Origin of the sequence: Aurantibrevibacter litoralis (assembly GCF_034651555.1) — a bacterium.
GTDB classification, from domain to species: domain Bacteria; phylum Bacteroidota; class Bacteroidia; order Flavobacteriales; family Flavobacteriaceae; genus Aurantibrevibacter; species Aurantibrevibacter litoralis.
In genome coordinates, this window is the sequence record NZ_JAYEEQ010000019.1 from 1 (window position 1) to 57671 (window position 57671).

The window sequence follows — 57671 nt, forward strand, 5'->3', positions numbered from 1 at the left end:
GACAACCTAATGCAGAGGATGGTGCAGGCACAACCTTGTTATATCAAAAATATTAGTAATTAAATGCCTAAGTCAATCTTATTATTTAATATTCGGTTATAGAGCTACAATTTTCGCCTGTTTTTATTCGGTAAAGTTATATTTATGAGATTCCGAATTCTTTCGCAATCATCTTCAGTCGTGTTCTTGAATTTAGGTCGTTCACCATTTATTTTATTAGTTTTACTTTGGTTACGGTAAGTTTAGAAGATGTTCTCTTACGGGGTTTATTTTACATTGTGCATTGTTGAATTGATGTTTTTTCCGTGCTCTTAAAGTTGCCTGTTTTATCTAAATTCAATTGGATGAATAAATTTAATCGTTTTGCTCTTTTTTTTTATTTCTTAATGTTTTTGATCGTCCTTGCCCAGTTCTTTTGTAGGATCCCAAAAATGCCCATCAAAATCAACGATCTGATTGTTCACCACCGCCACACCCTCATTTTCTAACAATTGCTGCATTAAACTAGAACCGCCAAAATGGTGTTTCCCCGTTAAAAGTCCTTTTCTGTTAACGACCCTATGTGCAGGAATATCTTCCATAGCATGCGAATTATTTAAAGCCCAACCCACCATTCGCGCGCTTCTTGCCGTGCCAAGGTATCGGGCAATTGCACCATAAGAGGTTACTTTGCCAAAGGGAATTTGCTTAGCCACCTCATATACTTTTTCAAAAAAGTTGGTATTTTCCATGGAGGTCATTGGTAGAAAATGCGGATGATGGTAATCGCCAATAGCACCACCATAAGGACACTTATAATATAGTTAGCATTTTTAGAAAAAGCATGCGATTTAGCTTCCAGTTTGTAAAAATAAACGGTGTAAAGGTACAAAACGGAAAAAGTACCGAGCCCGGCAGCCAGCATAAAGGTAAGAATGTCTGCAGCTTGAAACTTAATCCAGCCTGAGGCGTTCCACATGGCATTTAAACCACTGTAATATGGGATGGTCAGTAAATTAAGTGCCGCTAAAAGCATTCCTTTAAAGAAACTATTTTTTTTGCTAAGGTTAAGCACCTTTACTTCATTTTTGGCGTTATCTTTTGCTTTAATAAAAAAGTAAATGGCAAAAAAAGTAAATACAACTAGGGCAATTTTTAGCAAAAGATGGATTACCTCGGGATTATTAAAAAGAAATTTTGAAATAAGCACGGCGATATACGCCTGTATAAGAATCATGGTAGCGACGCCAAGACTAAATATAATTCCGTTTAGTTTGCCTTTCTCCACACTTGTTTTAGCCGCATTCATATTTAAAAGTCCGGGAGGGACGGTGGCCATGAAAGCTGCCGAATAGGTTACAAAAAAAAGGATTAATAAATGTTGCATGCCTACGATATCCGGAACTGTATATAGGTAATTGGTTTGCCTTGAACAAGATACTGCTTTTCGTAGAAAGTTTGTATTTCTAAAACTTCTTTTGGGCTTCCTTCGTTTTTATATACATCGTGGTTGGCATAGCGCACTTCTAACCCCAAGCCATGTAGCAGTCCCAAGGTGTAGCCATGCATAAACTCACTATCGGTCTTTAAATGCAACCAAGCCCCCGGTTTAAGAATGGTTCTATACTTTTCCAGAAACTTTTGATTGGTTAGCCGGTGTTTCGTTCGTTTGTATTTTATTTGTGGATCGGGAAACGTAATCCAAATTTCGGCCACCTCCTGCGGCGCAAAAAGCAGGTCTATAAGTTCTATTTCTGCTCTTAGAAAAGCCACGTTGTTTAAATTCTTCTCTAAGGCCAATTTGGCTCCTTGCCAAAAGCGTGCACCTTTAATATCGATGCCAATATAATTTTTTTGGGGATCTCGTTGCGCCAGTGCTACCGTATATTCTCCTTTACCGCAACCCAATTCCAGTACAATGGGATTGTCGTTCTTAAAAAAAGTGTGCCATTTGCCTCGAAAAGAAAAAAGCGATCGCAGCACTTCATCACGAGTGGGCTGCACTACATTAGAAAAACGCTCATTATCCTTAAACCTTTTGAGCTTATTTTTGCTCCCCATAGTCTTACGCATTAGCTGTGGGGGCAAAGCTACGGAATAAAAATAATCTGAATACAGGCTGATATCTCGGAATACTCTAGTAGGTCTCCGCCGAACGTGGTAACCCTTGAAAAGAAGCGTCATATTAGCGTTTTGATTATCGCCTAATTTTGAGCTCGATGCCAGATAAAAAGGGCAAAAACACGAATATAGCTACCTCTTCATAGGTCGTGTGTTTTAGTTAGTCCATTTAATCTCTAAATGCTTCCTCTGTATTTCCAAATGCATATTCATGCAATTGACAGTCATCATTAGAATTATACCATAATTGTTGGTCTGCACTTTCAAAGCATATTACAGGTCTGTATTCTTCTCTATCAATTCTGATTTCACCTTGATCCTGAATCATTGCCAAATCAAAAGAAAAATCTCCACATATCTCTTTTGCTTTCTGTGACTCAATGTTATGATTTTTTAGCGTTTTCCTAAGTAAACATATCATCTGAAACTGCCATTCAATAGCCAGTTCTTCGTACTTATCATTATTTACAATTTCCATTTCTCAGTAACTTTCAGGAAGTTAATTTAGCTTTTACTTTTAAAAAGGCAGCTATTTCTTAAGTCCCTATAGTTTCGCTCTCTGAACTTTTTTCATGCCACGACATAATTTACGCTTTACTTTAAAACCACTTTTAAACTTGTTGTGCCTTTTCTAGGGTAAAAGAAAATTCGGATCCTACCTCAACAGCACTTTCTACGTAAATTTTTTCCTTGTGTGCCTCAATGATGTGCTTTACGATGGCCAGCCCTAAACCGGAGCCTCCCTCGGTTCTACTGCCGCTTTTATCCACCCTATAAAAGCGTTCAAAAAGACGGGGAATGTGTTGCTTTTCTATTCCTTCGCCATTATCTGTAACCCGCACAATAACTTTATTTTTAATAAGGTTTTCTACACTCACTTCGGTAGTGCCATTGTCATTTCCGTATTTTATAGAATTTACTAAAAGATTGGTAAGCACCTGTTGTATCTTTTCTTTATCGGCATTCACAAAGATGGGTTCTTTGTAATGCATATCAAAAGTTAGCGAAATATTCCGCTTGGCGGCGCGCATTTCTAAAAGATCGAATACATTTTGTATCAGTTCAATGATATTAAAACGAGTCAATTCTAAGTGTAGATCTCCTACTTCCAGTTTGGTGATGAGGTCCAGATCTTTCACAATATAAATGAGCCGTTCTACACCTTTATAGGCGCGTTGTAGGTATTTCTTTCGAACGACCTTATCCTCTATAGCGCCATCTAACAAGGTTAAAATGTAGCCTTGTACCGTAAATAATGGTGTTTTTAGTTCATGTGAGACATTCCCTAAAAAATCGCGTCGGTATTCCTCCCTAATCTTAAGCGTATCGATCTCTATCTTTTTATCCTTGGCAAACTTTTCTATTTCCTGTGTTAAGGTATGCATATCTGTGGTGATGGTGCGCGAAGCCAGCGTGGAAGATTCTAAAAGAGACACATCATCGTAAATGCGTTTTATCCGTTTGTAAATAAAGGTTTCTACCCGAAATTGAATAATTAAAAACGCAACGACAAACGCCAGTATACCAAAAATAAAAAGTGTAAAGAGCTGAAAGATTTGTTGATACTGGAGAATAATTCCCAACAGTATGGTTAAGGCCAAAGAAATGATGAGCGAGGATCTAAACGCAAACTTATAAGACTTTTTTAGTCGAATCGCCATTATAAAACAAACTTATACCCTACGCCTTTTACCGTTTTAAAATTGTCTTCTCCAATTTTTTCGCGCAATTTTCTTATGTGCACATCGATGGTTCTACCTCCCACAACCACTTCGTTGCCCCATACTTTGTCTAGAATAACTTCTCTTTTAAAGACTTTATTTGGTTTTGAAGTTAGTAAGGCCAGTAATTCAAATTCCTTTCGAGGCAAGATAATTTCATCGCCGTTATTGATAATCTTGTATTCTTCTCGGTTGATGGTGATATGGCCTACTTGAATAATATCGTCTGCCTCCTTTACTTCCCCTTCTTTGAATCTTCGCAGTAACGCCTTAACCTTACTAACCAAAACTTTTGGCTTTATAGGTTTGGTAATATAATCATCTGCTCCGGCATCAAAACCTGCCATCTGCGAATAATCCTCTCCGCGTGCCGTGAGAAACGCAATAACCGTGTCTTCTAATCCTGCCGTATTTCTTATGGTTTCGCAGGCTTCTATGCCATCCATTTCGGGCATCATTACATCCATAATAATGAGATGGGGTTTCTTTTTTTTGGCCTTAGCCACTCCTTCTACCCCGTTTTTAGCAGTATATACGTCATACCCCTCGGCCGACAAATTGTAGCCCACAATTTCCAAAATATCCGGTTCATCATCTACTAAAAGTATTCTTATGTCCTTTTTTTTCATGGGTTTTATGTAATGGTCATTTCGGCAAAAGTAAAGATAATACTATTAGTCCTAACCTGCTTAACATTCATTTAATATGGTAACATTAAGATAACATTTATAACATAAAGGTTTAACCTGTAGGTAACTTCACTTTTACAACGGTGTGGTTTCTTTGCCCTGTTCTTAAATGACAGAAACTAACGAACAGAATTATGAAATTTAAAAAAACAGAAATGAAAAAAATTGTATTTGCTTTAATGACGTTTGGCTCCTTAGCGATTGTATCGTGTAGCGATGATGACAGCGCTCCTATCATTGAGCCGCCTGTGGCCACTTGCAACGATGGAATTTTAAATAATGGTGAAACTGAAATTGATTGTGGCGGTCCAAACTGTGCGGCTTGCGTAGAAGAACCCCCTGTGGTTGCTACCTGTAATGATGGTATTTTGAATGGTGATGAAACCGAAATAGATTTTGGCGGCTCTTGTGCCGGTGAGATAACCGTAACAGGTTTGATTGCTGAAGATACTACTTGGACTAGAAATAACATTTATCTTTTAGGCGGTAAAGTAGTAGTTGGTGTTGGCGTTACCTTAACCATAGAGCCCGGTACCATTATTAAAGGATTACCCGGAACAGGTTCCTTAGCTTCAGCGCTTATTGTACAACGGGATTCTAAAATTAATGCCGTAGGAACACCAGAGCGACCTATTATCTTTACCAGTTCGCAAGATAACATTAAAGTAGGCGAAACTGCCGGTACCAATTTAGACCAAACCGATAATGGTCTTTGGGGTGGTGTATTGGTTTTGGGTAATGCGCCTGCTTCCTTATCGGGTGACGCTGCACAAACTCAAATTGAGGGAATTCCTGCAAGCGATGCTTTTGGTTTATACGGTGGAAATGATCCGGCAGACGATTCCGGTGATTTGGCGTATATCTCTATACGACATGGGGGTGCCATTATTGGAGAGGCCAACGAAATAAATGGACTTACTTTAGGTGGTGTAGGTACCGGCACTTCAATAGACAATATTGAAATTGTAGGTAATGAAGATGACGGTTTAGAGATTTTTGGAGGAAGCGTAAACGTAACCAACGTATTTGTTTGGGCTGTTGCCGATGATGCTTTGGATTTTGATCAGGCTTGGACAGGAACTATAGATAACGCGGTTGTAGTACAAGGCGTTCGATCTGATAGTGCTTTAGAATTAGATGGCCCAGAAGGTTCTGCTACCGGGTCTTACACGCTAAATAACATCACCATTTTTGGTAATACAGAAACCGGAGAAGGATTAGGAAACAGAAGAATAGCTGACTTTAGAGATGGACTTTTAGCCTCTATAAACAACGTATATGTTACCGGTTTTTTACCCACTACGTCTATAAGGTTAAACGGAGATAAATCTGCAACTACTTATAACGACGGTCTCCTAACGCTCAGCAACTGGCAAATTGTACTGCCAGAAGGTGTCGCAGCGGTAAACGAACTCTTTACCACCAGTAATGTAACCCTCCCAACGACCTACGTGGCCGATGGCAGTACTATCGCTACAGCGGTAACAGCGGGATCACAAACCGTGGGTGCTGATACTGCGGCTTTTAGTTGGACCTATAGCAATACTAAAGCTAGTTTAGGCTTTTAATTGTCTTTGCGCAATAGCAATCATAACACTACAGTTGCTCGTTCCTTTTTTAGGAATGAGCAACTTGTTTGTTACAACCTTATCAGTCTAAAAATACGAGTGCGACATCTCCTAAACCCAAATAACCTAACCAAAGTACCCTTAAAAAATCACATTTCAAGGCATAAACACAATTCTAATTTTGCACAATGAAACTCAAAAATCTTTTATTCTTACTTTTTATAGTACTTCTACAACAGGCTTTTTCTCAGAAGGGAATTGTTACAGGAACCATTAATGACGGTGAGTTCAATGATGTTTTGCCGTTTGCGAATGTAATTATTAAAGGCACCACAGTAGGCACCACATCAGATTTCGATGGAAAATATCAGTTGGAAGCGGAGCCCGGCATCTATACCCTTGTATTTTCCTATCTGGGATATCAAACCAAAGAAATCGCAGAAGTCGCCATTAGCGCAACCAAGGATCTTATTGTTGACGTTACTCTTGAACCCGCTTCTAATGCATTAGACGAAGTGGTTGTAACCACCACGGTTTCTAAAAACACTGAAGCATCGGTGCTGCAACTCCAAAAAGCATCTGTAAAACTTATGGATGGCCTCTCGCTACAAAGTATAAAAAGATCGGGAGCGGCAGATATTGCATCCGCAGTAAAATCGGTGCCCGGAGTATCGGTGCAAGGCGGAAAATACGTGTACGTAAGAGGTTTGGGCGATCGGTATACCAAGACCACACTCAATGGCATGGACGTACCCGGCCTGGATCCGGATAGAAACACCTTACAATTGGATCTTTTCCCGACGTCTATTTTAGATAACATCCAAGTGGTGAAATCCTTCACGGCGGAATCTTCTGCGGATTTTACAGGTGGTTTTGTAGATATTGTAACCAAAGATATTCCGACACGTGCGCAATTTGAAATCACGGTAGGTTTAGGGTACAACTCCTCCATGCACTTTAACAATGATTATTTAACTTCCCAAACCAGCGGTACCGATTTTCTCGGTTTCGACGATGGTAAAAGAGACTTGCCCATAAACCGTCTCCAAAATATTCCGCCTCCTTCTGCCAATAGTCCAGTACTTACGCTACTGACCCAAACCTTAGATCCACAAATGGCTGTGGAAAAGGAAAAAAGTTTTATGGATTTTAATATTGGTTTCACCGCAGGCAACCAATACGATTTAGGAGGCTCCAAAAAATTGGGGGTTCAGGCGGCAGTGAGTTATCGGAACACAACAGATTTTTTCGAAAATGCCCAAAACAATTTCTGGTTTAAAAATAGGGCAGACAGTGGTATTTTTGAATTAGAACCGGATCGCCTTCAAAGTGGCAATATTGGCATTAACAATGTACTTATCAGTGCCTTGGGCGGTTTGGCGCTTAAAACGGAAAGATCAAAATATCGCCTTAATGTGCTGCACATACAAAATGGCGAATCTAAAAATGCTTTTTTTGACGTGGCTTCCGTTCTTTTTGATGAAGTGCGCGGTGTTCGCGATAATATTGAATATACAGAACGATCTATTTCCAATGCATTGCTCACCGGGTTGCATACCAGCAAGGACAACCGATGGTCCTTAGAATGGAAATTGTCGCCAACGCTATCCATTATCAACGATAAAGATGTACGGTTTACTTCTTTTGAAATTAGCGATACCGGCGATTTCTTAATAAGACCCAGCAGTTTTGGCCCACCAACCCGTATTTGGCGCGATTTAGAGGAAATAAACCTCTCCGGAAAAGTTGATTTTACCAACAAACATAGTTTATTCGGAAAAGACGCAAAAGTGCTTTTTGGCGGTGGCTATACCTACAAAGACAGAGAATTTGGCATTGATCAATTTTTCTTAACTTTAAGGGGACAAGCAACCACGCCCATTGGAGGCAATGCAGACAATCTGTTGCTGCCCGAAAATATTTGGACGCCGCAAACAGATAGAGGTACTTTTGTTACCGGTAATTTTGAACCTACGAATTCCTTTGATTCTAACTCTACCTTAACGGCCGCCTATGTTTCCGAGGAGTTTCAAATAAGTAATCGTTTAAAAAGTATTCTTGGGGTACGCTTCGAAAAATTTGACCTTACCTATACCGGTCAAAACAATTTGGGGGACGTCGTTTTTGATGACGAAAAGATCATTGATGTTACCGATTTGTTTCCTTCGGCCAACCTTATTTACGATTTTAACGAAGCCGGCAACACCAAAATAAGAGGCTCTTATTCCCGAACCACAGCCAGACCTTCCTTTAAAGAAGCTTCCATAGCCGAAATTTTTGATCCTTTAACCGGACGCATTTTTATAGGAAATGTAGAATTAGATCCTACATACATCAATAACTTTGACCTTAGATTTGAAAAATACGGTACTGAAGGTTCGTTTTTTGCCGTAAGTGCCTTTTACAAAGATTTTAGCGATCCTATAGAGCTTGTGGCTTTTGAACAAGCGCCAAATAATTTTCAACCCCGAAACGTGTCATCTGCTTCTGTCATTGGCGCCGAAATAGAAATACGGCAAAACCTGGGAATTCTCGCTCCGGGACTTAAAAACTTTGATATAAATGCCAACTACTCTATCATAGATTCTTCGGTTGACATGAGCGATACGGAATTTAACTCCAGACAATTAGCGGTACGCGATGGTGAAACTATTAAAGACACCAGAGTGCTGCAGGGCCAATCGCCCTACTTGATTAATGTAGGGATAAATTACAAGGGAGACGCCAATGGATGGCAAGGCTCATTGAGCTATAACGTGCAGGGCGAAACTTTAGAAATTGTAGGAATACGTGGGGTTCCGGATGTATTTACACAGCCCTTTCACAACCTAAACCTAAATTTTGCCAAAGAATTTGGTAAAGACCGAAATTCAAAAGTATCACTTCGATTTTCCAATTTACTAAATGATAAAATTGAAAGTGTATACCAATCTTTTAGAGCCACAGACCAGATCTATTCCTTAAGAGATCCCGGGCAAGCTATATCATTAGGCTACAGTTATCAATTTTAACATCACCCCTATAATTTGTAAAATTAAAACCCCACTCTGGTGGGGTTTTTTGTGCATTTCATCGAAAACTTCCTACAATTCTAAAACGCCCCTTTTAACAGTCCCAAAAATGATTACTTTTGCAGTATATAAGGCTACATGAAAAAACTTTACTTCGTATTCTTATTTTTTACTTCTGCTCTGGTTTTTGCACAACAGCAACATACCGGCGATATTGATGGGCTCAAAATTTATCCCAATCCTGTTACCAATGGTAAGGTATTTATAAGTACTCCTTTAAATGCTCCCAAGAAAATCCTCATTTTAGATGTACTCGGCACCCAAGTTTTAGAAACTACACTATTAGGTACCGAATTAAATCTATACACATTAGAACCCGGAATTTATGTGATTAGGGTATTTGAAAAAGATAAAATGGCGACCCGAAAATTGATCGTAAAATAGATTCTATCTGCTGCTCCGAACATTTTTTTCTAAAATAACATCGACGAAATACACCCCACTTTAGATTCACCTACAAAAAAAGTTGTTTCACAACATTTACTTTCTACACCTGGTTTAAGTTCTTAGTTTTACGGTGTTGATCCCAAATCGATACCCAATGAAATTAATCTACTTTGCCTTGTTGCTCATCGGTACTTATGCTGCTTCGGCACAAGAAATTGCCGATGCCGGTACTACAACATCTACAACCAACTTTAGTTTTAAACTATACCCCAATCCGGTGTACGACCCCGTAGTCTACATTACTACCCCTAAAAATGACCCAAAGGACATTATTGTGTATGATGTTTTTGGCGAAATTGTGCTTACGGATAGAATCTTTACCAACGCCCTTAACATTTCCAAACTGGTTCCCGGAGTTTATGTGATTCAGGTGACCGAAAACAGTACATCCACGACCCGAAAGTTAGTGGTTAAATAAGCCAACAGCTCTTCTACTTCCAAACATTAAAAACCTCTGGAAAATTTAATTTTGGTTACTTTTGTTCGTCATGGATACGGACCTACTATTTCAAATCTCCACTACCGAGAAATTTACCGAAAAGGCATTGAAAACTTTCCGTTTTCAGTTTGAAAATAACCCTATTTATAATACTTTTTGTAATCATTTAGATCGAAATCCGCGCAACGTACATTCCCTTCAGCAAATACCCTATCTCCCTGTTGAATTTTTTAAATCGCACAAGGTTGTATGCGGGGATTTTGTTCCTGAAATTATATTTACCAGCAGTGGTACTACAGGAGCACAGACCAGTAAACATGAGGTTCATCGTCTGGCACTTTACAAAAAGAGTTTTGAATTGGGTTTTCACCATTTTTACGGCCCAACTTCGGACTATTGTATTTTGGCTCTTTTACCTTCGTATTTGGAACGTGAGGGCTCTAGCCTTATTTATATGGTATCGCAGCTTATCACATCCTCTAAACACCCCAAAAGCGGATTTTATTTGAACGATTTGAATGCCCTAAAAGACACTTTACTTCAGTTGGAAGCAACCCAAACCAAAACGCTACTCATCGGGGTGTCTTTTGCCTTGTTGGATTTGGCCGAACAATATCCCGTCGCACTTAAAAATACCATCGTTATGGAAACCGGTGGCATGAAAGGTCGCCGCAAGGAACTCATTAGGGAAGCATTGCATCACCCTCTTAAAAAAGCATTTGGGGTTCCCCGGATTCATTCCGAGTATGGCATGACCGAGCTTTTATCGCAAGCCTATTCCAAAGGAAATGGTATTTTTTATACCCCTCCGTGGATGAACGTTTTTATTAGAGACACAGAAGATCCGCTTTCTTTTATTGCGGAAGGCAAAACAGGCGGCCTAAACATCATCGATCTGGCCAACTACTACTCCTGCTCCTTTATCGCTACCCAAGATTTAGGAAAACTGCACCCCGATGGTTCCTTTGAAGTGCTGGGCCGTTTTGATCATTCGGATATTCGCGGTTGCAATTTGATGGTTCTTTAAGGATACTTTAAGGTTTCCTTTCGTCAGGTTTACCGGCATTCTCGACTATCAAAAAAAACATTTATGAAGACCGTATCCGTAATTGCCTGCTTCTTAATTTTTTCCCTGTCGTACGCACAAAAAACCGATATCTATGTAAAAGGCGGGTATGCCGTAAGTGGGTATGATGTGGTAGCTTACTTTAGCCATGAGGTAAGAAAAGGCGACAAAAATTTTAATGTACCTTATGACGGTGCGGTGTTTTTATTTGCTACCGAGGCCAATGCCGCGCTTTTTAAAGCAAATCCGAAAAAATATGCCCCGCAATATGGAGGTCATTGTTCGTATGCCATGGCTATTAAGGGCGAAAAAGTGAGTAGCAACCCCGAAGTTTATGAAATACGAGACGGGAAACTACATTTATTTCACCGAGCCGAAGGGTTAACCAATTGGAAAAAAGAAGGCCCCGAAAAACTTAGACCCAAAGCGGATGCAAATTGGGCAAAACTCGTAAAAACTCCTTAAAAATCTCGATTTTCTTTTTCATACTGCTCCCTACGTTACGATAATGACGAAATAGTTTTTTTTGCCTCGTTGTACCAGTACAAACTTATCATTAATGAGATCCGCCGGCGTAATAACATAGTCTTCGCCTACTTTTTCTTTATTCACGGCAATGGAATTTTGTTTCAGTTCGCGTCGGGCTTCACCGTTAGAGGACAAAAATCCTGTTTTTGCTGCCAATGCACCGATCATATCTAATCCGTTTTCAATATCTGCTCTAGCAATTTCGGCTTGCGGCACCCCTTCAAAAACATCTAAAAAGGTTTTCTCATTTAATTTTTTTACATCGGCAGCCGTAGATTTTCCAAAGAGAATTTCACTGGCGCGCATGGCATTTTCTAACTCTTCCTGCGAGTGCACCATAACCGTAATTTCCTCGGCCAAGCACTTTTGCAAAATTCGCAAATGCGGTGCTTCTTCGTGTGCTTTCGCTAAATCAGCAATCGCTTCCCGGGAAAGAAAGGTAAATATTTTAAGATACTTTTCGGCATCGGCGTCGGAGGTATTCAACCAATATTGGTAGAATTTGTAGGGCGAAGTACGTTGGGCATCTAACCATATATTGCCTCCTTCGGTCTTCCCAAATTTGGTGCCATCTGCTTTGGTAATTAACGGACAGGTCAGGGCATACCCCTTACCATTGCCTATTCTGCGTATTAATTCGGTGCCTGTGGTAATATTACCCCATTGATCGCTGCCGCCCATTTGCAAGGTGCAGTTATGATTTTGAAAGAGATAGAGAAAATCGTACCCTTGTACCAGCTGATACGTAAATTCGGTAAACGACATTCCTTCTTTGGCTTCGGCAGAAAGACGCTTTTTTACAGATTCCTTTGCCATCATATAATTTACAGTAATATGTTTGCCCACATCACGTATAAAATCGAGAAAGGAGAAATTTTTCATCCAGTCATAATTGTTTACCAATACGGCGGCATTGGCAGCTGTACTGTTAAAATCTAAAAAACGAGATAATTGATCCTTAATAGCCTCCTGGTTATGCCTCAGGGCAGCTTCATCCAACAAATTGCGCTCGGCCGATTTTCCCGACGGGTCGCCTATCATTCCTGTAGCACCACCTACTAAGGCAAATGGCTTATGACCCGCCAATTGAAAATGGCGCAACATCATTACACTTACCAAATGACCTATATGAAGGGAGTCTGCTGTGGGGTCTATACCTACATAGGCGCATTGCATGCCACTTAGCAAGTGTTCTTCTGTTCCGGGCATCGCATCGTGCAACATCCCTCGCCATTTTAATTCTGCAACAAAGTTAGAAGCCATTTGTATCTATAAATTTTTATACTGGCTGCAAATATAAAGGATTTTAAAGGCTTTGTGCTTTTACAAAAACGAATAAATCCCTTTCAAATTCCTAAATTTGACACATGGTATTAGTAACTGGAGGTACGGGTTTGGTTGGGGCACATTTATTATTGCGCCTTGTAGCGAATAAAACACCCGTAAAGGCCATTATTAGAACCAACAGCAATATAGCTGCAGTAAAAAAAGTGTTTTCGTACTATGCGCCTAATTACGAGCAATTGATCGGGAATATTCAATGGGTCACTGCCGATTTGCTTGATATTGAATCGCTTCGAGAAGCATTTGAAAACGTTACGGAAGTCTATCATTGTGCAGCATTAATATCTTTTGATCCTAAGGATGAAGCCAAACTGCAAAAAATTAATGTTGAAGGTACTGCAAATATTGTAAATCTTTGTTTGGCAAAAAAAATACAAAAACTCTGCTACCTAAGTTCTGTAGCGACCATTGGAAAAAACCCAACTACCACGGAAGTGACCGAAGAAACTGAATGGAACGCTGATGGAGCCAATGTATATGCGTTATCTAAATATGCTGCAGAAATGGAGGTTTGGCGGGGCGCGCAGGAGCATCTCAACGTGGTTATACTAAATCCCGGAATTATCATTGGTCCCGGTTTTTGGCATCGAGGGAGCGGCCTTCTTTTTAAAATTTCCGATTCGGCCAAGAATTATTTTCCGCCCGGGGGTACAGGTTTTGTAAGTGTTGGCGATGTGGTGCAGCTTATGCTAAAACTCATGCATTCTGAATGCAGCAACGAGCGGTACATTGTGGTTGCGGCGCATTGCATCTATGCCGATATCCTACAAAAAATTGCCCACAACTTAGGTAAACCTGCTCCCACAAGAAAGTTGAAATTTTGGGAACTAGAATTGCTATGGAGGCTAGATTGGTTTTGGGCGCTATTCAGCAAAAAAGGTAGAAAATTGACCAAGGATACCGTTTATGCCCTAAAAAACCCCACAAGGTACAGCAATCGAAAAATACAAGCAGCGCTGCCCTTTCAATTTGAATCCGTAGATGAAAGCCTGGCTTTCTGTTGCGGCCTTTACCGTAAGGAACGAGCTGGAGATAGTAAGGTAAAGAATTAAAAGGTTTATTTATAAGCTGTAGATAAGATACCCACTACATCTGTAACCCTTATTAAAACAGGCAATACACTAGGTACGGTAATTCCCTTTCTTATTTCCTAAGTCTTTACAGGCATAAAGTTTTGCAATGCGCCGGCATTAAAAACGCTTAAAGCAAATTACCGACTTTACATGCAGTACTATCTTTTATATGAAGGCGAAGGAAATGGATGCTAATCAACGAGTGATAAATAATTATCTGGTTATGTGTGTAATGCTTTTCCGTAAAAAAACTTAGTATTTTCTTGTAAGTTTCGTTTTTTTTTTTTGATTTGTACAGATTCTTGTGATTTTCACGAGAACGGAAAATCTGAACAAATAAATCATTAACTTTAAAATTGTAAAATCATGAGAAATTTAGATTTAACTGAAATGGAGAATCTTGAAGGGGGAGGATGTACTGAAAATGTTGCCTTTTCTATGGTTGGCGGCGCATTTCTTGGATTTATTTTTGGTGGGCCAGGTGGAGCAATAATTGGACTGGCAAGGGGCGGAGCGGTAGCAATTGCAAAATGCGTTGTTGATTATGATTGGTAGTAGGTAATTAATTTTCAATTAAATTAGAATATCTTGTGTTTAGTTTAGTCTAAGGACAAGATTTTTTTTTAAAATGATTAAATTCTTCATACATATTAAAACAAACTTGATGCTATTATCTAGAATTTCATTTCTAGGTATAAAAAATTTTAGTTTTTTGATTGTAGCAAGTATAGGGTATTTTTTCTTATTTTTTCTTTGTTGGAAAACTAATTTATATTTAAATGAAATCTCATCCAGCCTACTTATAATCAGTGGTCTTTACTATCATGGTTTTGAAAGGAACAATTCTTTTAACTCATTCCATCTTTTGCCAATCTATATAGACAAAACACAAAGCTTAATAATAGGAATGAATTACAGATTGCTCCTTATTTTGATTATTTGTTCACCGTTTATATTTCTTATTCAACACATTACTTTTTTTAAGCTGATGATTTTCACTTTATCCATTGGGGTATTTACATCTTTGGTTTATTTACTTTCAGATTTAGCTTTGCTGAACAAAGGGTACTTTTATTTATTCAGATTTTTAACCCTATTGCCCATTGTCTATATCGACCTTTCGGAACTTTGGAGCGAGGATTCTATTCAATCTAGTTTTATTTCTGCGGAAAATGTGAATACTGTTCTTTTGCTACAACTGTTAATATTTTCGGTTTTATTTATAGCAGCGTACTTCATACACCGAAAAAAGTTTATTGAAAGATTATTTTAAGAATGGACTTATCTTTATTTTGGATATTGGTTAAAAGAGATTTTAGGAACGGAAGATGGGTGTCCACAATATATTTTTCTGCAATAATCATACTATCACTACTTACAAATAATACTTATTATTTTATTTTGTTAGTGTTGGCGCCCAGAAACTTTTTAAACTTAATATGGTTGGATTCCCGTGATTCTAAGTTGATGCTTTTTTATGGAGAAAATAGAGTCAATAGTGTGGTGTTCATTAGAAAATTGATAACCATAATTGAGTTAAATATTCTTTTTGGTTTTCTTTTTTACATCTGCCAGTTTGTTTATACCGGTTTCACTTTTGAACATATTTTAAATTTTAACGTTTACATTTTTTTCTTTTTTATAATCTCAGATTATACTTTTCCGATTTTTCTTGGATCAAGATTCATCAACCTTATTTATTTTGTTCGTTATAGTATTTTGCTGTTGGCAACAATTGCATGGACCATATTAATTTCAATAGGAAATGTGAACAACTCAATACTTACAATTTTGATATTGCTTTTGGGGCTTAACATATTCAACCATTTCTTTCTTTATCCAAAACTTAAGTTTGACCAATACCTAATAAATGATTGAAATAAAGGGATTACATAAAAGTTACGGTGACCTATTGGTGTTGGTCGATGTCAATTTAAATATCTATAAGGGAGAGATTGTCAATATTTTTGGTAATAATGGTGTTGGCAAAACCACGATTTTAAAATGCTTGCTCGGACTTACCAATATTAATAAAGGTCAGATTTTACTTACTGGAATAGATAAAAGTGATATTGGAATTGTATTCTCTAGGGACTTTCTGATACCGAAACTGAAGGTGAGGGAGTACCTGGTATTCATTTACCGGTTAAAAAAAAATGTAGATAAGTATCCAAAAGACAAAGAGACCTACCTCCTCAATTTATTGGGATTGGAAAGTGAAAAGGAAAAATTTATTTATAGCCTTTCTAAAGGCAACCAACAAAAATTAATGCTGCTAAGTGCTTTAATTACTTCGCCAAAACTATTGATATTGGACGAACCCTTTGATGGTATGGACAGAGATAGCATCACAAATTCAAAAAAGCTTTTTAAAGAATTTGTCAAAAACAACGGTGCAGTACTAATGATAACACATAGGGTTGAGGCTATAAGGAATTTGGAAGCAAACGTTGTATTTCTGGAAAATAGGAGCCTGAGTGAAAAAATTAAGTGGTCCCAAGAAATTGAAAAACAATATTTTGATGAATAGCTTTTAATCCAACAAAAATGAAACTCGAAAAAAAAGAATTTAATACAGATAAGGACACCTTGTTCGAAGCAGCCAGAAGATGTTTGGTCATAATGAAAACGGACATAAAACTTTCGCGCGAGGATGCAGGGATAATGGTTGGATTGGTGGAGAGCCTAACTTCCTACCCATCAGGTGAATTAATGATCATCGAAATTACCTCGGCCGAATCAAATACAGCGGTATTAAAGGTTTCTTCCGAAAGTATGGCCATAAATTCCAGATTGTTCAAAAAGACCAAGGACAGTAGGAATGTCTCAAAATTTCTTCATCTAATGGAAAGATACACATAGAAGGTTTATGCAAACTAGGTTTTCCATAATATTACCAGTGTTCAATGCAGCTTCATATCTAGAAAAGGCGATTGACTCTTTACTTGAGCAGTCTATCGATGATTGGGAATTGATTGCAGTAAACGATGCTTCTTCCGACAAAAGTTTAAACATTCTTAAAAAGTATGCGGCTCTGGATAATCGGATAAAACTGGTTGATTTAATAGAAAATAGGGGACTTGGGCATGTTAGAAATTTGGGTATTAAAAAAGCAGTTGGAGATTATTTGATATTCTTAGATTCCGATGATTTTTTTGAACCCGCTGCCCTTAAGGTTCTCAACAATAACATTTCAATAAACCCCGAAACTGAGGTGTTCATATGGGGTTTTAATAAAGTGGATGGCAAAGGGGATTTTAAAAAATCGTTTATTCCTATGAAGATATCCAAAGAAAAGGGAGAAACCCCCTTTATTTTACATTTAGCCGGTCGAAAAGGTTTCGTTTCCTATGTATGGGTCTATAGTTTAAAACGTTCCTTTTTATCCAAGTATGAACTTTCTTTTCCAGAAAAAATATATTTTGAAGATATTCCTTTTACTGTACAAATGCTATACCATGCCTCCGAGCTGCAAGTAATTTCTGAACCCTTGTATAATTATCGAAAACACGGATTTTCGATTACCGGTAAGGCAGGGGTAAAAAAAATTGAGGATAAGTATATTGCGTTTAATCAGGTTAAAACTTTCTTGGAAGAGCAAAGGGTTTTTAAACAATTCCAAAGGATGTACCTAGCTCGTTTTTTAGCACTATGTGTACATACTTCATTCAACGATTATTTTTCACTGTCTAAAAATGAGTCTACGGATGAACTGGATTCATTTATGAACGAAATACGTAATAGTAAACTCTTGCGGAAAGATAATTTACTTTTATTAAGAAACATTGGTTTGAGTTTACCCAAGGAAGAAAAACGGTCAAGGCTAGGCTTTTTGCAAGCCTACTTTGGTCTCAGCGCTATTAAAAAGCGCTATTTTTTTCAAAAACAGCTCATTTATTGGACAATTAAACTTAAGAGAAAGCGACAAGGCCTGTCATGAAAGAAAATAAGTATTTATTACCTACAGGGTTACTCCTTTTAATGTTGGTTCTTCTAACCATACTATTCGGAGAAATGGCGATTTATTTTTTAGATCTGAACCGGTTAATTTATAAAGACCTTTCTGAACAACTGACACTACAACAAATTGAAGCGTTTTTTGAAAATAAAAAACGATGGGCATGGGTGGGGTATTTGGTGATGCCGGTTTTATTATTTTTAAAAATAACTGGTATTGCCTGGGTATTGGGCATAGGTGGTTTTTTTAGTGATATTTCCTTGGCACACAAAAGGTATTTTCGCATTGTACTTATTTCAGAGTATATTTTTCTTATTCCGGCTCTTGTAAAGTTTGGCTGGTTTTATTTCGTTGAAACCGATTTTAGTTTTGATCAGGTTCAGCAATTTGTCCCCTTCTCATTACAAAGTGTATTTAATACCACCAATGTACCTCAATGGGCAATGTATCCTTTGCAGTTGATTAATCTATTCGAAGTGGCATACTGGCTACTATTGGCTTATTTAATCGACAAGGCCACAAGGACAACTAAAGGCATCAAAATTGTTTTGACAGGGTATGCCCCGGCCCTTTTTATCTGGGTTGTTTTCATCATGTTCTTGACTTTAAATTATACACCATGAAGCGCAAAATTAAGGTTTTAATACTCCTACTTTTTTTTGTTATTAGTGGCTTTTTAGGGTTTCAATTTTATATCACATTACAGAAAAAAGCAAAGCAAAATGATCAAATGACCCACCTTCCAGAATTTTCATTAATGGATACTATGGGAAAGGTAAGGACAAAAGCCAATATTGTCCAGAACAGATGGACGGTTTTTGTGTTTTTTAACTCCGAATGCCACTATTGTCAGGAAGAGGCACAGCAGCTAAAGAGCCAAAAGGATAAGATTGATAAAACGCAATTTGTATGGGTATCATCGGAACCCTATAAAACCATAACTAACTTTCAAAATTTATACGGTCTGGGAGATCACCCCAACATCACTTTCTTACAAGATTATAATGCAGAGTTTACCAAATTGTGTAACATAAAGAGCACTCCGCACTTTCTAGTGTATGATACCAAGGGTAAAATTGTCATAAGCCATAAAGGTGCCTGGCGTATCGATAAACTTCTTGATAACATCGCCAATGAATTTAAAACACCTTAAAAAAACGGTATCCTTACAACTTGACGCCTCCGATTGCGGAGTAGCATGCCTACTTTCGGTCATTCGGTTTTATGGTGGCGATGCTTCTTTAGACGGTTTGAGGAGACAAAGCGGAACGCACAAGCAAGGCACTACTTTACTAGGGTTGTTACAGGCCGCAGAAGAACATGGTTTTGACGCTGCTGGCAAAGAAGGCACTTTAGAGCATCTGAAACAACTAAAGGATCCTATCATTTTACATATTATTACTCCTGAGCAACACAGTCACTATGTAGTATGTTACGGTTGGCAAAAGGATAGCTTTATTTTGGGCGACCCGGCAGGAGGGTTGGTCTTTATGGGTGACAAAGAGCTAGATGCCCAATGGGTAAGCAAAGCCTGTTTGACGCTAAGCCCGAACCGGAATTTTGAAACGGTATCCGTTCAAAGAAAAAATAAGAAAAAATGGTTTTGGTCTATTTTAAAGCCAGATATTGTACTTCTTAGATTTAGTTTGATTTTGGGTATCGTGGTGGCTGTTTTGGCCATGGCGCTATCTGTTTTTTCCCAAAAACTGATCGACGATATACTTCCGTCCCGTCAAATGGATAAATTGATTGGTGGTATCGGTTTACTGTTACTGTTACTTATAGTTCGAATAGGTCTTTCAGCACTTCGCGACTATTTTTTGATTTTTCAGGCTAGGGCGTTTAATATTCGAATAATCGATAGTTTTTATTCTTCATTGCTAAATTTGCCCAAGTTATTTTTTGATACGCGTAAAATCGGCGAACTTGTTGCCCGTTTGAACGATACCTCAAGAATCCAAGGCGTAATTCAACACATTGCAGGCAACGCAATTATTGATGGTATCGTAGTGATCATTTCCGTAGCATTCTTAACTTATTACCATTGGCAAAGTGCCATTATAGCTTTGATTAGTTTGCCAATTTATTTTTTGGTCATTTACGGTTACAATAAACTTATTATAGCGGCGCAGCGAGAAGTGATGAAGGCTTACGCAGTTAATGAAAGTAATTATATTGCGACGATGCAGGGAATTTCTGAGATTAAGAACAATAACAAGGAACCGTTTTTTAAACACTTGAACCAAAATATTTATGGGTTTTTTCAAAATACCATTTTTGCATTAGGTAGGATAAACATACGTTTGGGCCTATTTTCTGGCTTGATCGGAGTGATTTTTATTATTTCAATTTTAAGTTATGCATCCTATCAAGTATTGAAAAATAATCTGACTTTGGGAGAATTAATGGCAATATTGGGTATAGCGGGTACACTTTTACCTTCGGTAACAAATCTAGCCTTATTGGCTATCCCCGTAAATGAAGCGAAGATTGCGTTTGAACGCATGTACGAGTTTACAGGTTTGAAAACAGAGCAAAAAGGTAAATTAAAACCAAAACACATAAAATCAATTTCTATCCGAAATGCCAGTTTTCGTTTCGCAGGCCGTAAACGCCTGTTTGAAAACGTTTCAATTGAAGTCCCTTCTAATAGTATTGTTGCGCTTCTGGGTGAAAGTGGTAGTGGCAAATCTACTTTAGGAGCTGTTCTACAAAAGCATTATGATTTGGAAGGAGGCGAAATTTTAATAAACGGCGAAATTTCATTGGCCCACATAATGTTGAAGAGTTGGCGAAAAAAAATAGGTGTTGTGTCCCAAGAAATTACTTTGTTCAACGGTAATGTCATCGATAACTTGGTGTTGGGGCTTGAAGAGAATCCAAAAAAAGTAATCGATTTTTGTATTAAAATGGGTTTTGATGCTTCTTTTAACGCATTTCCAAACGGCTATGGCACACTATTAGGCGAGGAAGGTGTTAACATTTCTGGAGGACAAAAACAAATTCTAGCTTTAGCAAGAGCCTTGTATCATAAACCTGATTTTCTTATCCTTGACGAGGCCACCGGTGCCTTGGATAGAAAAACTGAATTATTTGTACTGCAACTTCTTAAAAAATTGAAGCCACAGCTTTCCATCTTTTTTATCACACATAGGATTCATATTTTAAAGGATTTCGCTGATTACATTTATGTGTTGGAGGAAGGAAGTATAACACATAGCGGGTCTCATGAAGAACTTTTAAAATCTATGAATCCGTATCAGGATTTTTGGCAGACAATATCCTGAATACAACTTTAAAAGATATAAAAAAACCTTAACAATTACTTTTTATCCAGTAGCGTACTATTTACTTTCTGCCCTTTTATCGCAGTACTATCGGGGCCTTTGGTTCTTAATTCCTCCAACTTTTTCTGATCTTCTTCCAATTTGGCCACAATTTCCTTATAAATAGCCTCATATTCTAAAGGGATGGAGGCGTAGTACAAATCACTACGAGCCAATTGAACACTATCTATAACGTGTTTTTTATAGATGTAAGGCATAATCGCTATATCCTGCTCCTGTAGAATAGCCGCATTAGTGTTCTGTGCCGAATTTAAGATAGAGAGATCGTATAAAATTTCGACCATTTTCTCCTTGCCGATTAAACCGGCCGGTTTTTCAACTAATTTTTCATTACAGGAAACTACCGCCACAAGCAGTAATAGTAAAAAAATTGCACGCATCTTTATCGGTTAAAAGTTAATCTCTTTGCATTTTTAAAAGGAGCAAAATTTCCGTTTTCATAGGCCAAATGTCCGTTTACAAAAGTATGGGTAATACCCGATGTAAAGGTGGTACCTTCAAAAGGAGACCAACCACATTTATAATGGATATTGGATTTACGCACCGTCCACGGTTGCTGTGTATTCACCGCTACCACGTCGGCAAAAAACCCTTCTCTAATAAACCCTCTTTTTTCTATTTGAAATAAAATGGCCGGATTATGGCACATTTTCGTTACTATTTTCTCTATTGAAATTACCTTCTGATGGTATTTTTCTAACATTGCCGGTAAAGCGTGCTGTACCAACGGCCCCCCAGAAGGTGTGGCGGTGTAGGCCCCCTTTTTTTCCTCCCACGTATGCGGCGCATGGTCTGTGGCCACCACATCGATACGGTCATCCAGAAGGGCTTCCCACAATTTTTTACGATCCTCAGCGGTTTTAACAGCAGGATTCCATTTTATAAGTGCTCCTTTTTCTTCATAATCCTCCTCAGAAAACCATAAATGGTGAATGCATGCTTCGGACGTAATTCTTTTTTCTTCTAACGGAATGTCATTTCTAAAAAGAGTGGTTTCTTTTCCGGTAGAAACATGAAAAACATGTAACCGTGCCCCTGTTTTTTGTGCCAATGCCACCGCTTTTGAGGACGATAGATAACAGGCTGCTTCACTGCGAATCAAGGGATGGTATTTTATAGGTATTTCGGCTCCAAAACGGGCTGTATAGTGCTCTAAATTTTGCCGAACGGTAGTTTCATCTTCGCAATGTGCCGAAATGACCAAATTTGTGCTTCGAAAGATTTTTTCTAATACCGCTTCATCATCTACCAGCATATTACCCGTAGAAGAGCCCAAAAATAGCTTTATGCCTGAGCACGCCTTTGGATCTAGCTTTTTTAGCTCTTCCAAATTATCGTTGGTTCCCCCTAATAAAAAAGAATAGTTGGCATAAGAGGTTTTGGCAGCAATAGCAAATTTTGCTTCCAATTTCTCCAAGGTGGTGGTCTGCGGATTGGTGTTGGGCTGCTCCATATAGGAGGTAATTCCGCCAGATAGCGCTGCCCTGCTTTCGGATGCGATATCCCCTTTATGTGTAAGACCCGGCTCTCTAAAATGTACCTGATCGTCTATAATACCCGGAAGTAGATACTTGCCTTCCAAATCTATGACTTGGGCATTCGCAGCGCTAATCTCCTTGTCCATCTTTACAATGAGATCATCTTGCAAGAGCAGATCGCTTTCAAAAATGCGATTCTCATTGACTACTTTGGCATTTTTTATCAGTATGTGTCCCATATCAAAATTTACTCCCTTGAAAAATACTCCTGATTTTCATTTTCAAAACGCCAAAAACAGCTTCCCCTATTATGGACGAACTCATTTTAGATTTTCCTCTTACCCGATCTCTGAAAATAATAGGCACCTCTTCTATCTTGTATTTTTTTAGATGTGCCCTAAATTTCATTTCTATCTGAAACGCATAGCCTACAAAACGCACCGAATCTAAGTGTATATCTTCTAGTACTTTGCGCTTGTAACACACAAAACCAGCAGTAGGGTCATGTACCCGCATCCCGGTAATGAGTTTTACATAAAAGGATGCGCCATAAGACAAAAGGATGCGATATAAGGCCCAATTGACCACATTGATCCCCTTTTTGTACCGCGAACCAACGGCCACATCGGCACCCTTGACACAGGCTGCATAAAGCCGTTCCAAATCGGCAGGCGTATGCGAAAAATCGGCGTCCATTTCAAAAATATAATCGTACTCACGAGCTATAGCCCATTTAAACCCATGAATATAGGCGGTTCCTAATCCGGCCTTCTCTTTACGAACTTCGAGAAACAAGCCATCTGAAAATTGGTTTTGCAATTCCCTGACTTTTTGAGCCGTCCCATCGGGCGAATTGTCGTCTACAATAAGCACATGAAACTCCTTTTGCAAACCAAAAACGGCCTCGATGATGGCTTTTATGTTTTCAATTTCATTAAAGGTGGGGATAATCACTAAACTGTCTGCCATAAACTACCTTTCTATTGGGGCAAAAATACTACTTTAAAAACGGTTCGTAAATAGGCACTATCGTTTTATCGATTCTAAATATTTTTGATCCTGTTAATAATTCGTAATTTTGGGCAAACCTAAAATGGGTATGACCGCCAAATTCCCAAAACTTCTAGTATACCTTACCGCCGCTCTTTTCGCCATTAATCTGGCGCAAAGCTATTTTACGGAACTTATTTTTGACGAAGCGTATTATTGGTATTATGCCCAACAAATGGCATGGGGGTATTTTGATCATCCCCCCATGGTCGCCTGGCTTATAAAAATTGGAGGTCTCATTTTTCCGGACGAATTGGGAGTGCGGTTTGTAAGTTGTGTGCTTTCTTCGGGAACCGTGCTTATTTTATGGCTTTTGGCAGATCATCCCAAAAAAAACAATTTTGTCGTTCATTTTTTTGTGTTGTTATTCGCCATGGTATTGGTAAACGCCTACGGCTTTTTTACTTTGCCGGACACGCCCTTGCTTTTCTTTAGTGCCCTTTTTTTATACGCCTACAAAAAATTCCTGAACAAACCTTCATGGTTGACTGCTGTAGCCTTGGGCTTGCTCATGGCGGCACTTATGTACAGTAAATACCATGCCTTATTGGTTATTGTTTTTGTATTTCTGTCTAATGTAAAACTTATTTTTAATAAATATGCTTGGTTGGCTGTAGGCGTCGCATTGCTTGCCTTTTTGCCACACCTGCTTTGGCTTTTAGATAACGATTTTGTTTCCATAAAGTATCATTTACAGCAAAGACCTACCCGGGCATATTCTTTTAAGGAATTTACTTTACGGTATCTCATAAATCTCATAGCCTTGTTTGGACTTACGTTTCCATGGATTTATAAGGCGCTGTTTGCTACCAAGTTTACAGATAAATTTACGAATGCCCTTTTATTTGTAACCTATGGGGTATTGCTCTTTTTCTTTGTCTCTAGCTTCTCCAAAAAAGTACAAACGCAATGGCTCGTTGTCATTTGTATTCCCTTGATCGTATTGATTTTTAGGCATTTGATCGATACCCCGAGGGATCGAAAATGGCTTTTCAGACTCGGTATTGCCAATGGGCTATTGCTGCTCTATGCTCGGTTTGCCCTAATTTTTCCGATACTTTCTCCTGTGCCCTATGAATCTCATGGCAATAAAAAATGGGTACAAGACATAAAATCTAAGGTGGGCGAAATGCCCGTAGTTTTTGAAAATTCGTATCGCATTGCTGCCATGTATGCCTATTACTCGGGAAGTTTGTCGTATTCTTTTAACAATATTCGGCATAGGCTGAATCAATATTCTATTGATGATTCTGAAGCAAAAATTCAACATCAAAAAATACTCTATGTATCGCGTTATATCTCTGAGGGCGAATTTTCTTTTTTTATTGATAACAACCCTAATTACAAGGGGAAATTTATAGATAACTTTGAATCTTATCGAAAATTACGCTGCTTTTTTGATGACACCCCTGTGTCCTTAAGAGCGGGTGAACCAATGACCATGAAAGTATATAATCCGTACACCGAAACGATACCCTTAGCAAAACTTAAATTTCATGTAGCTTATTTAAACAAATATAAACGCGTAGAAGAAATACTCCCCTTAGATATAGCCCCTAAAGCACCAAATTACACTGCCTTAAAAGCAAGGGATACCACCTATTTTTTGGTAAAAATGCCAAAGACCACATTAAAAATAGAGGAACTGGCCTATTTAAAAATTGCGATTTCTGAAAATGGCCTTTATATGGGGATTAACAGTGATAATATAAAACTAAATTAATCATGGAACCGCTGTTACGCCCTGTAGCACACCCGGATTGGATTACGTTACTCCTTGTAATCAGTCTTGTATTTATAACCGTTGCCAAAGGTCTTTTTTATCAGAAGTTTATGAACTTTGTGATATTACCTTTTAACAACAAGTACATTTTTATGTACAATAAGAAAGACACCTTATTTAACGGCTTTAATCTTTTTATGAGTCTTTTTCAGCTCTTTAATTTTGCCTTGTACCTCTATTTTGCCTTTACCATTTTCGCAGATGCCACAACCCCGGCTACCGTAGCACACTATTTTTCTATTTTGCTCTTATTGTTTCTATTTCTATTGCTTAAAGTAGGTCTGCAACTCTTTAATGCCAATATATTTGATTGGGAAAAACCCACAGTAGACATCATTTTTAAAAAACTTTCTTATTTAAACTACAGCAGTATCCTCATGTGTGCCGCTAACATTCTATATTCTTTTGTGCCAATGGATCCCAAAGTTGTGTTCTACCTAAGTCTTTTCTTAATTATACTTATAAATGTTGTTGGTTGGATCACCCTTTTGCGAAATTATCAAAAATTGATTCTTTCCCGCTTTTTCTATTTTATTTTGTACCTTTGCGCACTTGAAATTGCACCTCTAATAATAATCGGTAGCTATCTAAAAGATTGAGGCCTATGAAAGTTAAAACGATTTTGGTTTCCCAACCAGAACCGAAAATGGAGAATTCCCCATATTCCAGACTTGTTGAAAAAGAGAAGATCACGGTAGATTTTAGGCCGTTTATTCATGTAGAAGGCGTAGATGCTAAGAATGTTAGGCAGCAAAAAATAGACCTAAACAACTACACTGCGATTATTCTTACCAGCAGAAATTCTGTGGATCATTATTTTCGCATTGCTGAGGAAATGCGTTTTAAGGTGCCAGATACTATGAAGTATTTCTGCCAGTCTGAGGCTGTTGCTTTCTACCTTCAGAAATATGTAATTTACCGCAAAAGGAAGATCTATGTAGGAAAAATGAACTTTCCGGATCTTTCTGTGTTGTTTAAGAAATATAAGGATGAAAAATTTCTCTTACCTTCTTCAGATGTACTAAAACCGATTGTTCCGGAAACCTTAAATGCTTTGGGACTCGATTGGAAAAGAGGCATATTTTACAAAACGGTCATCAGCGATCTATCAGATTTACGAGATGTGTATTACGATATTTTGGTGTTTTTTAGCCCTTCCGGTATAGAATCTTTGTTAAAGAATTTTCCAGATTTTAAGCAAAATAATACCCGTATAGCTGTTTTTGGAAATTCTACAGTGAATGCGGCAACCGAAGCCGGACTTCGAATCGACATTCAGGCACCCACCCCGGAAACACCATCCATGACCATGGCCTTACAAAAATACATTACAAACGTTAACAAAAAATAGCGATAGGCTCTAAAAACAGGCTTTCGTCATTTTAAAACGCATAACGTTGCGGTCCTCCACGACGAATCTCCTCATTAGCAAAAGCTTCATATTTCTTAAAGTTTTCCCTAAACGCATTCGAAAGCTTAAATGCGGTTTTATAATATGCCTTATCATTATTCCAAGTAGCTCTCGGACTTAATACCGAGGTAGGAACGCCCGGGCATTCCCTTGGCTGGGCAGTACCAAAGACAGAATGAATATGGTATTTATCGTAGGAATAAAGTCCGAGATCTCCATTTAAAGCCGCATGAATCATAGCCCGGGTATATTTTAATTTCATTCGAGTACCCACTCCATAAGGACCTCCTGTCCATCCGGTATTCACTAACCATACATTAACACCGGATTCTTTCATTTTAGCACTTAACATTTCGGCATATTTTGCAGGATGCAGCGGCATAAACGGCTCCCCAAAACAGGCCGAAAATGAAGGAATGGGCTCTACTACTCCGGTTTCCGTGCCGGCCACCTTAGCGGTATACCCCGAAATAAAATGATAGGCAGCCTGGCTGGGTGTAAGTTTGGAAATAGGAGGTAGCACACCAAATGCATCCGCTGTTAAAAAAAAGATATTTCTTGGATTGCCTCCCATAGAGGGCTGCTTAATATTTTCGATATGATAAATAGGATAACTTACTCGTGTATTCTGCGTAATCGAAGTATCCGAAAAATGAACTACACCTTGGTTGTCCAATATTACATTTTCTAGCAAGGCGCCTTTCTTTATGGCTCCGTATATCTCTGGTTCTTTTTCCTGCGACAGATCAATCACTTTAGCATAACAACCGCCTTCAAAATTAAATACGGTATTCTCATTATTCCAACCATGCTCATCATCCCCAATTAATTTTCGGTGAGGATCGGCAGACAAAGTTGTCTTTCCTGTGCCCGACAACCCAAAGAATATGGCAGTTTGCCCATCTTCGCCCACATTGGCCGCACAATGCATAGGCAAAGTATTTTTATACACCGGAAGCACAAAATTTAGCACCGAAAATATACCCTTTTTAATTTCACCGGTGTACCCCGTGCCCCCAATAAGGACAATTTTTTTGGTAAAATTTAAAATCGCAAAATTATGTTGTCGGGTGCCATCGGTTTCAGCATCGGCCTTAAAGCCAGGGGCATTAACCACAGTCCACTCCGGCTCAAAATTTAAGAGCTCCTCATTGGTTGGTCGTAAAAACATATTGTAGGCAAAAAGATTAGACCAAGGGTATTCGTTAATGACCCTTATATTCATCCTGTAATTGGCATCGGCACAGGCATAACAATCGCGCACAAAGAGTTCTTTGTCATCTAAATACTGAATCACTTTAGCATACAAGGCATCAAACTTAGCAGCGTTGAATGGAATATTTACATCGCCCCAACTAACGGTATCCCTAGTAATGGAATCCTTTACAATAAACCTGTCCTTTGGCGATCTTCCGGTAAATTCCCCGGTATTTATGGCTAAGGCACCCGAAGAGGCCTCTTGCCCCATATCTTTGGCTATAGAAATTTGATGCAACTCGTCCGGAGGCAACTGATAATACCATTTGGCATTCGACAATCCGTACGATTGTAATGAAATTGGTTTAATAGGTCTGTGTGGCATAATGTTATAAAAATGAATTTGAATAAAAAATCTATTTACCATGGACAGCCGCACTAGCCTTCATGGATTAGGTGTCTAAAAAAGCTCTATAGCAGCGATGCAGCAATAGGATCCAACCCAAAATAAGAAGGCTGCCACCGATGGGGGTAACAAAACCGATGCTCTTAAAATTAAAAGCGGTAAGGCTATTGGTAGCAAGCACGTATATTGATCCCGAAAATAGTACGACTCCGGCTGTAATGAAATAGAAAATCCATTTTTTAGAAGCGTCCGAAAATTGCGACGTACTCCCCAAAAAAAGTAAAAATAAGGCATGATACATTTGATAGCGTACACCGGTATCAAAGGTGTTAACCGAAGTGGCATCAACCAAAGTCCCTAAGGTGTGTGCTCCAAACGCACCCAGCACCACCGCCAGCAGACCAAAATAAGTTCCGGTCATCAAAATTGTTCTTTTCATAACTTATTTATCTATTTTTATTACAAATGTAACAATATGAAGAATTAGATTCGCTATTTTTACCAAAAGTAAGAAAACAATATGGTACGTAAAATTCTTGTGGTTGGCGCAGGCAAATCAACCTATTATTTGTTAGATTATCTTTTAGCAAAGGCAAATGATGAAAAATTGCGGCTTACTATTGCAGATCTAAAGGCGCATACCATTTCAGAAGCCATAAAGGCTCACCCTAGTTGCCATATTTTGACCTTGGATATTTTTGACAAAAAAGCCCTAGAGCAAGCAATTTTAAATGCCGATATTGTGGTATCCATGCTTCCTGCCATGTATCATATTACACTAGCCCTAGAATGTATAGCCCATAGAAAGCATTTGGTTACTGCCTCTTACGTAAGTGATGAAATAAAGAATCTCGATGCCGTAGCAAAGAAAAACGGATTGATATTTATGAACGAAATTGGACTGGATCCGGGTATAGATCATATGAGTGCCATGGAAGTGATAGACACCATTCGAGACAAGGGCGGAAAAATGTTACTTTTTGAATCGTTTACCGGCGGACTTGTAGCTCCGGAAAGCGATACCAACTTATGGAATTATAAATTTACTTGGAATCCTAGAAATGTAGTCATTGCGGGGCAAGGAGGTACGGCAAAATTTGTTCAGGAAGGCACTTACAAATACATACCGTATCATAAACTATTTAGAAGAACCGAATTTTTAGATATTGAAGGTTACGGCAAATTCGAAGTCTATGCCAATAGGGATTCTTTAAAATACAAATCGATTTACGGCTTAAACGACATTTTAACTTTGTACAGAGGCACTATGCGGCGGGTAGGTTTCTCCAAGGCTTGGAATATCTTTGTGCAGCTCGGAATGACAGATGACAGTTATACCATAAAAGAGTCCGAAGGGATGTCGTATCGGCAGTTTGTAAACCTATTTTTACCCTATTCCCCTACCGATTCGGTGGAACTAAAACTGCGTCATTATCTTAAAATAGATCAGGACGATAGTATATGGGAAAAGTTATTGGAGCTGAACTTGTTTGATGCATCAAAAAAAATACCTCTAAAAAATGCCACCCCTGCGCAAATGCTGCAATCTATTTTGGAAGATAGTTGGACACTAGCCGAAACGGATAAAGATATGATTGTAATGTATCATAAATTTGGTTACGAAATAAACGGAGAAAAGCATCAGATAGATGCCAATATGGTGGTTTTGGGTGAAGATAAAAGGCATACCGCAATGGCTAAAACCGTTGGGCTTCCAGTGGCCATAGCCACCTTACTGATCCTCAACGGAAAGATAACCACTCCAGGGGTACAAATCCCCATAAAAAAAGAGGTCTATGCCCCTATTTTGGCAGAATTAAAAACATTCGGCATCCAATTTAAAACCTACAAGGTGCCGTACCTAGGCTATAATCCCGATTCCGTTGCAGGTTAAGGTGTAAAACTATATTGCTATATTTAGCATCAAATAGTAGTTGCTCCCATGAAACCAACCTCCGAAATTGTACGTTTAGATGGCATTGACAAAAAAATTCTCAGATTTTTAATGGAAGACGCCCGAAGGCCTATTCTTGAAATTGCCAGAAGCATAGGTATTTCAGGTGCTGCCATACACCAGCGACTTCGTAAATTAGAAAATTCTGGCTTAATTACAGGATCTAAATTCGTTATAAATCCAAAAGCGATGGGGTATACTACCATGGCCTATATTGGCATTTATTTAGATAAAGCCATGAGCAATCCTGTAGCCGTAAAAGAATTAGAAAAAATACCTGAAGTGCTCGAGTGCCATTATACCACCGGAAATTGGTCTATTCTTATTAAGGTTTTATGCCGAGACAATGCGCATTTAATGCATGTACTCAATAAAAATATTCAACAAATTGAAGGGGTATCCCGAACAGAGACATTCATTTCCCTTGATCAGCAAATTGACCGACAAATTACGATCTAAATGGTAAATTAACAAAGCCCACGGTTGCCACCGTGGGCTTTGTTACGTTTGCTTTTAATAAAAAATCCGCTCCCCAAAAAAAGAACGGATTTAGAATTTTGACTATTCCCCACCATAACAAGATCACTCTATCACTTCATAACCTAAGGTGCACTATTTCTCAATTGTTGTTTCTTGTTTTCTATTGATTAATCTCTGCTGCCAAACACTTGCAATCCCCAATAAACCAAGGTAGCCAATGCGCCAATGGCAGCGACCAGATACGTCCTTGCAGCCCACTTTAAGGCATCTTCGGCGCCTGCATATTCTTGCTGACTCAGCATATTCTTGTTCTTTAACCAAGCCAATGCACGATTACTGGCATCGTATTCTACGGGAAGCGTAACAAAGCTGAAAGCGGTGGCCAATCCCATCATTACAAGACCTGCTACTGCGATATAGAAACCTAAACCAACTCCTGCCGCAGCTCCCAAGGCCAACCCTCCGAAAACTACCCACATAGACATCCCGGAAGTTACACTAACCACCGGTACTAACTTAGATCGCATCGTAAGCCATTCATACGCCTGTGCGTGTTGCACAGCATGCCCACATTCGTGAGCAGCCACCGCAGCAGCAGCAGCGTTTCGCTGACTGTAAACCCCTTCACTTAAATTTACTGTTTTGTTTACGGGATTGTAATGATCAGACAACATTCCCGGCGTGGAAACCACTTTTACATCACGTATACCGTGATCTGCCAACATTTTTTCGGCAATTTCTGCCCCACTTAAGCCGTTGCGAAGATGCACCTTGGAATAATGCTTAAACTTACTTTTAAGCTTTTGACTAACCAACATGCTTACCAGCGCAATGGCTCCAATAAGTATATAATATCCTATCATAATCTTTTTTGTTTTTAAGGTAAATATACGCAATCTAAACAAAAATCTCGCCAAAACCAGCAACTGTCATGTTCATGACAAAATGTACTTTTTAAACCTCCGAAATACCTTATGATAAACCGCACTTTTTAAGTCCAACCGTCATTTGGTTTACACTTCTTAATTCATTACAATGAGGAGTATGCTGCCTAAGATCGATAGATACGTTCTCCTTCTCCACCCTTTTTAGTGAGGAAAAGCACTGCCAAATGATCTTTTTATTTGTATTTCAACTTTAAGAGCACAACAAAAAGCACTAACACGGCGGTAACACCATTAGCCAAAATAATGGGAAAGCTGTTGTGATAAATGCCATATACAAGCCATAGTATAAGTCCACTGAGCAAGACCAAATCCATGGTGAGCGAAATGTCCTTGGTTGATTTGTGTCGCCAAGTTTTGTACACCTGAGGAATAAACGCCGCGGTGCTTAAGGCAGCTGCCACAAAACCCACAATTTCAATAGCCATCATACCCTATAAAATTTCTACATTATCCTACGATATTCACAATTTTTCCGGGTACAACAATAACCTTTTTAGGCGTTCTGCCCTGCAATTGCTCCTTGGTTTTGTCATGCGCCAACACCCTAGTTTCAATGTCTTCTACGGACATATCCAAAGGTAGTTCTAGTGTAAAACGCATTTTTCCGTTAAAGGAAATGGGGTATGCCTTTGTACTTTCTACCAAATATTGGGCATCAAATACCGGAAAAGGCACGGTGGCAATAGACCCGGTATGGCCCAATTTCTCCCATAACTCTTCCGCAATGTGTGGGGCATACGGTGAAATCAAAATCGCCAAGGGTTCTAAAATCTCTCGGTTATTGCATTTTAATGCGGTAAGTTCGTTTACACAAATCATAAAGGTGGAGACCGAGGTGTTGAAGGAAAAATTCTCGATATCTTCTGCTACTTTTTTAATGGTTTTGTGGAGGATCTTCAAAGCCTCCCCCAACCCCTCCGAAGGAGGGGAGTCGGCCACATAAAAAGTATTATCGGGGCCGGAATGGTACAACCGCCATAGTTTCTTTAAAAATCCATGAACTCCAGTTATCCCGGCTGTATTCCAGGGTTTGGATTGTTCTAAAGGCCCTAAAAACATCTCATACATACGTAAACTGTCCGCCCCATACTGCTCACAAATGGCATCCGGACTCACCACATTGTATTTGGATTTGGACATTTTTTCGACTTCGCGGGAAACAATAAGTTCCCCTCCCGGTCTCCCCGAAGGTGAGGAATTGGAATCATATATTTCTCCATTCTCTAAAACAAAAAGCGCCTCCTTATACTCAGGTCTCCAATTTTTAAAGGCGTTGATATCTAAAGCATCCGATGAATTTATAAGGGATACGTCAGCATGGATACTATAAGAATCTGATATTGCCAATCTAAATGATACTAATTTCGATTGATAAGTATTTTCAAATTTTTCCTTTAGCTTTTTTTCCAAATCAAAAACACGGTCAGAATTTCCTTTAATTTGATTAAAATAAGATGATGATATAAAAACGTGATTAAAACTATCAATCTCATCTTTATCAAATGATATCTCTTTATCAAAGCCAGGAATAACTCCTAATTTATTTATAAAGGCACTCGTCCCCGTAATCATCCCCTGATTAATCAGTTTTTTAGCAAACTCGTCTTTGGGCACTAAGCCTTTATCAAACATAAATTTTTGCCAAAAACGACTGTAGAGCAAATGTCCGGTGGCGTGTTCACTGCCGCCAATGTACAAGTCCACATCCTGCCAATAATCAATGGCTTCCTTAGAGAAAATTTCCTCTTCATTATGCGGATCCATATAGCGGTTAAAGTACTGGGAGCTGCCTGCCCATCCCGGCATGGTGTTGAGTTCTAAAGCCCCTCCCAACCTCCCTAAAGGGGAGGAGTTATTGAATTCTTCTTGGGAAACGATTTTCCCCTCATCCCCATATTGCAGCCAATGCCATTTCTTGGCATTGCCCAAAGGCGGTTCTCCGGTCTCGGTGGGGAGGTATTTCTCCACTTCGGGGAGTTCTATCGGCAGAAACTTAGGGTCTATCATCTGCGGCATTCCATCCTGATAGTACACCGGAAAAGGTTCGCCCCAATAGCGTTGGCGACTAAAAACGGCATCGCGCAATCGGTAATTCACCTTGCCTTTGCCCTGTCCCAAATCCTCCAATGCCGCAATCACCTTTTTTACTGCCTCCTTATACGTCAATCCGTTTAAAAAATCGGAATTTTTGTACACATAACCGTCTTTAGCACTATAGGTCTCATTCTCAATTAAATTGAGGGTATTGTCCGGTTCACCTTTGGGAGTTAGGGCGCTAAAAATATTCGGAATAGGAATATTGAAATGCTTGGCAAAATCATAATCGCGCTGATCGCCACAAGGAACAGACATTACCGCCCCCGTGCCATACCCCGCCAAGACATAATCGCCAATCCACACCGGAATAGGCGCTTTAGTAAACGGATGTTCTACATATGCACCTGTAAACGCCCCGGTAATGGTTTTTACATCGGCCATACGATCCCGCTCCGAACGTTTTGCAGTAGCTTCTATATAGGCTTCCACTGCCGTCCTTTGTTCCGGGGTTGTAATTTGTGGTACCAATTCATGCTCCGGCGCTAACACCATAAAACTAACCCCAAAAATGGTGTCGGGACGAGTGGTGAAGACGGATATCTCTTGGTTGACCTCCCCCCGACCCCCTCCCAAGGAGGGGGAATTGGTTTTTAGGTTCATTTGTAATGCGATCTCAGCTAAAACTTTATCCAAATCATTCAGGACTTCTTCATTGCTAAAACGTAGTACCGTATAGCCTTTCTTTTGTTCCAGCACCAATTGCCGTTCTGCATCCTTATCCATTTGATATTGATGGATTTCTCCATCAACCTCAACAATCAATTCTTTTTCAAGACAAACAAAATCCACAATAGAATCGGCAATCGGATGTTGTCTTCTAAACCGATGATCCAAATTCCGCTTTCGAAGTCCTTCCCAAAGTGCCTTTTCTGCAGGGGTAGGGTTCTTGCGCATTTCCTTTGCCCGATCTAAAAGCACCCCATATATTTTTGAATCGCTGGTGACATATTTTGGGGCACCAGAATCCATTCCCCCTCCCTGGGAGGGGGTTAGGGGGAGAATCTTAAAGGCAACCTCCGCTCCTTCCGATCTTCCTATCCAATTGGTTTGGGAATCTTTTAAGGGCTGCGGCCAGTCTACTTTGACAAGACCATTTAACAACCGTTGGGCATAGGCCGTAATGCGCATGCTCCATTGCGTCATTTTTTTCCGGATTACGGGATGACCGCCCCTTTCTGAAACGCCATTTACAATTTCATCATTGGCCAAAACCGTTCCCAGTGCGGGACACCAATTCACTTCGGTCTCTGCTAAATACGTAAGTCGATACTTTAAAAGAAGTTCTTGTTTTTCTTTGTCGGAATACTTTTTCCAATCCGAGGCCAAAAATATAGGGGTATCTTCATCGCAAACAGCATGCACGTTTTCATTTCCCTCTTTTTCAAAAAGCGCGATTAGTTCGGATATGTCTTCTGCCTTATCCGTGACTTTGTTGTACCAGGCATTGAATAATTGGATAAAAATCCACTGTGTCCATTTGTAATATTTGGGATCTGAGGTACGGACTTCCCGACTCCAATCAAAAGAAAAACCAATTTTATCGAGCTGTTGCCTGTATCTCTTGATATTGGTTTCGGTCGTCAATGCCGGATGCTGTCCGGTTTGTATGGCGTATTGTTCTGCCGGCAATCCAAAGGAATCATACCCCATGGGATGCAGTACATTAAAACCTTTATGGCGTTTGTAGCGGGCATAAATATCACTGGCGATATACCCAAGCGGATGCCCCACATGCAGACCTGCACCGGAAGGATAGGGAAACATATCCAGTACATAAAATTTTTCCTTATCGGATGAATTCTCTGCCTTAAAGGTTTGGTTCTTTGCCCAATACTGTTGCCATTTGGCTTCAATTTCACTGAAATTGTAGTTCATTATAATCGGTTCATTTGTAAATGCCGCAAAAATAGGCTTAATCCGTGAAAAGGGAAAGTTTATGCCAGAGACAAACTGTTTTTAGATCTAATTAAAAAAATAGGCGTTCTGGAATAACCCTACTTTTATTTCATTTACTTTACTATTTTTACATATTCATTTTTTTGCTATGAGTAATTCATTTGAACGCTATCAAAAAAGAAAATTGATATCTTCGTATTTTTCTGTGGTACTAAGTATTGGGTTAGTACTTTTTCTGCTTGGTATCCTCGGGCTTTTAGTGCTGAACACCAAAAAACTAGCCGACCACTTTAAAGAGCAAATCGCTATTTCAGTTTTTTTGAAAGACACTGCTAAACCCGTAGAAGTAGATCAGCTACAGAAAGCCTTAGCACTTGCCGAATACACAAAAACGGCCACCTACATTTCAAAAGAAGAAGCTGCCGAGCAGCATAGTGAGGAAATTGGCGAAAATTTTCTGGACTTTTTGGGTTACAATCCCCTTAAAAATGCAATCGATGTAAAACTAAAAGCCGATTTTGTATCTACTGATAAAATTGAAGAAATTGCTGCCGATCTTTCTTCCAAGGCCTACGTGCAAGAGGTGAGCTATGATCAACCCTTGATAAAACTGCTTAACGAAAACGTAAAAAGAATTAGTTTTTGGATTTTGGTAGCGAGTGGTGTTTTTACCATTATTGCTGTATTGCTTATAAATAGCAGCATTCGACTCTCTATTTACGCTAAACGATTCATAATTAAAACGATGCAAATGGTGGGTGCTACTAAAAAATTTATTCGTTTACCTTTTATCATTACCAACATTAAACTAGGCATACTTGGTGCACTCGTGGCCTTGGTGGCGCTTGGGGTTGTAGCCTATTACGTAGATGTCTATTTTCCGGAATTGTATCTTTTTAAAGACCCCGGTATCATTGCCCTACTTTTCTTGGTAATTTTTTCGCTTGGTGTCCTCATTTCCTATATAAGTACGTTCTTTGCTACCCAACGATTTTTAAATCTTAGGACAGACGATTTATATTACTAAATTTGCACCATAAGCACCAAAAAGGACAATATCTTGATGAAGATTGAGGTTATAAGCATTAACATACTGCTCCCGATCTATAATTTTGGGAATAACGAAAAATAAATACACCATTAAGGCAATTAACTCTTGCTTTTTTACGAAACAGTTTCCTACATGGAGCACTAAATTTTTGACGTAAAGCAATTCCAGTGAAAAAAAATAAAAACACAGAAAACCATAAAGAATTCATCTTCCAAAAAAAGAATTATATGTTCATGTTTTTAGGAATAGGTTTTATCATATTAGGCTTTATTCTTATGAGTGGTGGCGGTAACAACGATCCCAATGTATTTAGCACCGATATTTACAATTTTAGAAGAATACGTTTGGCACCTACATTGGTACTCATAGGACTCGGAATAGAAGTATATGCCATTTTGTTAAATCCGCATAAGAAGAAATAGATTTTGGATATATTACAAGCTGTTATCCTAGCCATTATTGAAGGTATTACAGAATTTTTGCCTGTATCCTCTACAGGACACATGATCATCGCTTCGTCCTTCTTTGGTATTGCACAAGATGAATTTACCAAACTATTTACCATCGTTATTCAACTGGGCACCATCCTTTCCGTAATTGTACTCTATTTTAAACGGTTTTTTCAACGTGTAGATTTTTATTATAAACTCTTTGTGGCTTTTTTACCAGCCGTGTTTTTTGGATTGTTATTGAGCAATTGGATTAATCTGCTTCTAGAAAACCCAATCACCGTTGCGCTATCGCTGGTCATTGGTGGTGTTGTACTCTTAAAAGTAGACGATTGGTTTGGCGATGCCACAAATACGGAAATCTCCTATGCCATGGCCTTCAAAATAGGGCTTTTTCAATGTTTGGCAATGATTCCGGGTGTTTCGCGAAGCGGCGCAAGCATTGTGGGTGGTATGTCTCAAAAACTTTCGCGCACAGCAGCAGCCGAATTTTCGTTTTTTCTTGCTGTTCCTACCATGTTAGGAGCCACATTAAAGAAAACTTACGATTATTACAACAGTGGGTTTACGCTTAGCCAAGAGCAGATTCACTTATTAATCATTGGTAATGTCGTGGGTTTTGTTGTTGCTCTTTTGGCTATAAAAACGTTTATAGATTATTTAGGAAAGCACGGTTTCAGAGTTTTTGGCATCTACAGAATTAGTGTGGGTATTGCGCTTTTACTGATCCATTACTTCATTACTCCCCTAACTGTGATCTAATGACCGCCGCAGACTTTTTAGAAGGACAGGTACTGCTTATAGACAAACCCATAGGCTGGACTTCATTTCAAGCCGTAAACACCCTAAAATGGGCGATTCGAAAAAAATTCAACCTTAAAAAGATAAAAATAGGCCATGCCGGAACGTTAGATCCTTTGGCCACAGGCCTTTTGTTGATCTGTACCGGGACGTTCACCAAAAACATAACCCAGTTGCAAGACCAAGCCAAGGAATATACAGGCACAATAAGGTTGGGAGCCACTACCCCATCCTACGATCTGGAAACGGAAATAGACATGGAATATCCTACAGAACACATTACAGAAGATCTTATTTACCATACAGTTTCGTCTTTTGTAGGCAAAATTACCCAGACTCCCCCTCTATTTTCCGCATTAAAAAAAGAAGGGAAACGGCTCTATGAATATGCCCGCGAAGGCAAAAGCGTTGCCATACCCACTCGAGAAATCACTATTTCCGAGTTCGAAATTACCGGCATACACCTACCTCAGATAGATTTTAGAATTGTCTGTAGTAAAGGCACATACGTGCGTTCATTAGCATACGACTTTGGAAAAGCATTAAATTCTGGAGCCCACTTAGTGGCTTTACGGAGAACCAAAATAGGCAATTACAACGTAGATAATGCAATAGCGCCACATGTTTTCAGGGAAAATACGTTGGGAATGGATGCGCCGAATACGTAATTAATAACCCAGTTTTGATCCTTTTTTGCGAATTATTAAAATAATTTCGAAAAAAAAAGGTTATTAGCACTATGCAATTAAATAGAAGTCAATTATCTTTTTTAATAACCTTCTTCTCCATGTCGTTGGTAGTCTTAGGACTTTATTCCATTCATTTAGGAGAAACGTTGGAAGAAGAATACGTTATTGAATTGAGTTTGATGGATGATGAGGAACTGGAAAAAATACTAGAAGAAGAACAGGCCAAGGCAGAAATGACTCAGGCCCATCCTATTAAAAGCCATTTAGCCTTTAATGAAACTGCAAAGCCAAGTTTGGGCAGCCCGGAACCCTTAAAAACATTGGACGAAATTTTGGCCGAAAAAGAAACAGCCTCTGAAAGCGATGATGCCGGAGATTCCGAAGATACAGGGTACGCCGAGGCATTACGGGAACTTGCAAAAAAAAGGGAGGAAAAAAGAAAACTATTGGGAGAAAAAGAGGCGCAAAAAGAAGCTCCCACCCACAATTTCGCAAAACGCAATACCTCTATCTCCTACTCCTTGGTAGAACGAACACATCGCAGATTGCCAATCCCTATTTACACGTGTATCGAAGGAGGAAAGGTGGTTATTAATATTAAGGTTGATGCGCTGGGCTTTGTCACTGAAGCTACTGCCAACACCAATAGTTCCACAACCCTCAACGGGTGTTTGGTAGACAATGCAATCGCCTATGCCTTACAATCTAAGTTTGACACATCGGATAAGGCCATTCAATTAGGTACCATCACTTATCTTTTTCAATCTAAGTAAAGCAGGGAAATATACCGGAACCCCTTCTAAACTGGGCAAGTTTCGCCTATCTGCACTGACAGCCATATAACCCCCAACATATGCATCACCGCTAACAACAAAATCAACTTCAATAAAAAATTTCTTGAAACTGACTATCCCCAAGGCAAGCCATAGGAGTATACTTCTACTGCGCTCAGTACGAGTTTCGCCAGTTTCATTTTGACCTAAAGGTCAAAAACCGAAATTTTATATTTTACCTCACCCTGAACTGCAAAAAGGCAGTTATGACCTCTCCAAAGGAGCGGTAAATAGGAAACCCCGACCCAAGGTTCGGGAAATCTTTAGATTAAAAAAACTAAGGCAAATTGGCCACAATATCGGCTACAGAGGACCTTTTCTTATAGTCGGGATTAAAATGCCGCCACACAATCACGCCGTCCGTATCTAAGATAAATGTGGCGGGTATGGGTAATTGTTCGCTGTCGTCAGAATGCGCCTGCTTTAGTTTAGCCCCGAGCATGGTATTGTACATTACTTTATGCAGGGTGCTTGGCTTAAAGTGCACATCGAATAATTTGGAAATGGTATAGTTTTCATCGTACAACAGGCGAAAAGAAACATCAGTTTTTTCGGCAGTACGTCTTAAAAACTCTGATTTTTCGGGAGAAATGGCAACTACTTGAGCCCCTTTATCAAATATTTTTTTTAAATTTTTCTCCAACTCCTTAAGATGCGAATTGCAAATAGGACACCAATGTCCTCTGTAAAAAATAAGTACTAAAGATCCCTTTTTTAACGTATCCGAAAGATCAAAAGACGCACCGTGCAGGTCGGTAGCCTGAAAATTCTTTACTTTTTCTCCTACTTGCAACCCCTTGGCTTCCTTTGCGGTTCTAAAATTAGTTTCGCTCATTGCTACTATTTTTATTAAAATTTAAGTGTGTAATTAAAATGTAATTTGTAATTTTATTGCCCTCCCCATTTCTGTCGAATAGTATCTACTTTAATTACAGGATTAACTCTGGAAAAAGCAGTATATGCAAAGGCAAAAATGTGGCTGGTGTTTAGGTGATTCGCTCTACGAGAATTATCACGATACAGAATGGGGCGTACCTGTTAAGGACGACGCAAAACTATTTGAGTTCCTTATTTTAGAAACTTTTCAGGCAGGTCTAAGTTGGATTACCATTCTGCGAAAACGAGAAAATTTTAGAATTGCCTTTGACCATTTCGACTATCTGAAAATTTCAAACTACAACGCTTCAAAGATAGAGGCACTTCTCCAAAATGAGGGCATCATAAGAAACAAACTAAAGGTACATGCCACAGTAACCAATGCGCAAGCCTTTATAAAAATCCAGAAAGAATTTGGTAGTTTCAGTGCCTATATATGGGGGTTTATTCAAGGAAAACCCATTAAAAACAAACTAACCAATTATAAATTAGCAGCACCAAACACACCCATTTCCGATAAAATTAGCAAAGATTTAAAGGCCCGCGGTTTTAAGTTTGTGGGCAGCACCGTAATATATGCCCTTATGCAAGCCACGGGCATGGTTAATGATCACGAAATAAATTGTTTTAGATATGAAGAAGTTTAGCACCATACCCCTAGTTCTTTTTATAATGATAAGTACTACGATGGTTTCGCAACAAAAAGTGGAACGGGAACACAGAATTCGAAAATGTCAGTTTCCTAATTTCGACACAGCCTTATTGATACCGGAGAGTAAAGAAGTACGATTTTATCAGGAAATAGATTCCACCAAGACTATCTATACCCTGAAATTTAAAAAAGACAGGTTGCACTATCATTTTGATCTTACCGAACAGGGAATTCCGGAAATTACCGGTTTTCAAGTAAAAGAAGTAGATATCCCCAATGAAACCTATGCAAAAATAGACGCTTACCTAAAAAAAACGTTTGGCAAGGTGGCCGTGCGGCGTATTCTACAGCAATACCCTGTGGAAAATTCTGAAAACATAGAAAAAACCGTAAAGGAAACATTTCAAAATCTGATGCTTCCCCATACCACCTATGAGTTTATGGTGACCGGAAAAATGCCGGATCAGGAACGGAGTACGTATGAGATTGTTTTTGACGCCGAGGGGGAGTTACAACAATTTAGAATGGCATTACCTACCAATTACGACCATGTCCTTTATTAGTGTAACATGTGCGCTGCCATATTAAAAATAGGATTGCCATTACAGATTTAAAGGATCGAGAGCCAAACTGTTGAATAATTTTGCCTTAGCACTTAAATACTTATATTCTATTTCAATTTGTTTCAATTCTGCGGAAATAAGTTGACTTTCTCGAGTATTGATTAGAAATAAGGAACTTTCGCCAAAACTAAATTTACGCTCCTCGGCCGCCAAAAGCATATCGTAATTTGTAACGATTTCGCGGCTAAGTTGATCTTGCCTTTCAAAGGATTGCAGTTCGGTGTAAATGGCCAATACTTTATTTCTAATTTCTAAACGGGTATTGTCTAATTCATATTCCGTATCTCGCAATTTAAACTTTGCCAATTTAAGATCGCCGCGTTCCTTTCGTAGAAAAAGAGGAAAAACAAAATTAAGGCCACCCTTGTATTCTTGTGTTAAAAACGTACTACTGTTAGTTGGGCTCTCGGTTAAAAAATTGTATTCCACATCAATTTTGGGAAGCAATTTGTTTGCTTTCAGATTCTTATCTACCCTTAGACCTTCCATTTTAAACCCAAGCGAACGTAATTTTGGGTGATTTTCTAAGGTGAAACTATCCAATGGTTTCCCTAATATTTCGAGTGTAATGTCTACCTCATTTTTCAGCTGCACATCAGGAACCACATTCGGCTGTAATTCCATAGGAATATTATCGCCAATCCATAAAAAATTAGAGAGCTGTAAGGCCCTATTTTGAAGCGCAACATTGGCTTGCTCCAAGTTAAGTGCTCTGGTTTGATAGGCAATTTTGGCCTCTACGGTGTCTATGGCTGCTATGTCACCGGCAGTTGCACTCGTTTCAATGGCTTTTAAACGCAGTTGTGCATTTTCCAAAAAATCGCGATACACATTGCGCTCCTTGTATGCTAAGAGCCAATTGAAATAAGCCATAGAGGCTTCAAACAAAATCTGGTTTACCAGCAACTCTCTATCGGCCCTGGTCTGTTCTAGAAAGAATTTCGCCTTTTTTAATGTAGCCATGCGGTCATTAATCCACAATCCCTGTCCCAATGCCAAAGACACGCCGGCGCTATACAAGCCATCTTCGGGCAAACTTTCTGCGTTATTCAAAAATTCGCCATCATTTTGCTCAAAATTCCCCTTTAATTCTAATCCGTACCAGGTAGGGATTTTAAAAGTTGCATTAAATCGATCCCAATATTCTGTTCCTTTAAACTGTTTTCTGTCGTAATCTACTTCAATTTTAGGATCGAAACCGCCTCTGGATTTCAGTAAATTGGCTTGCCCCATACTCACCACAAGGTTGGCTTGCTTTGCAATAGGATGGTGTTTTTTTACGTATCCCAAATACTCATTAAAGGACAGCACCAAGGTATCCTGTGCAAATAGGCTTCCTGCAAAAACCCAAACCAGAAAAAAGATAAACATTTTCCTCATAGTTACTTTTTTGTTTTGGACGCTTCATCAACCGTTTGCGGCAAATAATATTCCGGAGGAAAACCATTAATTTGTCGCCATAACTCAAACCAAATAGGCACATCCTTTAGCAATGACATGGTATTAGCGCCTGAACCAGCTCTAATTTCTTGTGGCCATGGATTGTCTTCGGGATCGGGAGCTAAAAGCACCCGATATTTACCGTTTTCACTAATAAAGCGTTCAATAGCGTAAATTTTGGCTCCATAGGTTCCAAAAGAAATATTAGGCCAACCGCTAAAAACGATGGCGGGCCAACCATCAAAAAGTACGCGTGCTTTTTCGCCCACATGTAATAAGGGAAGATCTATGGGATTTACATAAGTCTCTACGGCCAACTCAATGTCTGAAGGCATAATCCCCACAAGACGATCGCCCTCTTTAAACGTTTCTCCTATTCCGGATTGAAGTGCTCTATTTATATACCCACTTTGGGGCGCCAAAATAAAATACATATCTCTCCGCATTTCATAGTTTGCAAACTCGTTTTCTAGTTTTGTAACTTGGGCTTCGGAGTCGTATTGCGACGATTGGGCCGTGTACATATCACTTTGGGCCTTGGAAATTTTATCGATATATTCTGCATCGACCCTGCTTAGTTCCATCTTCGCATTAATGACCTCATTTTTAGAGGACAACAATTTATTTTCTTGCGAAATACGTTTTGCTTGAGTCTCCTGCAATTTTAAGCGTTTGTCTTCTACATCCGTTACCGCTTTGAGTCCTTCTTCCTGTAACTGTAGCGTACGGTTATATTGACGCTCCGCAATGATTAAATTTGTTTTTGCAGCCTCAAAATCGATACTATCGCTTTGCACTTTTAAAGTGGCTTGTAATAATTTGTTTTTGGCTTGTTCTTGCTTCAATCTTCGTTCATTACCCAATGCCACTATTTGATTTTCTAGGGCTTTTACTTTATTTCCGTAGGATTGTACGGCCATGGTTTTTACGCGAACCTGATCTCCTGTGCGTTCTACCAGTTTTGGATCGAAATATTCATTCTTAACTTCTGAAATATGAAGAATAGTATCTCCTTTTTCTACATAATCTCCTTCAGTAACATACCATTTTTCAATACGTCCCGGAATGGGCGACTGAATAGTTTGAGGCCGTTGATCCGGTTTAAGTGTAGTTACAAAACCTGTTCCTCGCACATTCTGTGTCCAAGGAAGGAATAAAAATAACAGTCCAAAGAGCGAAAAGCCCAACAAAAACTTATTAATGAGACCGTAATGGCGCTTGTGAAACACGGTCTTTCCAGACTCAAAGACAGATAAATCTACCTCTCTATTGAGTTTATTGTGGGATATATTTAGCATTTAATTTCCTTTTTTAGCCTTATAATCATCAATTAATTTTCCATTTGCCAATTTTAAAGTACGGTCCGTAACCAAGCCCCATCTCGGGTTTTTGCTAATAACAATAAGGGACCACGGATTTGAAGGATCTACTAAATAGTCCATGATGGTATTGGCCTCTAATTCATCTATTTGATCTAAAGGTTCTTTTAGCAATAAAAGCTTTGGTTTTCTGACAAGACTTCGTGCCAAAATTATTTTTTTTCCTACACTTGAAGGAATGTGCTGCCCTTCAGGGAAAATCGTGGTATGGATGCCCTTAGATTGTTTTTTAACAAATTCCGTGAGACCCGTTTTTTCCAAAACCTGCGCGACATCCGCATTCGAAATACGTTTGTCCCCAAAAGTAATGTTGTCTAGGATGGTACCTTCAAAAGGGGTTTCAGTTAAAAGAACAAATCCGAGCATAGACCGATAATGATTTAAATTAATTCCTATTAAATCTCTGTTATTGATGTAAATAGTGCCCTTTGTAGGGGTTATTAACCCGCCAATTAATTGAAGTAATGTTGTTTTTCCGGAACTACTTGCACTAGGAATCCATATTTTAGAGTTTGGCGGTATGATCATCGAAACATCTGCTACCGCCAGTTGATCTGTACCTTCAATTTTATACGAAACATCCTTTAATTCTATGGTAAGTGGGTCATCATCCCATTGCGGTTTATCGCCCGTCTGAGCTTCCAAATCTTTATCGACTACCTGTCCTAATTTTTCTAGGGATGTAAGTAGATCATAAAAAGTTTCTAACCTAAAGATCAGTTTTTCTACAGAATTGATTACCAATAAAATTATAATCTCTGCTGCCACAAATTGGCCAATATTCATTTGCTGATTCAGTACCAGTAAGCCCCCAATAAGAAGCAGACCGGCGGTTACCAGCACTTTAAACCCGATCATTTGTATAAACTGAATCACCAGTATTCTAAAATGACTTTCTCGTGCTTTTAGATATTCTAGAACCAGCGCATCACTTTTGTCCATGGCATGAGAGGTTTTACCCGATATTTTAAAAGCGGTGATAGATCGGGCTATTTCCTGTATCCAATGGGCTACTTTATACTTTTGCTTAGACTCATCCAAACTGGTATTAAGTCCTTTTTCGGCTGTAAATTTAAAGACCACATAGACCAAAGCCACCAACATAAAACCGTATAAAATAAAAAATGGATGGTAAAAGGACAATAACATGAGTCCAAACAAAATTTGCAGTGCGGCAGCCGGAACATCGACCAAAATCTTAGAAAAGCTCTTTTGAACAGTTAGCGTATCAAAGAACCTATTGGCCAATTCGGGAGGATATTGAAACCCGAAAGCTTCCATTTTTATTTTTGGAAACCGGTGGGCAAATTCAAAAGCAGATCGGGTAAATATCTTTTGTTGAATGTTTTCTATAATTCGTATCTGCATTAATTGCAATACCCCTGCAAAAGCAACTCCTAAAGTCACCAACACAACTAAGACAATCCATGAGGTACTCATCTGCGCCCCTTGTATTAAATTAATAATGGCTTGTATGCCTAACGGAAGGGATAGATTTACCAATCCGACAAAAATGGCATAATACAAGATTTGCAAAATGTCTTTCTTATCTAGGGCAACTAGTCCTTTGAACCTTTCCCAAGAAGTAAGTATTGTTTTCGCCATTTAGTTTCGGTTTAAGGTTCTAAATACCAAATCGGTATAAAATGAAGTGGGTGTAAAACTCTTTTTGCAATTGGTAAGGGATGGAAAATGATCCATTAAAAAATGCTGATGCAACCCGCCTTCCACCACATTGCTCGATAGGCTTAACGGATAAGGATAATCTGCATCTACAGCTTCTATCATTTTTGCCAAACGGTTTACCAAACGTTTGTATATTACAAAATAGCCTTCCTCATTTTCCGCATCTACTTCCTTCGTTAAATACGATTTAGAAAATTCATTGATCATTATCTTGGTTAACTTCGTATGATTGATAGAGCCCCCTGTAGCATTTTGTTCCTTTAATTTGGTCACAATAGATATGGCCATTCTTAATTTTTCTTCTGGATCAGGGATACTATTGGTAGCAAAAACCAACTGATACTCCATCCAACCCCAATACCAGGACACTAAATAGAGTAAAAACTTATGTTTACTTTCAAAATAGCGATATATGGAACTTTCATTAGAGCCGATTTGTTCCCCGAGTTTTTTAAATGTAAACGCTTCAAATCCCACCTCGTGGATCATTGAAATGCCATTTAAAAGAATACGCCTTCCCAATTCGGAAGACTCGGGATCCTTCAAATAGATTTTTTCATTGATCCCAATTTTAACAGATTGCATGAGCTGTTCCATACGATATTACTTTCTAGACTACAAATATAATCGCATAATTAATAGTTTTACTATTAAAGTATGATATATTAACTATTATTTAACGATAGTATTACATTTATTTGGGCTGTTACGAGCGTTAATAATCTGATTTACAACATTTTTTATAATAAAAAATTTCTTGAAAATGACTATCCCCAAGGCAAGCCACAAGGGTATACTTCTACTGCGCTCAGCACGGGTTTCGCCAGTTTCATTTTGGTCTTTGGGCCAAAAACCGATATGTTGTATTTTACCTTACCCGGAACTGCAAAAAGGCAGTTCCGATCGCTCCAAAGGAGCCGTAAATAGGAAACCCCGACCCAAGGGTCGGGGAATCTTTAGATTGAATTAAAATTGATTAATCCAGTACTATGCACACTCAAAAAGAAGGTAAAAGTGTAAAGGGAACAGCTTTTTGAATTTAAAAATCTGGTTTTCCTGGCTCTTTGGGCAGATAAAACACTTCTGAGTTCAGAATCTCGCTAATGCATTTTAGATGAATCGCACTAAGCCTGCGAAACCAATACGAAGTACTTTGTTGTGCGCCAAACAAGCTAAAACCCCTTGAAGGATCTCATCAAGGTGCGAAACACAAGGTTAAAGCGACAAGTGCAGAACTCCATCTTTCATTTAAGAATAAAAACCACTGTATATTTTGTGCGTTTTGCTTGTGTAGCTCTTGTAGTGTTGTGCCGCATACGTATCTACAAATGCGACCCGAGGATCTATGTGGTTTACGTGCCCTTTTGGAGTACGTCTAAAAAGTATTTTCGAGCTATGGAACGTGCCCCCATACGCTCTAAATGGGGCGTGTACATTTGACAATCTATAAGGTGGTAGTTCTTGTGCTGAAGGTGCTGGGCTAATTTAATTAAGGCGAACTTAGACGCATTGCTTGTGCTGCTAAACATACTTTCTCCACAAAAAACGTGACCCAAATCCAAGCCGTAAAGTCCGCCCACCAATGTACCATTCTGCCACACTTCATACGATTTGGCCCAACCCATATGAAAGAGCCTTAGGTAGGCTGTTTTCATTTCCGCACTAAGCCAAGTGCCTTCTTGACCCGTTCGGGGTACGGAAGCACATTGCTCTAGCACCTCGGAAAAACAGCGGTTTTGAGTGAGCTCAAACTGGCGACTGTGAATTACTTTTTGCATACTCTTAGAAACCCTAATTTCTTCGGGATACAGCACCATTCGGGGATCGGGACTCCACCAAAGAATGGGCGAATCTGCACTATACCACGGAAAAATACCCTTTTGATAGGCTGCTAAAATGCGTTCAGGATCTAAATCGCCACCCACAGCTACTAATCCATCGGATGTAGCATGTTCCACCGACGGAAACCACAAGCGTTCTGTGAGAAAAGTAATGGTTTGTTTACTACCTTCAGTTTTCAAAACCGTAACGATTTAGTAATTCACAGCACTGTAATCATCCATCAAAATGGCTGTCGATTTTTAAGCAGTCGTAACCTGTTAGTGGTTAAAAAGGAAGGTCGTCATGCTCTTCTTCATTGATGTCGTCTACCGGTTCAAAAGCTTCCAAAGGCGGTACAGGCGGCATTTGACCGGGTGCTGCCTCTGCCTGAACTTTTTCTATACGCCATCCCTGTATAGAATTAAAATATTTGGTCTCGCCCTGAGGGTTTACCCATTCTCTACCTCGAAGATTTATACTTATTTTTACTTCCTGCCCTACCGCAACACTGTTTAAAAGGTCGCATTTGTCTTGAACAAATTCTACCATAATATGCTGCGGGTATTGCTCGTCTGTGGTTACTACCACCTCCCGCTTGCGAAACCCATTGGTTCCAAAAGTTTGGGTATCCCCAACCATTTTTACTGTTCCTTGTACTTCCATTTTCTTTTAATTTGATAGTAATACTTTCCATGCGGAAAGTACATCTTTTTTTTGTAAATAATCCTGTGCTTTTAAATGCAGTTGTGTTTCATTATAGGTACTTATGATGGACTGAATTTCGGTGTTTTCAGTTACAAATTGGTGAATTTCATCTGCGGTAGGTACTTGCGCTACATTGGCTAACATTCCTAAATCATTTCCTGTTAAAACCCTGCTTAACCTAATGCGGGTGGGGATTCCATCGAAACCTATCCCTGCTGTAGAAAGAGGTTTCGGCACTTCAAAAAGCCCCGTTTTAGCCCTGCTATACCAATTTGCCCCCATACGAGCTACTAGGTCTATTTTATAGGGGTCTATACTTCCCTGCGCTCCCAGAACATCCGCATGTATATGTATTCTGAGTACCTCCGAAAAAATAAGATTTCCTGCTCCGCCGTTTGTTCCCAATGGCTCTATTTTAGTGACCTTACACTCAAACTGTACCGGACTTTCTGCCACCCTGAATGGGTTTACAATGGCAGAGGCCAACATGGTAAATCCTGCCTTTACAAACTCATTCTCGCCTTCGGCGTAGTCCGTACTGGCTAAAGACGTTTGTTGTACCATGTCATAATTAACCACATTAATCACCACTTCTTTAGTATCCAAAACATTTTGCAACGTGTGTTTTGTGCTATTATCTCTAACTCTTCTGGCAGGAGAAAATATAAGGATGGGCGGGTTGCTACTAAACACATTAAAAAAACTAAAAGGGGCAAGATTAGGAACTCCTTCCCTATTTAATGTGCTTGCCAACGCAATAGGTCTAGGCCCTACAGCCCCCAATAAATAACCTTGCAACGCTACGGTTGAAACTTCTTTAGGGTTTATGGAAACGATTTTGGACATAGGTGTACAAAGGTACATAAATTGTACGCTTTATGAAACCATACCCCAAGGCGTAACAGAATATCTTGTTGTAATTTCCGTTATCTTTAGGCATTATTAATTTGCTTGAATGCCTTTACAACTAAAAAAGAAAACGGCCAATATTTTCCTATTGCTCTCGGCTTTTACCATCGTGAGCCTTATCCTTTGGAACACCAATAGTTTTTTTAAAAAGTTTAAAGAGGAAGAGCGATACAAAATGGAAATATGGGCCACTGCGCAATCAGAGTTTCTGGCATCATCTGAAGATATGGACTTGGGCAATTTGCATGTGAAAATCTTTCAAAACAACACTTCAACACCCATGATTCTTGTAAACAAGAACGGCACGGTAAAGGTGAATAATATGCCTTTGGAGCTTGCGCAGGACAGTGTTTTACTTCAAAAAAAAATTGCGCTATTTCAGGAAGAAAACAATCCTATTTCCATAGAAGATAAGGGCGAACCACTTGCAACCCTATACTACGGCAATTCTGAGGTACTCAATAAACTAAAATATTATCCCATTGCATTACTCCTTATCATTCTGCTTTTCGGGACTGTTATTTTCTTCTTCTTTAAAACCAACAAAGCTTCCGAACAAAACAAATTATGGGCAGGCATGGCCAAGGAAACTGCGCATCAGATAGGAACACCGCTTTCTTCCCTTTTGGGATGGAATGAGTTGCTAAAATCTGAACACATTAGCAAAGACATTACCGACGAAATTGAAAAAGACATTTCTCGGCTGCAGACCATAACCGACCGCTTTTCAAAAATTGGCTCTAGCCCCAAATTACATGAGTATGACATTGTTGTCGAAACTAAAATGGCTTTTGATTATTTGAAACTGAGGAGTTCTAAACTTATCCAATTTACTTTTCATTCGGAGGTGCCCTATTTACCGGTGCTTTTAAACCAGTCTTTATACCATTGGACCATAGAAAATTTAGTTAAAAACGGAATTGATGCCATGCGGGGAAAAGGAGACATCCGTATCGAAATTATTCCCGATGGAAAACAGGTAAATGTTATGGTGGCCGATACCGGTCACGGTATTCCGAAAAGTGATTTTCAGAACATTTTTAAGCCTGGGGTTACCTCAAAAAAAAGAGGTTGGGGTTTGGGTCTTTCTTTGGTGAAACGTATCGTAGAGGACTATCACAATGGAAAGGTAAAAGTCCTTTTTTCGAACAAAGAAGGAACGATTATGCAAATTTCGTTAAAAATAAATACGTAGCGCATGGCAATTGAAAAATTAGAGATTATCAAGGAGGCCGATCTATCTAATAACTGTCCGGAATGTTTTAATCAGGAATTAAAACTTAGGTTTTTCCAAAAACACCGATTGGGTCTTTTCATGCATCGGACTTCAAATGAAGTAACGCATGAAATGAAATGCAAAAAATGCCTTACCACCATTTATCCTTCAGATTGGACAGCGGACATAGAACGTGTCTTTGACTATTACGAAAAAACCGTAGTGCCCGAAAAATCTAAGGTGCAATTTACGAAACTCTTCTTCGCATTGCTGCTGATTCTTATTGCAGTTATAGCTGCTCTAGGCTATGCATTTATATTGAACCTTATTCCAAATTAGCCCTTATCTTTTGGGCCAATTCTGCAAATTCCTCAGGGCTCAGACTTACTTTGTGCTGAAAGGTAGCATCTTTCATGCTAGTTAAAGGAATAAGGTGTACGTGTACATGGGGAACTTCTAAGCCAATTACGGACATCCCTACCCGTTTACAATGGACCGACTTTTCCAAAGCTCTACCCACTTTTCTCGAAAAAGCCATGAGCCCCATATAGGTGGCTTCATCCAAATCGAACAACTTGTTTTCTTCTTTTTTAGGAATACACAAGGTATGCCCCTTGGCGTTGGGGTTTATATCTAGAAAAGCATAAAAATGAGCGTCTTCTGCGATTTTATAGGAAGGGATTTCTCCGTTGACAATTTTAGTGAAGATACTGGCCATAGTGCATTTTACTACCAAATTAAACTTCCTACACCTACCCATATCCGAAACATTATTTGGAATACGAGTGGATTGATTCTTATCTTGAAATTTCTAAAATATCGAATCTTAAGGTACCATTTGGCACCTGTATTTCGGCTGTTTCGCCAACTTTTTTTCCTAATAACCCTTTTCCAATAGGTGAGCTAACCGAAATTTTACCGGCTTTTAAATCCGCTTCGCTTTCGGCTACTAAGGTATAGGTCATAACCATGCCATTGGTTTGGTTTTTTAGCTTAACGGTAGATAGCACCAAAACTTTGGAGGTATCCAATTGCGATTCGTCTATGAGTCTGGCCGTAGAAACGACCTCCTCCATTTTGGCGATTTTCAGTTCCAAGAGACCCTGCGCCTCCTTGGCGGCATCATATTCTGCATTTTCAGACAAGTCTCCCTTATCTCTTGCCTCTGCAATGGCCTGCGATGCTTTGGGACGTTCCACATCTCTAAGATAGTTTAATTCATCTTTAAGTTTTTTAAGCCCTTCTGCGGTATAATACGATACGTTGCCCATAACTCCTGTGTTTAATAAATAGGAAAATCCTCTTTTTTATAGAGGATTTAAGACAAATATACATAATTTTTGTTCAATTTTGTTTCCGTTAACCTCTGAACAGATCAAATTTTGTTGCTTCGGTTACCCGTTTCTTCCTAAATGGAATATTTGCGGTAGCTTTATGCATCTTACATCATATGACCCCCTTACAACCTATGAAGCGCATTGTAGTGAAATTCTTATTCATCTTACTCCTATCTTGCAGTAACGATACTAGCAATCGGAATCCCTTTTTACAAGAATTTGGATTCCGTTTTGATCTAAACCTGAACCTTCCCTTATACAGTCCTTTGACCAACACCGGAAACGCTGTTTTTATTGGTAATCAAGGAGTTGGTATTCGCGGGGTATTTGTGATGAATGTGGGCTTTAACCAATTCCGAGCCTTTGAAGCCACAGATCCGAACCATGCCCCTAATAGTTGTTCTACCATGGATTTAAACGGACAAACGGCCGTGTGTCCTTGCGAACAATATGAGTACAGTTTGTTTACAGGACAAATGCTAAACAGACCCGACGATGGCCAAAGACGTTTTGATATGCTGGAATACCGCACCCGATTTAGCGGTAATGTGGTGAGCGTTTCCAATTAAAACTTCCTTGAATTTTAGAATATAAAACCATCCTTCGTTTTTAATGGCAAACCCAAGGATAATGTCGTTATTTTACGAAAGTCAAGAAAGGCTACATCCATTTCAAAAAAACGTCCACTTTCAAAAGTATCCATGCTTAGCCATTGGCGGCATCTCTTCTCCCACTAATTTTAATTCTTAGCAGAGCTTCTAAGGCATATTTACTCCTGCCACTCGGCAATGAAAAGATTGGTGTCTCGTGTGCCTCCATTATTACGATTACTAGAAAAAGCCAAATACTTGCCGTTGTTAGAAAAGACCGGAAAGGCATCAAATGTTTCCCCGTGCGTAATGCGCTTTAAATTTTTCCCATCAATATCAATCATATACAGGTTAAATGGGAAGCCTTTTTCGGCCTCAAAGTTACTAGAGAACAGAACTTTCTTTCCGGAAGGATGAAAAAACGGACTCCAATTGGCATTGCCTAAAAAGGTAAGTTGTTTTAGGTCGCTACCATCCGCATTACAGATAAAAAGTTCCATATCGGTGGGCTCTACCAAGCCTTCCGCTAATAACTCTTTATACTTTTTTATGGCTTCAAGGGTTTTTGGACGCGAGGCTCTGAAGATTAGTTTGGTGCCATCCGGGGAAAAGAAAGCACCCCCATCATACCCCAATTCATCAGTGATTTGTTGTACATTGCTACCATCCAAATTCATAGTATATAATTCAAGATCACCGCTTCGCATAGACGTAAACACAATTTTATCGCCTATGGGAGAAACCGTTGCCTCGGCATCGTAGCCCGGTTCTTTTGTGAGTTGCGTAACGATGTTGCCCTCTAAATCAGCCACAAAAATATCGAACGAATCATATACAGGCCACACATAGTCGCCATTTTTTCGCAGTGGCACTTCGGGGCAGGCCTCGTCGGCCAAATGGGTAGAGCCATACACAAAATGGGTGTTGTCTGGCAGAAAATAGGCACAGGTAGTACGACCCAAACCGGTGCTCACCATGGGAGGTTTGGTCTCCTTAAAAGATTCAGATATCCCCATTACAAACATTTGATCGCATTCTAAGCCCCATTCACTGTTATTCGATTGAAATATAAGTTTACTGTCGTCAAAACTCCAATAGGCTTCGGCATTATCGCCTCCAAAGGTAATTTGCCGTATGCTTTTAAAATGTTTCTCTTCAGGATAAATCAACGAATCCTCTCCGGCCATAAGGGTATTCCTTGGCTTCGGATCTATATCGGTTTTCTTAGGCTCTGTTTTGCAACTGCTTAAAACTATTAAATAGCATAGTACGACAATGATTCTCATGGAGATGCGTATTTTTACACAAAAATAATTTAAAAATGATCCAAAGAAGGTTATTTATCTGCTTTTTGTTCGTGCTCGTGGCATGCAAAAAAGAAAGACCAACATCGGTAACGCTTAACGACGATGTTACTTTTCTGGCCAGCGATGCACTGAAAGGTAGGGAAACCGGTACAGAAAGTGAACTCATGGCCGCCAATTATATTCAAAAACGAATGCAGTCCATGGGATTGCAACCAAAGGGCATGGCAGGCACCTATTTTCAGACCTTTACCTTTAAGCCAAAAAAGGATCCGCATAGCGAGGTGCACTACGGTAATGGGGACAGCACTATAACCGGCACCAATGTAATCGGATTTATAGATCATAAGGCCGAAAACACCATTGTCATTGGGGCACATTACGACCATTTAGGTATGGGTGGCGAAGGTTCTTTGCATAGGGAAGGCCAAGCCATACACAATGGCGCCGATGACAATGCCAGTGGTGTCGCCGTATTATTGCAACTGGCAGAAAAATTAAAGCAAATTCCCGCAAGGCATAATTATCTTTTTTTGGCTTTTTCGGGCGAAGAAATGGGTTTATTGGGCAGCAATTATTTTGTAAAAAACCCTACGATCAACCTTTCTAAGGTAAATTGTATGTTGAATATGGATATGGTAGGCCGTTTGCGAGAAGACATAACCTTATCTATAAGTGGCACAGGTACCGCTACCCTGTGGGAACAGATAGTGCAAACCACAAATCCCGGATTTAAATTGGTCTTACAACAGTCCGGTGTTGGGCCTTCAGATCATACTTCCTTTTATTTGCAAGACATTCCGGTGCTTCACTTTTTTACCGGACAACATGAGGATTATCATAAACCTTCGGACGACAGTGAAAAATTGAATTATGAAGGCATGCAGTTACTAACAGACTACATAACCGCTATCCTAATGGAAGTAGACCAAGCGCCGAAACTCGCTTTCCGAAAAACTAAAAATGAAAGTGAAGAAGTTCCCCGTTTTAAAGTGGGTCTTGGTGTGGTACCCGATTATTTGTTTGATGGAAAAGGAATGCGTATTGATGGGGTAAGCGAAGACAAACCGGCCCAGAAAGCTGGGCTCCAAAAAGGAGACATCGTACTACAATTGGGAGACAGTATTGTAGTAAATATGATGAGCTATATGAGGGCGTTGTCCGCTTTTAAAGAAGGAGATAAAACCAAGGTCATCGTAGATAGAAACGGAAGTGCACTTGAGGTGGATATCGCTTTTTAAGCTCCTGCTAAAAGTGCTGCAGCAGCCCTATTGTAGTGTTTTGTCTTAGATTGCTTTTTAAGCTTGAACTTGATTCCTTCCCTTTTTTGTCTAAATTTGCACCCTTAAACGAAACAAGTTGCCTAACATAGGAAACATACAATTGCCTGAATTCCCCTTGCTTCTCGCTCCCATGGAAGATGTAAGCGACCCTCCTTTTCGTGCCCTTTGTAAAGAACATGGTGCCGATGTGGTGTATACCGAATTTATTTCCTCGGAGGGGCTTATTCGCGACGCTGCAAAAAGTGTCATAAAACTAGATATTTATGAAAAGGAACGCCCGGTAGGCATCCAAATTTTTGGAGCGGAAATGCAATCCATGTTGCAAGCTATATCGATTGTGGAAAAATCTAATCCGGATATTATCGATATTAATTTTGGCTGTCCCGTAAAAAAGGTAGTCTGTAAAAATGCCGGAGCGGGTATTTTAAAAGACATTCCACTAATGGTAAAGCTTACGGAAGCTATGGTAAAACATACCCATCTTCCGGTAACCGTAAAAACCCGTCTAGGATGGGATGCCGACTCCATTAAAATTGTAGAAGTTGCGGAGCGTTTGCAAGATGTAGGGATAAAAGCCATCTCAATTCATGGCAGAACCCGGGTACAAATGTACAAGGGGGAGGCCAATTGGGACCCAATTGCCGAGGTAAAGAACAATCCTAGAATGCACATTCCTGTCTTTGGCAACGGAGATGTAGATTCCCCGGAAATGGCCAAGAAAATGCGCGATGAATACGGCCTAGACGGCGCCATGATTGGTAGAGCCAGTATTGGATACCCTTGGTTTTTTAATGAGGTGAAGCACTATTTTAAAACCGGAACGCATTTGGCTCCTCCAAGTTTAGAAGAACGTGTGCATGCGGCACGTAGGCATTTAGAAATGGCTATTGCTTGGAAAGGCGAAAAACTGGGAGTTTTTGAAACCCGAAGACACTATACCAATTATTTTAAGGGCATTCCCAACTTTAAAGAATACCGAATGAAAATGGTTACCAGCGATGCCTCGGAAGATGTGTTTGATGCCTTTGATGCCGTTTTAGAAAATTTTGCCGATTTTCAGTTTGCTTAGAACATCGATTAGGTTTTTCATTCCATAGAGCACCAACAATAGATCGCTTTAAAATCGATGTTTTACAAAAAAGTGTTGCTAGGAAGTGATCAACTTTTTGGAAATCCTACTACTCGCAATCTTAGAGGCTATCACCCCCAACACCACAATAGTAGCCAAAACAATAAGTACGTTTATCAGTTGATATTCTACCGGATACGCCAATGAAGGCGTTATTTTAAGCCAACCAAACGCAATTTGCGACCAAATAAGCACAGAGGCCAATCCAACTCCAATAAGACCTCCGGCACTGGTGACTAAAATGCCTTGCACAAAGTAAATGCGACGCAATTCCGTAATCGTTGTGCCCAAATTGTACAACGTTTTAGAATTTTGCTGTTTGTCTAAAATCATCATAATAATGGCTCCCACTACATTAAATAATGCAATGATGAGCACCAAGGTAAAAATGAGATATGTAGCCAAATTTTCGGTATTAAGCATACGGTATAAGGTACTATTGAGCTCTCTTCGATTCTGCACCGAGACACGATCACCGAATAGTGTTTTTAATTGTTCTTGTATACTTTTTGAATTTCCCCCGTGAATAATTTTAAAATTTAGACCCGAAACCTGTGTGCTATCTTTTTCCAGCAAGGCCTGCACCAAACCCAAATCTGTAAACACATATTTTTTATCTAAATGCTCTTCTACGGCATAGATGCCACTAATAACCAATGGCAGCTCATTATAAGGCTTGGCATTGAGCCCTTGTTGAGAGAAACCACCTTTGCCGGGTTTTGGGGCCAAAATTACGAGCGGACTTTGATAATTATCGGTGGTAAGACCTAAGAGGTTGGCAATACCAATACCCACCACACCCTGCTGCTGCGCGATATACCATTCCCCAAAATATAAGGTACTATCCA

The 57671-nt window shown here is 39.3% G+C and carries 58 protein-coding genes (1 of these 58 running past the window's edge); 31 read left to right on the forward strand and 27 right to left on the reverse strand.

Going from position 1 to position 57671, the window contains the following annotated elements:
* Positions 1-383: 383 nt before the first annotated feature.
* The 6 genes from U1E44_RS13640 to U1E44_RS13665 all read right to left on the reverse strand — a co-directional run bounded on the left by U1E44_RS13640 (position 384) and on the right by U1E44_RS13665 (position 4450).
* Positions 384-731 (reverse strand): MGMT family protein, encoded by a 348-nt coding sequence (locus U1E44_RS13640; protein ID WP_322931655.1) that lies wholly within the window; start codon positions 729-731, stop codon positions 384-386.
* A 5-nt stretch (positions 732-736) separates the two neighbouring features.
* Positions 737-1366 carry a LysE family transporter gene (locus U1E44_RS13645; protein ID WP_322931656.1) on the reverse strand — a complete coding sequence of 210 codons (630 nt, stop codon included), beginning with the start codon at positions 1364-1366 and terminating at the stop codon, positions 737-739.
* Positions 1367-1368: 2 nt separating this feature from the next.
* Positions 1369-2040: a tRNA (guanosine(46)-N7)-methyltransferase TrmB gene (trmB, locus tag U1E44_RS13650; RefSeq protein ID WP_323673907.1), complete on the reverse strand. Its 672-nt coding sequence runs from the start codon at positions 2038-2040 to the stop codon at positions 1369-1371.
* A gap of 229 nt (positions 2041-2269) precedes the next feature.
* Positions 2270-2578 (reverse strand): hypothetical protein, encoded by a 309-nt coding sequence (locus U1E44_RS13655; protein ID WP_322931658.1) that lies wholly within the window; start codon positions 2576-2578, stop codon positions 2270-2272.
* Between the two features lie 133 nt (positions 2579-2711).
* Complete coding sequence (locus U1E44_RS13660; RefSeq protein WP_322931659.1) at positions 2712-3761, reverse strand: sensor histidine kinase; 1050 nt, start codon at positions 3759-3761, stop codon at positions 2712-2714.
* Positions 3761-4450, reverse strand: a complete 690-nt coding sequence (locus U1E44_RS13665) for a response regulator transcription factor (RefSeq protein ID WP_322931660.1) — start codon at positions 4448-4450, stop codon at positions 3761-3763. Before U1E44_RS13665 ends, U1E44_RS13660 begins: the two co-directional genes overlap by 1 nt.
* Positions 4451-4665: 215 nt before the next feature.
* Here U1E44_RS13665 and U1E44_RS13670 point away from each other — a divergent pair, with 215 nt between their 5' ends.
* The 6 genes from U1E44_RS13670 (at position 4666) to U1E44_RS13695 (ending at position 11566) form a co-directional block, all read left to right on the forward strand.
* Positions 4666-6078, forward strand: a complete 1413-nt coding sequence (locus U1E44_RS13670; RefSeq protein WP_322931661.1) for a hypothetical protein — start codon at positions 4666-4668, stop codon at positions 6076-6078.
* 188 nt (positions 6079-6266) lie between these two features.
* A complete protein-coding gene (locus tag U1E44_RS13675; protein ID WP_322931662.1) occupies positions 6267-9089 on the forward strand; it encodes a TonB-dependent receptor in 2823 nt (940 codons plus the stop codon).
* Positions 9090-9227: 138 nt separating this feature from the next.
* On the forward strand, positions 9228-9533 hold the full coding sequence (locus tag U1E44_RS13680; RefSeq protein WP_322931663.1) for a T9SS type A sorting domain-containing protein: 306 nt from the start codon (positions 9228-9230) through the stop codon (positions 9531-9533).
* A 157-nt stretch (positions 9534-9690) separates the two neighbouring features.
* Complete coding sequence (locus U1E44_RS13685) at positions 9691-10014, forward strand: T9SS type A sorting domain-containing protein (protein WP_322931664.1); 324 nt, start codon at positions 9691-9693, stop codon at positions 10012-10014.
* Between the two features lie 70 nt (positions 10015-10084).
* Positions 10085-11062, forward strand: a complete 978-nt coding sequence (locus U1E44_RS13690; RefSeq protein ID WP_322931665.1) for a long-chain-fatty-acid--protein ligase — start codon at positions 10085-10087, stop codon at positions 11060-11062.
* Between the two features lie 63 nt (positions 11063-11125).
* A complete protein-coding gene (locus U1E44_RS13695; RefSeq protein ID WP_322931666.1) occupies positions 11126-11566 on the forward strand; it encodes a YHS domain-containing (seleno)protein in 441 nt (146 codons plus the stop codon).
* Positions 11567-11596: 30 nt separating this feature from the next.
* Here U1E44_RS13695 and tyrS read toward each other — a convergent pair whose 3' ends face one another.
* A complete protein-coding gene (gene tyrS, locus U1E44_RS13700; protein WP_322931667.1) occupies positions 11597-12892 on the reverse strand; it encodes a tyrosine--tRNA ligase in 1296 nt (431 codons plus the stop codon).
* 104 nt (positions 12893-12996) lie between these two features.
* Between tyrS and U1E44_RS13705 the strand changes: the two genes are divergently transcribed.
* The 8 genes from U1E44_RS13705 (at position 12997) to U1E44_RS13740 (ending at position 21291) form a co-directional block, all read left to right on the forward strand.
* Positions 12997-14025 carry an NAD-dependent epimerase/dehydratase family protein gene (locus tag U1E44_RS13705; RefSeq protein ID WP_322931668.1) on the forward strand — a complete coding sequence of 343 codons (1029 nt, stop codon included), beginning with the start codon at positions 12997-12999 and terminating at the stop codon, positions 14023-14025.
* A 387-nt stretch (positions 14026-14412) separates the two neighbouring features.
* Positions 14413-14601 (forward strand): hypothetical protein, encoded by a 189-nt coding sequence (locus tag U1E44_RS13710; RefSeq protein ID WP_322931669.1) that lies wholly within the window; start codon positions 14413-14415, stop codon positions 14599-14601.
* A 1315-nt stretch (positions 14602-15916) separates the two neighbouring features.
* On the forward strand, positions 15917-16576 hold the full coding sequence (locus tag U1E44_RS13715) for an ABC transporter ATP-binding protein (protein WP_322931670.1): 660 nt from the start codon (positions 15917-15919) through the stop codon (positions 16574-16576).
* A 17-nt stretch (positions 16577-16593) separates the two neighbouring features.
* The gene (locus U1E44_RS13720) at positions 16594-16908 is read left to right on the forward strand and encodes a hypothetical protein (RefSeq protein WP_322931671.1); all 315 of its coding nucleotides are present in this window, start codon (positions 16594-16596) and stop codon (positions 16906-16908) included.
* Between the two features lie 7 nt (positions 16909-16915).
* Complete coding sequence (locus tag U1E44_RS13725) at positions 16916-17986, forward strand: glycosyltransferase family 2 protein (RefSeq protein ID WP_322931672.1); 1071 nt, start codon at positions 16916-16918, stop codon at positions 17984-17986.
* Positions 17983-18627: a hypothetical protein gene (locus U1E44_RS13730; protein ID WP_322931673.1), complete on the forward strand. Its 645-nt coding sequence runs from the start codon at positions 17983-17985 to the stop codon at positions 18625-18627. The genes U1E44_RS13725 and U1E44_RS13730 overlap by 4 nt, the downstream gene beginning before the upstream one ends.
* Positions 18624-19157, forward strand: coding sequence for a TlpA family protein disulfide reductase (locus U1E44_RS13735; protein ID WP_322931674.1), 534 nt, complete (start codon positions 18624-18626; stop codon positions 19155-19157). Before U1E44_RS13730 ends, U1E44_RS13735 begins: the two co-directional genes overlap by 4 nt.
* On the forward strand, positions 19138-21291 hold the full coding sequence (locus tag U1E44_RS13740; protein WP_322931675.1) for a peptidase domain-containing ABC transporter: 2154 nt from the start codon (positions 19138-19140) through the stop codon (positions 21289-21291). The genes U1E44_RS13735 and U1E44_RS13740 overlap by 20 nt, the downstream gene beginning before the upstream one ends.
* Positions 21292-21326: 35 nt before the next feature.
* Here U1E44_RS13740 and U1E44_RS13745 read toward each other — a convergent pair whose 3' ends face one another.
* Genes U1E44_RS13745 through U1E44_RS13755 form a run of 3 tightly spaced genes read right to left on the reverse strand, consistent with a single transcriptional unit; the run spans position 21327 to position 23798 of the window.
* Entirely contained in the window at positions 21327-21731 is a 405-nt protein-coding gene (locus tag U1E44_RS13745; RefSeq protein WP_322931676.1) for a DUF4296 domain-containing protein, read from the reverse strand.
* A 2-nt stretch (positions 21732-21733) separates the two neighbouring features.
* A complete protein-coding gene (locus tag U1E44_RS13750) occupies positions 21734-23068 on the reverse strand; it encodes a dihydroorotase (RefSeq protein ID WP_322931677.1) in 1335 nt (444 codons plus the stop codon).
* A gap of 1 nt (position 23069) precedes the next feature.
* Positions 23070-23798 (reverse strand): polyprenol monophosphomannose synthase, encoded by a 729-nt coding sequence (locus U1E44_RS13755; protein WP_322931678.1) that lies wholly within the window; start codon positions 23796-23798, stop codon positions 23070-23072.
* Positions 23799-23928: 130 nt separating this feature from the next.
* Here U1E44_RS13755 and U1E44_RS13760 point away from each other — a divergent pair, with 130 nt between their 5' ends.
* Genes U1E44_RS13760 through U1E44_RS13770 form a run of 3 tightly spaced genes read left to right on the forward strand, consistent with a single transcriptional unit; the run spans position 23929 to position 27013 of the window.
* Positions 23929-25602 (forward strand): ArnT family glycosyltransferase, encoded by a 1674-nt coding sequence (locus U1E44_RS13760; protein WP_322931679.1) that lies wholly within the window; start codon positions 23929-23931, stop codon positions 25600-25602.
* Positions 25603-25604: 2 nt separating this feature from the next.
* A complete protein-coding gene (locus U1E44_RS13765; protein WP_322931680.1) occupies positions 25605-26261 on the forward strand; it encodes a DUF4271 domain-containing protein in 657 nt (218 codons plus the stop codon).
* 5 nt (positions 26262-26266) lie between these two features.
* A complete protein-coding gene (locus tag U1E44_RS13770; RefSeq protein WP_322931681.1) occupies positions 26267-27013 on the forward strand; it encodes a uroporphyrinogen-III synthase in 747 nt (248 codons plus the stop codon).
* A 31-nt stretch (positions 27014-27044) separates the two neighbouring features.
* Here the strand turns inward: U1E44_RS13770 and pckA are convergent, their stop codons facing one another.
* Together pckA and U1E44_RS13780 are read right to left on the reverse strand one after the other, a co-directional pair.
* Positions 27045-28655: a phosphoenolpyruvate carboxykinase (ATP) gene (pckA, locus tag U1E44_RS13775; protein WP_322931682.1), complete on the reverse strand. Its 1611-nt coding sequence runs from the start codon at positions 28653-28655 to the stop codon at positions 27045-27047.
* A gap of 67 nt (positions 28656-28722) precedes the next feature.
* The gene (locus U1E44_RS13780; protein WP_322931683.1) at positions 28723-29115 is read right to left on the reverse strand and encodes a DUF423 domain-containing protein; all 393 of its coding nucleotides are present in this window, start codon (positions 29113-29115) and stop codon (positions 28723-28725) included.
* A gap of 81 nt (positions 29116-29196) precedes the next feature.
* Here U1E44_RS13780 and U1E44_RS13785 point away from each other — a divergent pair, with 81 nt between their 5' ends.
* Positions 29197-30570: a saccharopine dehydrogenase family protein gene (locus U1E44_RS13785; protein ID WP_322931684.1), complete on the forward strand. Its 1374-nt coding sequence runs from the start codon at positions 29197-29199 to the stop codon at positions 30568-30570.
* A gap of 48 nt (positions 30571-30618) precedes the next feature.
* Positions 30619-31089 carry an Lrp/AsnC ligand binding domain-containing protein gene (locus tag U1E44_RS13790; RefSeq protein WP_322931685.1) on the forward strand — a complete coding sequence of 157 codons (471 nt, stop codon included), beginning with the start codon at positions 30619-30621 and terminating at the stop codon, positions 31087-31089.
* A 188-nt stretch (positions 31090-31277) separates the two neighbouring features.
* On the opposite strand, the gene U1E44_RS13795 is transcribed toward U1E44_RS13790, so the two are convergent.
* The 3 genes from U1E44_RS13795 to U1E44_RS13805 form a co-directional block, all read right to left on the reverse strand.
* Positions 31278-31973, reverse strand: a complete 696-nt coding sequence (locus U1E44_RS13795; RefSeq protein ID WP_322931686.1) for a zinc metallopeptidase — start codon at positions 31971-31973, stop codon at positions 31278-31280.
* A gap of 257 nt (positions 31974-32230) precedes the next feature.
* Positions 32231-32485, reverse strand: coding sequence for a SemiSWEET family sugar transporter (locus tag U1E44_RS13800; RefSeq protein WP_322931687.1), 255 nt, complete (start codon positions 32483-32485; stop codon positions 32231-32233).
* A 19-nt stretch (positions 32486-32504) separates the two neighbouring features.
* Positions 32505-36029, reverse strand: a complete 3525-nt coding sequence (locus U1E44_RS13805; RefSeq protein WP_322931688.1) for a leucine--tRNA ligase — start codon at positions 36027-36029, stop codon at positions 32505-32507.
* Between the two features lie 169 nt (positions 36030-36198).
* On the opposite strand from U1E44_RS13805, the gene U1E44_RS13810 reads away from it, so the two are divergent.
* The 5 genes from U1E44_RS13810 to U1E44_RS13830 all read left to right on the forward strand — a co-directional run bounded on the left by U1E44_RS13810 (position 36199) and on the right by U1E44_RS13830 (position 39813).
* Positions 36199-37077 (forward strand): cell division protein FtsX, encoded by an 879-nt coding sequence (locus U1E44_RS13810; RefSeq protein WP_322931689.1) that lies wholly within the window; start codon positions 36199-36201, stop codon positions 37075-37077.
* Positions 37078-37268: 191 nt separating this feature from the next.
* A complete protein-coding gene (locus U1E44_RS13815) occupies positions 37269-37523 on the forward strand; it encodes a DUF3098 domain-containing protein (protein ID WP_322931690.1) in 255 nt (84 codons plus the stop codon).
* A 3-nt stretch (positions 37524-37526) separates the two neighbouring features.
* A complete protein-coding gene (locus U1E44_RS13820; RefSeq protein WP_322931691.1) occupies positions 37527-38312 on the forward strand; it encodes an undecaprenyl-diphosphate phosphatase in 786 nt (261 codons plus the stop codon).
* The gene (gene truB, locus U1E44_RS13825; protein WP_322931692.1) at positions 38312-39019 is read left to right on the forward strand and encodes a tRNA pseudouridine(55) synthase TruB; all 708 of its coding nucleotides are present in this window, start codon (positions 38312-38314) and stop codon (positions 39017-39019) included. Before U1E44_RS13820 ends, truB begins: the two co-directional genes overlap by 1 nt.
* 71 nt (positions 39020-39090) lie before the next feature.
* The gene (locus U1E44_RS13830) at positions 39091-39813 is read left to right on the forward strand and encodes a hypothetical protein (RefSeq protein WP_322931693.1); all 723 of its coding nucleotides are present in this window, start codon (positions 39091-39093) and stop codon (positions 39811-39813) included.
* Between the two features lie 337 nt (positions 39814-40150).
* On the opposite strand, the gene U1E44_RS13835 is transcribed toward U1E44_RS13830, so the two are convergent.
* Positions 40151-40708 carry a peroxiredoxin-like family protein gene (locus U1E44_RS13835; protein WP_322931694.1) on the reverse strand — a complete coding sequence of 186 codons (558 nt, stop codon included), beginning with the start codon at positions 40706-40708 and terminating at the stop codon, positions 40151-40153.
* A gap of 124 nt (positions 40709-40832) precedes the next feature.
* Here U1E44_RS13835 and U1E44_RS13840 point away from each other — a divergent pair, with 124 nt between their 5' ends.
* Together U1E44_RS13840 and U1E44_RS13845 are read left to right on the forward strand one after the other, a co-directional pair.
* The gene (locus U1E44_RS13840) at positions 40833-41396 is read left to right on the forward strand and encodes a DNA-3-methyladenine glycosylase I (RefSeq protein ID WP_322931695.1); all 564 of its coding nucleotides are present in this window, start codon (positions 40833-40835) and stop codon (positions 41394-41396) included.
* Positions 41383-41964, forward strand: coding sequence for a hypothetical protein (locus tag U1E44_RS13845; protein ID WP_322931696.1), 582 nt, complete (start codon positions 41383-41385; stop codon positions 41962-41964). Before U1E44_RS13840 ends, U1E44_RS13845 begins: the two co-directional genes overlap by 14 nt.
* Before the next feature lie 39 nt (positions 41965-42003).
* On the opposite strand, the gene U1E44_RS13850 is transcribed toward U1E44_RS13845, so the two are convergent.
* The 7 genes from U1E44_RS13850 to U1E44_RS13880 form a co-directional block, all read right to left on the reverse strand.
* Complete coding sequence (locus tag U1E44_RS13850; RefSeq protein ID WP_322931697.1) at positions 42004-43404, reverse strand: TolC family protein; 1401 nt, start codon at positions 43402-43404, stop codon at positions 42004-42006.
* Between the two features lie 2 nt (positions 43405-43406).
* Positions 43407-44762, reverse strand: a complete 1356-nt coding sequence (locus tag U1E44_RS13855; RefSeq protein WP_322931698.1) for an HlyD family secretion protein — start codon at positions 44760-44762, stop codon at positions 43407-43409.
* On the reverse strand, positions 44763-46448 hold the full coding sequence (locus U1E44_RS13860) for a peptidase domain-containing ABC transporter (protein WP_322931699.1): 1686 nt from the start codon (positions 46446-46448) through the stop codon (positions 44763-44765).
* The gene (locus tag U1E44_RS13865) at positions 46449-47126 is read right to left on the reverse strand and encodes a TetR/AcrR family transcriptional regulator (protein ID WP_322931700.1); all 678 of its coding nucleotides are present in this window, start codon (positions 47124-47126) and stop codon (positions 46449-46451) included. It abuts the gene before it with no gap.
* 755 nt (positions 47127-47881) lie between these two features.
* Complete coding sequence (gene aat / locus U1E44_RS13870; RefSeq protein ID WP_322931701.1) at positions 47882-48550, reverse strand: leucyl/phenylalanyl-tRNA--protein transferase; 669 nt, start codon at positions 48548-48550, stop codon at positions 47882-47884.
* A gap of 85 nt (positions 48551-48635) precedes the next feature.
* Positions 48636-49013, reverse strand: coding sequence for a DUF3127 domain-containing protein (locus U1E44_RS13875; RefSeq protein WP_322931702.1), 378 nt, complete (start codon positions 49011-49013; stop codon positions 48636-48638).
* A 6-nt stretch (positions 49014-49019) separates the two neighbouring features.
* Positions 49020-49919 (reverse strand): flavin reductase family protein, encoded by a 900-nt coding sequence (locus tag U1E44_RS13880; protein WP_322931703.1) that lies wholly within the window; start codon positions 49917-49919, stop codon positions 49020-49022.
* A 91-nt stretch (positions 49920-50010) separates the two neighbouring features.
* Here U1E44_RS13880 and U1E44_RS13885 point away from each other — a divergent pair, with 91 nt between their 5' ends.
* Complete coding sequence (locus tag U1E44_RS13885; RefSeq protein WP_322931704.1) at positions 50011-51159, forward strand: HAMP domain-containing sensor histidine kinase; 1149 nt, start codon at positions 50011-50013, stop codon at positions 51157-51159.
* Positions 51160-51162: 3 nt separating this feature from the next.
* Positions 51163-51519: a hypothetical protein gene (locus U1E44_RS13890; protein WP_322931705.1), complete on the forward strand. Its 357-nt coding sequence runs from the start codon at positions 51163-51165 to the stop codon at positions 51517-51519.
* Here U1E44_RS13890 and U1E44_RS13895 read toward each other — a convergent pair.
* Both U1E44_RS13895 and greA read right to left on the reverse strand, forming a co-directional pair.
* Positions 51506-51898, reverse strand: a complete 393-nt coding sequence (locus tag U1E44_RS13895) for an HIT family protein (RefSeq protein ID WP_322931706.1) — start codon at positions 51896-51898, stop codon at positions 51506-51508. The two genes, U1E44_RS13890 and U1E44_RS13895, sit on opposite strands and share 14 nt — an antisense overlap.
* A 79-nt stretch (positions 51899-51977) precedes the next feature.
* Positions 51978-52451 carry a transcription elongation factor GreA gene (gene greA / locus U1E44_RS13900; protein WP_322931707.1) on the reverse strand — a complete coding sequence of 158 codons (474 nt, stop codon included), beginning with the start codon at positions 52449-52451 and terminating at the stop codon, positions 51978-51980.
* Between the two features lie 197 nt (positions 52452-52648).
* On the opposite strand from greA, the gene U1E44_RS13905 reads away from it, so the two are divergent.
* Positions 52649-53086, forward strand: coding sequence for a Rieske (2Fe-2S) protein (locus U1E44_RS13905; protein WP_322931708.1), 438 nt, complete (start codon positions 52649-52651; stop codon positions 53084-53086).
* A gap of 200 nt (positions 53087-53286) precedes the next feature.
* Here U1E44_RS13905 and U1E44_RS13910 read toward each other — a convergent pair whose 3' ends face one another.
* A complete protein-coding gene (locus tag U1E44_RS13910) occupies positions 53287-54393 on the reverse strand; it encodes a TolB family protein (RefSeq protein ID WP_322931709.1) in 1107 nt (368 codons plus the stop codon).
* A gap of 35 nt (positions 54394-54428) precedes the next feature.
* Between U1E44_RS13910 and U1E44_RS13915 the strand changes: the two genes are divergently transcribed.
* The gene (locus U1E44_RS13915; protein WP_322931710.1) at positions 54429-55652 is read left to right on the forward strand and encodes a M20/M25/M40 family metallo-hydrolase; all 1224 of its coding nucleotides are present in this window, start codon (positions 54429-54431) and stop codon (positions 55650-55652) included.
* A gap of 118 nt (positions 55653-55770) precedes the next feature.
* Positions 55771-56763 carry a tRNA dihydrouridine synthase DusB gene (dusB, locus tag U1E44_RS13920; protein ID WP_322931711.1) on the forward strand — a complete coding sequence of 331 codons (993 nt, stop codon included), beginning with the start codon at positions 55771-55773 and terminating at the stop codon, positions 56761-56763.
* 78 nt (positions 56764-56841) lie between these two features.
* On the opposite strand, the gene U1E44_RS13925 is transcribed toward dusB, so the two are convergent.
* Positions 56842-57671, reverse strand: partial view of an ABC transporter permease gene (locus U1E44_RS13925; protein ID WP_322931712.1) — the 3' portion only. The gene runs 379 nt beyond the window's last position; the window shows 830 of its 1209 coding nt (coding positions 380-1209); its start codon lies off the right edge, out of view; the stop codon is at positions 56842-56844.

What these genes read in the sequence shown, in the direction of transcription:
- U1E44_RS13805 (WP_322931688.1), bottom strand. Translation starts at nt 36,029, where the DNA reads ATGAACTACAATTTCAGTGAAATTGAAGCCAAATGGCAACAGTATTGG.
- pckA (WP_322931682.1), bottom strand. Translation starts at nt 28,655, where the DNA reads ATGCCACACAGACCTATTAAACCAATTTCATTACAATCGTACGGATTG.
- U1E44_RS13865 (WP_322931700.1), bottom strand. Translation starts at nt 47,126, where the DNA reads ATGGAACAGCTCATGCAATCTGTTAAAATTGGGATCAATGAAAAAATC.
- tyrS (WP_322931667.1), bottom strand. Translation starts at nt 12,892, where the DNA reads ATGGCTTCTAACTTTGTTGCAGAATTAAAATGGCGAGGGATGTTGCAC.
- U1E44_RS13755 (WP_322931678.1), bottom strand. Translation starts at nt 23,798, where the DNA reads ATGGCAGACAGTTTAGTGATTATCCCCACCTTTAATGAAATTGAAAAC.
- U1E44_RS13910 (WP_322931709.1), bottom strand. Translation starts at nt 54,393, where the DNA reads ATGAGAATCATTGTCGTACTATGCTATTTAATAGTTTTAAGCAGTTGC.
- U1E44_RS13850 (WP_322931697.1), bottom strand. Translation starts at nt 43,404, where the DNA reads ATGAGGAAAATGTTTATCTTTTTTCTGGTTTGGGTTTTTGCAGGAAGC.
- U1E44_RS13725 (WP_322931672.1), top strand. Translation starts at nt 16,916, where the DNA reads ATGCAAACTAGGTTTTCCATAATATTACCAGTGTTCAATGCAGCTTCA.
- U1E44_RS13770 (WP_322931681.1), top strand. Translation starts at nt 26,267, where the DNA reads ATGAAAGTTAAAACGATTTTGGTTTCCCAACCAGAACCGAAAATGGAG.
- U1E44_RS13835 (WP_322931694.1), bottom strand. Translation starts at nt 40,708, where the DNA reads ATGAGCGAAACTAATTTTAGAACCGCAAAGGAAGCCAAGGGGTTGCAA.
- U1E44_RS13750 (WP_322931677.1), bottom strand. Translation starts at nt 23,068, where the DNA reads ATGGGACACATACTGATAAAAAATGCCAAAGTAGTCAATGAGAATCGC.
- U1E44_RS13905 (WP_322931708.1), top strand. Translation starts at nt 52,649, where the DNA reads ATGAAGCGCATTGTAGTGAAATTCTTATTCATCTTACTCCTATCTTGC.
- U1E44_RS13785 (WP_322931684.1), top strand. Translation starts at nt 29,197, where the DNA reads ATGGTACGTAAAATTCTTGTGGTTGGCGCAGGCAAATCAACCTATTAT.
- greA (WP_322931707.1), bottom strand. Translation starts at nt 52,451, where the DNA reads ATGGGCAACGTATCGTATTATACCGCAGAAGGGCTTAAAAAACTTAAA.
- U1E44_RS13760 (WP_322931679.1), top strand. Translation starts at nt 23,929, where the DNA reads ATGACCGCCAAATTCCCAAAACTTCTAGTATACCTTACCGCCGCTCTT.
- U1E44_RS13890 (WP_322931705.1), top strand. Translation starts at nt 51,163, where the DNA reads ATGGCAATTGAAAAATTAGAGATTATCAAGGAGGCCGATCTATCTAAT.
- U1E44_RS13790 (WP_322931685.1), top strand. Translation starts at nt 30,619, where the DNA reads ATGAAACCAACCTCCGAAATTGTACGTTTAGATGGCATTGACAAAAAA.
- U1E44_RS13895 (WP_322931706.1), bottom strand. Translation starts at nt 51,898, where the DNA reads ATGGCCAGTATCTTCACTAAAATTGTCAACGGAGAAATCCCTTCCTAT.
- U1E44_RS13670 (WP_322931661.1), top strand. Translation starts at nt 4,666, where the DNA reads ATGAAAAAAATTGTATTTGCTTTAATGACGTTTGGCTCCTTAGCGATT.
- U1E44_RS13745 (WP_322931676.1), bottom strand. Translation starts at nt 21,731, where the DNA reads ATGCGTGCAATTTTTTTACTATTACTGCTTGTGGCGGTAGTTTCCTGT.
- U1E44_RS13810 (WP_322931689.1), top strand. Translation starts at nt 36,199, where the DNA reads ATGAGTAATTCATTTGAACGCTATCAAAAAAGAAAATTGATATCTTCG.
- U1E44_RS13715 (WP_322931670.1), top strand. Translation starts at nt 15,917, where the DNA reads ATGATTGAAATAAAGGGATTACATAAAAGTTACGGTGACCTATTGGTG.
- U1E44_RS13860 (WP_322931699.1), bottom strand. Translation starts at nt 46,448, where the DNA reads ATGGCGAAAACAATACTTACTTCTTGGGAAAGGTTCAAAGGACTAGTT.
- U1E44_RS13685 (WP_322931664.1), top strand. Translation starts at nt 9,691, where the DNA reads ATGAAATTAATCTACTTTGCCTTGTTGCTCATCGGTACTTATGCTGCT.
- U1E44_RS13885 (WP_322931704.1), top strand. Translation starts at nt 50,011, where the DNA reads ATGCCTTTACAACTAAAAAAGAAAACGGCCAATATTTTCCTATTGCTC.
- U1E44_RS13660 (WP_322931659.1), bottom strand. Translation starts at nt 3,761, where the DNA reads ATGGCGATTCGACTAAAAAAGTCTTATAAGTTTGCGTTTAGATCCTCG.
- truB (WP_322931692.1), top strand. Translation starts at nt 38,312, where the DNA reads ATGACCGCCGCAGACTTTTTAGAAGGACAGGTACTGCTTATAGACAAA.
- U1E44_RS13665 (WP_322931660.1), bottom strand. Translation starts at nt 4,450, where the DNA reads ATGAAAAAAAAGGACATAAGAATACTTTTAGTAGATGATGAACCGGAT.
- trmB (WP_323673907.1), bottom strand. Translation starts at nt 2,040, where the DNA reads ATGGGGAGCAAAAATAAGCTCAAAAGGTTTAAGGATAATGAGCGTTTT.
- U1E44_RS13645 (WP_322931656.1), bottom strand. Translation starts at nt 1,366, where the DNA reads ATGCAACATTTATTAATCCTTTTTTTTGTAACCTATTCGGCAGCTTTC.
- U1E44_RS13695 (WP_322931666.1), top strand. Translation starts at nt 11,126, where the DNA reads ATGAAGACCGTATCCGTAATTGCCTGCTTCTTAATTTTTTCCCTGTCG.
- U1E44_RS13640 (WP_322931655.1), bottom strand. Translation starts at nt 731, where the DNA reads ATGGAAAATACCAACTTTTTTGAAAAAGTATATGAGGTGGCTAAGCAA.
- U1E44_RS13765 (WP_322931680.1), top strand. Translation starts at nt 25,605, where the DNA reads ATGGAACCGCTGTTACGCCCTGTAGCACACCCGGATTGGATTACGTTA.
- U1E44_RS13710 (WP_322931669.1), top strand. Translation starts at nt 14,413, where the DNA reads ATGAGAAATTTAGATTTAACTGAAATGGAGAATCTTGAAGGGGGAGGA.
- U1E44_RS13680 (WP_322931663.1), top strand. Translation starts at nt 9,228, where the DNA reads ATGAAAAAACTTTACTTCGTATTCTTATTTTTTACTTCTGCTCTGGTT.
- U1E44_RS13800 (WP_322931687.1), bottom strand. Translation starts at nt 32,485, where the DNA reads ATGATGGCTATTGAAATTGTGGGTTTTGTGGCAGCTGCCTTAAGCACC.
- U1E44_RS13855 (WP_322931698.1), bottom strand. Translation starts at nt 44,762, where the DNA reads ATGCTAAATATATCCCACAATAAACTCAATAGAGAGGTAGATTTATCT.
- U1E44_RS13915 (WP_322931710.1), top strand. Translation starts at nt 54,429, where the DNA reads ATGATCCAAAGAAGGTTATTTATCTGCTTTTTGTTCGTGCTCGTGGCA.
- U1E44_RS13730 (WP_322931673.1), top strand. Translation starts at nt 17,983, where the DNA reads ATGAAAGAAAATAAGTATTTATTACCTACAGGGTTACTCCTTTTAATG.
- U1E44_RS13780 (WP_322931683.1), bottom strand. Translation starts at nt 29,115, where the DNA reads ATGAAAAGAACAATTTTGATGACCGGAACTTATTTTGGTCTGCTGGCG.
- U1E44_RS13690 (WP_322931665.1), top strand. Translation starts at nt 10,085, where the DNA reads ATGGATACGGACCTACTATTTCAAATCTCCACTACCGAGAAATTTACC.
- U1E44_RS13720 (WP_322931671.1), top strand. Translation starts at nt 16,594, where the DNA reads ATGAAACTCGAAAAAAAAGAATTTAATACAGATAAGGACACCTTGTTC.
- U1E44_RS13740 (WP_322931675.1), top strand. Translation starts at nt 19,138, where the DNA reads ATGAATTTAAAACACCTTAAAAAAACGGTATCCTTACAACTTGACGCC.
- U1E44_RS13705 (WP_322931668.1), top strand. Translation starts at nt 12,997, where the DNA reads ATGGTATTAGTAACTGGAGGTACGGGTTTGGTTGGGGCACATTTATTA.
- U1E44_RS13795 (WP_322931686.1), bottom strand. Translation starts at nt 31,973, where the DNA reads ATGATAGGATATTATATACTTATTGGAGCCATTGCGCTGGTAAGCATG.
- U1E44_RS13830 (WP_322931693.1), top strand. Translation starts at nt 39,091, where the DNA reads ATGCAATTAAATAGAAGTCAATTATCTTTTTTAATAACCTTCTTCTCC.
- U1E44_RS13845 (WP_322931696.1), top strand. Translation starts at nt 41,383, where the DNA reads ATGAAGAAGTTTAGCACCATACCCCTAGTTCTTTTTATAATGATAAGT.
- U1E44_RS13655 (WP_322931658.1), bottom strand. Translation starts at nt 2,578, where the DNA reads ATGGAAATTGTAAATAATGATAAGTACGAAGAACTGGCTATTGAATGG.
- U1E44_RS13735 (WP_322931674.1), top strand. Translation starts at nt 18,624, where the DNA reads ATGAAGCGCAAAATTAAGGTTTTAATACTCCTACTTTTTTTTGTTATT.
- U1E44_RS13875 (WP_322931702.1), bottom strand. Translation starts at nt 49,013, where the DNA reads ATGGAAGTACAAGGAACAGTAAAAATGGTTGGGGATACCCAAACTTTT.
- U1E44_RS13880 (WP_322931703.1), bottom strand. Translation starts at nt 49,919, where the DNA reads ATGTACCTTTGTACACCTATGTCCAAAATCGTTTCCATAAACCCTAAA.
- U1E44_RS13675 (WP_322931662.1), top strand. Translation starts at nt 6,267, where the DNA reads ATGAAACTCAAAAATCTTTTATTCTTACTTTTTATAGTACTTCTACAA.
- U1E44_RS13840 (WP_322931695.1), top strand. Translation starts at nt 40,833, where the DNA reads ATGCAAAGGCAAAAATGTGGCTGGTGTTTAGGTGATTCGCTCTACGAG.